This window comes from Clostridium sp. UBA5119 (assembly GCF_002414285.1).
Classification (GTDB): domain Bacteria; phylum Bacillota; class Clostridia; order Clostridiales; family Clostridiaceae; genus Clostridium_J; species Clostridium_J sulfidigenes.
The window spans coordinates 1-46128 of sequence record NZ_DHYX01000063.1 but is presented as its reverse complement, the minus strand read 5'-3'; the positions used below and the strand labels follow the sequence as shown (position 1 = coordinate 46128).

The 46128-nt window shown below is 29.4% G+C and carries 40 protein-coding genes and 1 other annotated feature; of the genes, 28 read left to right on the top strand and 12 right to left on the bottom strand.

Features of this window, described 5'->3' with window-relative positions:
• Nucleotides 1-66 precede the first annotated feature (66 nt).
• The 8 genes from B2671_RS10390 to B2671_RS10355 all read left to right on the top strand — a co-directional run bounded on the left by B2671_RS10390 (nucleotide 67) and on the right by B2671_RS10355 (nucleotide 8390).
• Entirely contained in the window at nucleotides 67-1539 is a 1473-nt protein-coding gene (locus B2671_RS10390) for a flotillin family protein (protein ID WP_346870350.1), read from the top strand.
• 235 nt (nucleotides 1540-1774) lie between these two features.
• A complete protein-coding gene (locus B2671_RS10385; protein WP_346870349.1) occupies nucleotides 1775-2974 on the top strand; it encodes a murein hydrolase activator EnvC family protein in 1200 nt (399 codons plus the stop codon).
• Nucleotides 2975-3243: 269 nt separating this feature from the next.
• On the top strand, nucleotides 3244-4107 hold the full coding sequence (locus B2671_RS10380) for an ABC transporter ATP-binding protein (RefSeq protein WP_346870348.1): 864 nt from the start codon (nucleotides 3244-3246) through the stop codon (nucleotides 4105-4107).
• The gene (locus B2671_RS10375; RefSeq protein WP_346870347.1) at nucleotides 4108-4776 is read left to right on the top strand and encodes an ABC-2 transporter permease; all 669 of its coding nucleotides are present in this window, start codon (nucleotides 4108-4110) and stop codon (nucleotides 4774-4776) included.
• Nucleotides 4777-4787: 11 nt separating this feature from the next.
• Nucleotides 4788-5456 carry an ABC-2 transporter permease gene (locus B2671_RS10370; RefSeq protein ID WP_346870346.1) on the top strand — a complete coding sequence of 223 codons (669 nt, stop codon included), beginning with the start codon at nucleotides 4788-4790 and terminating at the stop codon, nucleotides 5454-5456.
• 44 nt (nucleotides 5457-5500) lie between these two features.
• Nucleotides 5501-5881, top strand: a complete 381-nt coding sequence (locus B2671_RS10365; RefSeq protein WP_346870345.1) for a GntR family transcriptional regulator — start codon at nucleotides 5501-5503, stop codon at nucleotides 5879-5881.
• A 13-nt stretch (nucleotides 5882-5894) separates the two neighbouring features.
• Nucleotides 5895-6743 (top strand): ABC transporter ATP-binding protein, encoded by an 849-nt coding sequence (locus B2671_RS10360; RefSeq protein ID WP_346870344.1) that lies wholly within the window; start codon nucleotides 5895-5897, stop codon nucleotides 6741-6743.
• Nucleotides 6744-6998: 255 nt separating this feature from the next.
• The gene (locus tag B2671_RS10355; RefSeq protein WP_346870343.1) at nucleotides 6999-8390 is read left to right on the top strand and encodes an MATE family efflux transporter; all 1392 of its coding nucleotides are present in this window, start codon (nucleotides 6999-7001) and stop codon (nucleotides 8388-8390) included.
• 59 nt (nucleotides 8391-8449) lie between these two features.
• Here the strand turns inward: B2671_RS10355 and greA are convergent, their stop codons facing one another.
• The gene (gene greA / locus B2671_RS10350) at nucleotides 8450-8920 is read right to left on the bottom strand and encodes a transcription elongation factor GreA (RefSeq protein WP_346870342.1); all 471 of its coding nucleotides are present in this window, start codon (nucleotides 8918-8920) and stop codon (nucleotides 8450-8452) included.
• Nucleotides 8921-9158: 238 nt separating this feature from the next.
• Nucleotides 9159-10268: a DUF3298 and DUF4163 domain-containing protein gene (locus B2671_RS10345; protein ID WP_346870341.1), complete on the bottom strand. Its 1110-nt coding sequence runs from the start codon at nucleotides 10266-10268 to the stop codon at nucleotides 9159-9161.
• Between the two features lie 585 nt (nucleotides 10269-10853).
• Here B2671_RS10345 and B2671_RS10340 point away from each other — a divergent pair.
• From B2671_RS10340 to B2671_RS10325, 4 genes are all read left to right on the top strand, one after another.
• Nucleotides 10854-11534: a uracil-DNA glycosylase gene (locus tag B2671_RS10340; RefSeq protein ID WP_346870340.1), complete on the top strand. Its 681-nt coding sequence runs from the start codon at nucleotides 10854-10856 to the stop codon at nucleotides 11532-11534.
• A gap of 116 nt (nucleotides 11535-11650) precedes the next feature.
• Complete coding sequence (locus B2671_RS10335; protein WP_346870339.1) at nucleotides 11651-12124, top strand: C-GCAxxG-C-C family (seleno)protein; 474 nt, start codon at nucleotides 11651-11653, stop codon at nucleotides 12122-12124.
• 15 nt (nucleotides 12125-12139) lie between these two features.
• Nucleotides 12140-13084: a TDT family transporter gene (locus B2671_RS10330; protein WP_346870338.1), complete on the top strand. Its 945-nt coding sequence runs from the start codon at nucleotides 12140-12142 to the stop codon at nucleotides 13082-13084.
• A 351-nt stretch (nucleotides 13085-13435) separates the two neighbouring features.
• Nucleotides 13436-14827 (top strand): amino acid permease, encoded by a 1392-nt coding sequence (locus B2671_RS10325; protein WP_346870337.1) that lies wholly within the window; start codon nucleotides 13436-13438, stop codon nucleotides 14825-14827.
• Between the two features lie 95 nt (nucleotides 14828-14922).
• Here the strand turns inward: B2671_RS10325 and B2671_RS10320 are convergent, their stop codons facing one another.
• Entirely contained in the window at nucleotides 14923-16701 is a 1779-nt protein-coding gene (locus B2671_RS10320; protein WP_346870336.1) for a M3 family oligoendopeptidase, read from the bottom strand.
• Between the two features lie 227 nt (nucleotides 16702-16928).
• Nucleotides 16929-17255 (bottom strand): CGGC domain-containing protein, encoded by a 327-nt coding sequence (locus B2671_RS10315; protein ID WP_346870335.1) that lies wholly within the window; start codon nucleotides 17253-17255, stop codon nucleotides 16929-16931.
• A 305-nt stretch (nucleotides 17256-17560) separates the two neighbouring features.
• Between B2671_RS10315 and B2671_RS10310 the strand changes: the two genes are divergently transcribed.
• The 6 genes from B2671_RS10310 to B2671_RS10285 all read left to right on the top strand — a co-directional run bounded on the left by B2671_RS10310 (nucleotide 17561) and on the right by B2671_RS10285 (nucleotide 22429).
• Nucleotides 17561-18580, top strand: a complete 1020-nt coding sequence (locus B2671_RS10310; RefSeq protein WP_346870334.1) for an ABC transporter substrate-binding protein — start codon at nucleotides 17561-17563, stop codon at nucleotides 18578-18580.
• Nucleotides 18581-18841: 261 nt separating this feature from the next.
• A complete protein-coding gene (locus B2671_RS10305) occupies nucleotides 18842-19609 on the top strand; it encodes an ABC transporter ATP-binding protein (protein ID WP_346870333.1) in 768 nt (255 codons plus the stop codon).
• Complete coding sequence (locus B2671_RS10300) at nucleotides 19596-20390, top strand: ABC transporter permease (protein WP_414632080.1); 795 nt, start codon at nucleotides 19596-19598, stop codon at nucleotides 20388-20390. The genes B2671_RS10305 and B2671_RS10300 overlap by 14 nt, the downstream gene beginning before the upstream one ends.
• 134 nt (nucleotides 20391-20524) lie before the next feature.
• Nucleotides 20525-21061, top strand: a complete 537-nt coding sequence (locus B2671_RS10295) for a DMT family transporter (RefSeq protein ID WP_422653237.1) — start codon at nucleotides 20525-20527, stop codon at nucleotides 21059-21061.
• Complete coding sequence (locus B2671_RS10290) at nucleotides 21054-21452, top strand: DMT family transporter (protein ID WP_346870363.1); 399 nt, start codon at nucleotides 21054-21056, stop codon at nucleotides 21450-21452. Before B2671_RS10295 ends, B2671_RS10290 begins: the two co-directional genes overlap by 8 nt.
• 35 nt (nucleotides 21453-21487) lie before the next feature.
• Nucleotides 21488-22429 (top strand): C39 family peptidase, encoded by a 942-nt coding sequence (locus B2671_RS10285; protein ID WP_346870331.1) that lies wholly within the window; start codon nucleotides 21488-21490, stop codon nucleotides 22427-22429.
• 74 nt (nucleotides 22430-22503) lie between these two features.
• On the opposite strand, the gene B2671_RS10280 is transcribed toward B2671_RS10285, so the two are convergent.
• Nucleotides 22504-24177 carry a M4 family metallopeptidase gene (locus B2671_RS10280; protein WP_346870330.1) on the bottom strand — a complete coding sequence of 558 codons (1674 nt, stop codon included), beginning with the start codon at nucleotides 24175-24177 and terminating at the stop codon, nucleotides 22504-22506.
• Between the two features lie 364 nt (nucleotides 24178-24541).
• On the opposite strand from B2671_RS10280, the gene B2671_RS10275 reads away from it, so the two are divergent.
• Nucleotides 24542-25873, top strand: a complete 1332-nt coding sequence (locus B2671_RS10275) for a helix-turn-helix transcriptional regulator (protein ID WP_346870329.1) — start codon at nucleotides 24542-24544, stop codon at nucleotides 25871-25873.
• Nucleotides 25874-25876: 3 nt separating this feature from the next.
• Nucleotides 25877-26008: a hypothetical protein gene (locus B2671_RS10270; RefSeq protein WP_346870328.1), complete on the top strand. Its 132-nt coding sequence runs from the start codon at nucleotides 25877-25879 to the stop codon at nucleotides 26006-26008.
• Nucleotides 26009-26150: 142 nt separating this feature from the next.
• Here the strand turns inward: B2671_RS10270 and thrS are convergent, their stop codons facing one another.
• On the bottom strand, nucleotides 26151-28073 hold the full coding sequence (thrS, locus tag B2671_RS10265) for a threonine--tRNA ligase (RefSeq protein WP_346870327.1): 1923 nt from the start codon (nucleotides 28071-28073) through the stop codon (nucleotides 26151-26153).
• 153 nt (nucleotides 28074-28226) lie between these two features.
• Nucleotides 28227-28475 (bottom strand) — a binding site (T-box leader).
• A gap of 257 nt (nucleotides 28476-28732) precedes the next feature.
• On the opposite strand from thrS, the gene B2671_RS10260 reads away from it, so the two are divergent.
• Nucleotides 28733-30079 carry an SH3 domain-containing protein gene (locus tag B2671_RS10260; RefSeq protein WP_346870326.1) on the top strand — a complete coding sequence of 449 codons (1347 nt, stop codon included), beginning with the start codon at nucleotides 28733-28735 and terminating at the stop codon, nucleotides 30077-30079.
• An 89-nt stretch (nucleotides 30080-30168) separates the two neighbouring features.
• The gene (locus tag B2671_RS10255) at nucleotides 30169-30723 is read left to right on the top strand and encodes a phosphatase PAP2 family protein (RefSeq protein WP_346870325.1); all 555 of its coding nucleotides are present in this window, start codon (nucleotides 30169-30171) and stop codon (nucleotides 30721-30723) included.
• A 145-nt stretch (nucleotides 30724-30868) separates the two neighbouring features.
• Here B2671_RS10255 and B2671_RS10250 read toward each other — a convergent pair whose 3' ends face one another.
• Both B2671_RS10250 and B2671_RS10245 read right to left on the bottom strand, forming a co-directional pair.
• On the bottom strand, nucleotides 30869-31771 hold the full coding sequence (locus B2671_RS10250; protein ID WP_346870324.1) for a polysaccharide deacetylase family protein: 903 nt from the start codon (nucleotides 31769-31771) through the stop codon (nucleotides 30869-30871).
• Nucleotides 31772-31788: 17 nt separating this feature from the next.
• On the bottom strand, nucleotides 31789-32061 hold the full coding sequence (locus B2671_RS10245; protein ID WP_346868112.1) for a hypothetical protein: 273 nt from the start codon (nucleotides 32059-32061) through the stop codon (nucleotides 31789-31791).
• Between the two features lie 193 nt (nucleotides 32062-32254).
• Here B2671_RS10245 and B2671_RS10240 point away from each other — a divergent pair, with 193 nt between their 5' ends.
• Nucleotides 32255-33634 carry a CCA tRNA nucleotidyltransferase gene (locus B2671_RS10240; RefSeq protein WP_346870323.1) on the top strand — a complete coding sequence of 460 codons (1380 nt, stop codon included), beginning with the start codon at nucleotides 32255-32257 and terminating at the stop codon, nucleotides 33632-33634.
• 53 nt (nucleotides 33635-33687) lie between these two features.
• Here the strand turns inward: B2671_RS10240 and B2671_RS10235 are convergent, their stop codons facing one another.
• From B2671_RS10235 to atoD, 3 genes are all read right to left on the bottom strand, one after another.
• A complete protein-coding gene (locus B2671_RS10235) occupies nucleotides 33688-33969 on the bottom strand; it encodes a late competence development ComFB family protein (RefSeq protein WP_346870322.1) in 282 nt (93 codons plus the stop codon).
• An 80-nt stretch (nucleotides 33970-34049) separates the two neighbouring features.
• On the bottom strand, nucleotides 34050-34709 hold the full coding sequence (locus tag B2671_RS10230; protein ID WP_346870321.1) for a 3-oxoacid CoA-transferase subunit B: 660 nt from the start codon (nucleotides 34707-34709) through the stop codon (nucleotides 34050-34052).
• 1 nt (nucleotide 34710) lies between these two features.
• Nucleotides 34711-35364, bottom strand: a complete 654-nt coding sequence (atoD, locus tag B2671_RS10225) for an acetate CoA-transferase subunit alpha (RefSeq protein ID WP_035135146.1) — start codon at nucleotides 35362-35364, stop codon at nucleotides 34711-34713.
• 523 nt (nucleotides 35365-35887) lie between these two features.
• On the opposite strand from atoD, the gene B2671_RS10220 reads away from it, so the two are divergent.
• The 5 genes from B2671_RS10220 (at nucleotide 35888) to B2671_RS10200 (ending at nucleotide 45318) form a co-directional block, all read left to right on the top strand.
• Entirely contained in the window at nucleotides 35888-37138 is a 1251-nt protein-coding gene (locus B2671_RS10220) for a hypothetical protein (RefSeq protein ID WP_346870320.1), read from the top strand.
• 297 nt (nucleotides 37139-37435) lie between these two features.
• Nucleotides 37436-39358: a PD-(D/E)XK nuclease family protein gene (locus tag B2671_RS10215; protein ID WP_346870319.1), complete on the top strand. Its 1923-nt coding sequence runs from the start codon at nucleotides 37436-37438 to the stop codon at nucleotides 39356-39358.
• Nucleotides 39351-43268 (top strand): helicase-exonuclease AddAB subunit AddA, encoded by a 3918-nt coding sequence (gene addA, locus B2671_RS10210; RefSeq protein ID WP_346870318.1) that lies wholly within the window; start codon nucleotides 39351-39353, stop codon nucleotides 43266-43268. Before B2671_RS10215 ends, addA begins: the two co-directional genes overlap by 8 nt.
• A gap of 151 nt (nucleotides 43269-43419) precedes the next feature.
• Nucleotides 43420-45039 carry a hypothetical protein gene (locus B2671_RS10205; protein ID WP_346870317.1) on the top strand — a complete coding sequence of 540 codons (1620 nt, stop codon included), beginning with the start codon at nucleotides 43420-43422 and terminating at the stop codon, nucleotides 45037-45039.
• Between the two features lie 111 nt (nucleotides 45040-45150).
• Nucleotides 45151-45318 (top strand): hypothetical protein, encoded by a 168-nt coding sequence (locus B2671_RS10200; protein ID WP_346870316.1) that lies wholly within the window; start codon nucleotides 45151-45153, stop codon nucleotides 45316-45318.
• Nucleotides 45319-45364: 46 nt separating this feature from the next.
• On the opposite strand, the gene B2671_RS10195 is transcribed toward B2671_RS10200, so the two are convergent.
• Nucleotides 45365-45979 (bottom strand): 4Fe-4S dicluster domain-containing protein, encoded by a 615-nt coding sequence (locus B2671_RS10195; RefSeq protein WP_346870315.1) that lies wholly within the window; start codon nucleotides 45977-45979, stop codon nucleotides 45365-45367.
• Nucleotides 45980-46128 lie beyond the last annotated feature (149 nt).

Below are 46128 nucleotides of genomic sequence, written 5' to 3'. Positions count from 1 at the left end.
TATACTTCCCATCTTTGACTTATTATTTATTTTCAGATGCCTAAAATAATTAGGGGGAAAGTGTAAATGGGAGAACTATTAGAAATTTTTACTGACAACTTAGGATGGATAATTCTTGCATTAGCGATTATTTGGCTTATTTGTATTACTTGGAAGAAGGCAGCCCAAGATAAGGCTATTGTAGTTACGGGACTTAAGAGAAGGGTTATAAGTGGTAAGGGAGGATTTGTTGTTCCATTCTTCGAACAAACCAATAGATTATCACTTGAAAACATGAAGGTTGAAGTAAAGACTCATGAATCCTTAGATAGTAATGGAGTACCTATAGATACTGATGGAGTAGCTATAATAAAGGTTAAATCAGATTCTGCAAGTGTATTATTAGCTATGGAGCAATTTAATACTGGAAAAGAAAGAGAAACTATTGAAGTAATGAAGGGAACTGTACAGGATGTACTGGAAGGTAAACTAAGAGAAATAGTTTCAAAAATGAGTATTGAAGAGATATACAAAGATAGAGAAATGTTTGCAAATGAAGTTGAAAATGTTGCAAAGTCAGACCTTGAAAGAATGGGTCTTGAAATAAAGACCTTTACAATTAGAGACATAGACGACACTAAGGGATATCTTCAAGCACTTGGTGCTAGACAAATAGCAGAAGTTAAGAAAAATGCAGCTATAGCTGAGGCTGAAGCAAAGAGAGAAGAAATGCAAAAAACTGCAGAAGCAAAGAGACTTGGAATGGAAGCACAAATATTTGCAGAAGCTGAAATTGCTAGAGCTAATAAAGAGAAGGAATTAAAAGTTCAATCCTTTAAAGAAGAAGAGAAAAAGGCGCAAGCTAAGGCAGACTTTGCTTATGAAGTTGAAAAGAATATAGTTCATAAGAAAGTTGTAGAAACCTTAAAGGATGCAGAATTATTTGAAGAACAAAGACAAACTGATATAGCAGAGCAACAAGTACGTAAAAAAGAGAAAGAACTTGAATCTACAGTTAAAAAAGTAGCAGAAGCTGATAAATATAGGGCTGAGCAAGCAGCAGAAGCTGAGAGATTTATGATGATTAAGAGAGCAGAAGCAGAGGCTGAAACAATAAAAATTAAAGGTATGGCAGAAGCAGATGCTATAAGATTAGTAGGAGAGGCTAATGCAGATGCAATGAAGGCTGAGGCAGAGGCTATGAAGAAGAAGGCTGAAGCTTATAAGGAATATGGAGATGCAGCTATTATTCAAATGTTAACAGAAAAGCTTCCAGAGGTAGCAAAGAATATAGCAGAGCCATTATCTAAAACTGAGAAAATGGTTATTATTGACAATGGAGGTCAAGGTGGAGCAGCTAAGGTATCAAAGAACATAGCTAATATCATGGCTGAAGTTCCAGAAGTTATCAATTCCTTAACTGGTATAGACCTTGTAGAGCTAGTAAAGGGAATAACCTTAAATAAGAAAAATGAAGATCTAGAAGATGATGAAGAAAAAACTATCATAGAACCTGAAACTATAGAATCAGAAGTAGAAGAGAGTTCTGTAATAGAATAAATATTTATACAGTAAACAGGCTCTAGGCTATTAAATTAATGGCCTAGAGTTTTTATTTTTCAATTTATCATTTTAAGCAAATACAGAGTCTAATAAAGAGTTTAGAATGTTCCTTATAAATATGAAATTTATACCAAAACCCCTAGTTATGTTGACAAGGGGGGTGTACATTGCTAGAATTAAAAATAGATATTGGTAAAAGTATGGAGAAAAGGTGCCATTAGGGGGGAAAACCATGAATAAAAAATTAAGATTCATAGCAGCGGTAGTTGTAAGCTGTAGTTTAATGTCATCAACAGTGTTAGCGGATGACTTATCAGATGCAAAAAGTAAATCTGAAAAAATTGAAACGCAAATTGAAAGTAATAAGGCTAAAGTATCTGAATTAGAAGAAAACAGAGATAATATATTAAGTGAAATTTCAGAGTTAGACAATAATATGGACAAGTTATATAGTGAGGTAAATAATTTAGAAGCTCAAATTTCACAGTCTACTAATAAAATAGAAGAGCTAGAAGAAAGATCTAGTGAACTTAAAAAAGAATTAGAAGTAAGTAAAAAGATCATGGATAAAAGACTAAGAGTTTTATATAAAAACAATGGTACAAGCTACATAGAGATTCTACTTAGTGCCGAAGGTTTTTCAGATTTTTTTGAAAAGGTAGATATAATTAATACCTTAATTTCTTTTGACAATAAAGAAATTAATAAATATAAGGCAAATCAAGAAGAGTTAGATAAAAATATAAAGGCATCCTCTGAAGAAAAGAAAACTTTAGAAAATGCAAAAGCTATTGTGGATGCAAACTTAGAAGAATTAAATTCTAAAAAAGATAAAAAGACAAAACTTATGGCAAAGGCAGAAAATGAATTAGGTACAGCAGAAAAGCTTCTAGCTCAAAATGAAGCAGAATCTAAAGAAATTTTAGCTAGTATAACAGCTATGGAAAAAGCTGCAAGCAGACCTTCTCGTGGAGGTTCAAGTTCGGATTCTCAATCAAATTATAAACCGTCAGATAATGGATCATCTTCAAGTCAAGTATCTACTAATGGAATGTATTCAATAACGGGAACTAGATATGCTATCACATCTCCATTTGGCTATAGAACTAGTCCAGTAGGTAGAGGGCAAGAATTTCATAAAGGAATAGATATAGGTGCTCCATATGGTGCTCCAGTGTATTCTCTTAAGGCTGGAACTGTAACTTATGCAGGATGGATGGAAGGATACGGTAATGTTGTTGTAGTAAGTCATGGAGACATTAGTACATTATACGCTCATAACTCATCTTTATCAGTAAGTGTTGGACAAACAGTAAAGGGAGGTCAACAGCTTTCTAATGTTGGTTCTACTGGATGGTCAACAGGTCCTCACATACATTTTGAAGTTATTAAAAATGGAACTAATATAGATCCTGCATCATATTATTTTTAATATAAATTTTTTAAATATAATAAGCTTAACATATATGTAGATAAAAAGACCTAAGCATTGACAAGCCACTAATGCTCAGGTGTTTTTATTTTAAATTAAATTTAGTATTGACATAGTGTATATAAACAATATATACTGTTAGTATAAAGAAGCTGTTTAGTTTAATTTTTTAGAAGCACTGTACATACTGAATATTAACAGAATCAAACAATAGTTATAGTAAACTTAATTTTAAATTAAAATTTATAAAAATTAATGGAGGTGTTACTTTGTCCAATAAAATAATAGAAATAAAAAATTTGACTAAAAAATACGAAGATTTTAAGTTGGATAATATTTCATTTAGTTTAGATAGAGGACATATTATGGGCTTTATAGGTGAAAATGGAGCAGGTAAAACAACTACTATAAAACTAATTATGAATTTACTAAAAAGAGATGAAGGTGAAATTCAAATCTTTGGTAAAGATAATATTGACAATGAAAGAGAGATAAAGGAGCGTATAGGATTTGTTTATGATGAATGCTTTTATTATGAAAATCTGTCTATTAGAGATAATGAAAAAATAATCTCTAGTTTTTATAAAAATTGGAATACTAAGGTTTTTGAAAATTATTTAAGGAAATTTAACTTAAATAAAAAGCAAAAGGTGAAGGAATTATCCAAAGGAATGAAAATGAAATTTGCCATTGCTTTAGCATTAAGTCATAATGCAGAATTTTTAATACTAGATGAACCGGCTTCAGGATTAGATCCAGTTATGAGACGTGATATTTTAGATGTATTTCAAGAGGTCATACAAGACGAAAATGTAGGTATTTTAATTTCAAGTCATATAATTTCTGATTTAGAGAAGATATCAGATTATATAACTTATATTCAAAAGGGAAAGATAGTTTTCTCTAAGGCTACTAGTGAATTAATGGAGGAATATAAAATAATTAAAGGGGATAAGGCTTTATTAAGTAACCTTGATGAAAAAGTTATATATGGATTAAGAGAAACACCATATGGTTTTGAAGGAATAATTAAAGATAAACACATTGAAAAAAGTATAAGGCAGAAAATTGTTAGTGAGAAGCCATCTTTGGAAGAAATTATGGTAGCTATGAATAAGGGGGTAAGAAAATAAATGTGGAAAATGGCCATGAGAGATTTAAGGGGAATATTTAATCTATACAGCAACAAAAGTGGACTAATAATGATAGTAGTAGTTATAGTGTTTGGAGTTGCGAACAAAGGAGCTGGCTTATTTAATTATTTTTTACTAATGGGTGGGGTAATTAGCATAGCCTTTACTGAAATGGAAGCTAGAGATAACATTCACATTAGTATACTTAGTAGTCCTTGTAAAAGAAGTGATTATGTATTAGGTAAGTTTCTGTTTTCTATTATGTGGATAATCATAGTAACAGTAATAGGAGTACTATTAAATAATCTAATTTATATGATATATCCAGCAGAGTATTTAAAATTGCTTCCATCTGTAATTAAAGGGACTGTTAGTTATATTCTTATATTTGTAGCTCTTTATTATTGTGTATATTTTTCATTAGGAATAAAGTTTGCAAAGATATTTTACTTTGTTATCTTCTTTGTTATAATGGCAGGAACTTTAACCATAGGTGAGTATCTTAAAGGAGAAGCATTACCTGAATGGTTATCAAGCATAGAAAGACTTTTAGTGATATTTCAAAGTAATACTTTAGGAAGTAACATTATATTAGTTGCACTGGTATTAGGTATTTTAGCTTTAATTGCTACTATATCAGTGGTTATTTATGAAAAGAAAGATTTTTAGGAGGAGAATTTATGGGAGCTCTTTTAAAAAAGGACTTTATAACTAGTCGATATATTTATACTATTTCTCTTTTGGTTGTAGGGATAGCATTATGTTTTGCTTCTATGTATAGCTTTGAAGCTACACTTTTTATTTATTTATTGGGAACCTTTATAGTACCGTTAATAGCAAATAAATTTACAGCAACAGATGAATTGAGAAGAAACTATGATGTAATAATTAATAGCTTCCCGGTAAGAAGAGTTGATGTAGTGATAAGTAAATTTATTTATTATTTCATAGTTTATGTTTTATGTTCATCTATACTTATGTTAATAGTATTTTTAGTTGGAAATTTTAATCAAGAAAATTTAAATATAATTTATATTATTCAATCTTTATCTTTTATATATTACTGTTTAATAATTGGAGTTACTAATTTTGTATACTATAGATATGATTATAGTATTGCTGCAAAATACTCTGCAATCATTATTATTGCAGTTATAAATGTGCCTATAATTATTATGAAGCTTATTGATAAGATACGTCCTAATATTTTCATAGGAATTAGTAAGTATTTATTAGTAAGCACAATTTCTAGAGTGTATTTAGCTATAGGTATTACTCTAATAGGGATTATAATATATTTTTTCTTTATAGTATTGTCTATAATTGGATATAGAAAGAGAGATTTATAGGTGGAAAAAATTTAAAGAATACATTTAAACTTGGAGGAAATTCAATGAATATAATAATAAACAACTCTTCGGGAGAACCCATATATTCTCAGATAGAAAAACAAATAAAGGACGATATTTTAACAAATAAGTTAGAGCCTAATGAGTCATTACCATCTATACGAGGACTTGCTAAAGATCTGAGAATTAGTGTAATTACAACTAAGAGAGCTTATGATGAGCTAGAACGAGAAGGTTTTATATACACAGTTCCAGGGAAAGGATCCTTTGTAAATGTTCAAGATAAGGAGCTTTTAAAAGAATCTATCATGAGAAATATGGAAGACTATCTAATTAAGGCAATAGAGGAAGGTTCTAAAGCTGGAATATCAGTAGAAGAAATCATAGAAAGTTTAAGAGTACTTGCTGAAGAATATAACCTATAGTAGGAGGAATATGATGGATAATATATTATATGTGGATAATTTATGTAAAAAATATAAAAACTTTAAGTTAAATAATGTGTCTTTACAGTTGCCTAAGGGATTTATTATGGGGTTAATTGGGGAAAATGGTGCAGGTAAAACTACGTTAATAAAACTTATAATGAATTTAGTAAAGAAGGATAGTGGAGATATAAAAGTATTTGATAAAGATAACGTTAAGTTTGAAAGAGAAATAAAAGATAGAATAGGTTTTGTTTATGATGAAGTTTGCTACTATGACCATATGTCTTTAAAAGAAAATGGCAACATGGTTTCTATGTTATATAGTAAGTGGGATAAGGATAAATTTAATTATTATTTAAATAAGTTTGAGCTTAATAAGGATAAAAAACTAAAAGAATTATCTAAGGGTATGAGAATGAAATTTTCATTATGTATAGCCCTTAGCCATGGAGCAGAGTTTATAATAATGGATGAACCTACTGTGGGATTAGACCCAGTGGTTAGATCCGAAGTTTTAGAAGAACTTCAAAGTCTAATGGAAAATGAAAATATGGGGGTATTAATATCTACTCATATAACTTCAGACCTTGAAAGAATAGCAGATTATATTACTTTTATAAAGGATGGAAGTATTATATTCTCAAAACCAAAGGATGAAATAATGGAATCCTACAAAATTATTAAAGGGGACTGTAATATACTTACAAAGGAAGTAGAGAAATACTTTGAAGGTATAAGTAAAAATAAATTTGGTTTCGAAGGGTTGACATCTCAAGTTGATAAAGTGAGAGAAGTTTTAGGAAATAATATTATAGCAGATAGGGCGACCATAGAGGATATAATGATTTTGAAAAAGTAAATTGAATGTATGTAAATTAAATATGTGATTAACCATGATTTATATATAACAAGTTAGTTATATATAAATCATGGTATTTTTATTATCTCAAATTTATTTAGGAAAAATTGGAATGATAAATAGTTTCAAGAAAAATACATATTAAAATTATGTAGACATTCTTCGTAGTACGAAGTAAAATATTTATTGGGGTGTTGTAGAAATATTAATAAGCAATTAATAGCATAAAATTTTATAGTGGTGGGGATTGATATTATGGAGAAAAGAATAGACTTAACAGAAGGGTCTATAAGTGGAAAGCTAGTTAAATTAGCTCTTCCTATTATGGCAACTTCATTTATCCAAATGGCATACAATCTAACAGACATGCTTTGGGTTGGAAGAATAGGAAGTACAGCAGTAGCAGCAGTAGGAACAGCAGGTTTTTTTAGTAATTTAGCTGCAGCTCTTACCATGATAGCTAAAGTAGGTGCAGAGGTAAAAGTATCCCAAAGTTTGGGACGTAAAGATGAAAAAGCTACAAGAAATTATATTGTTAGTGCTTTACAAATTAATATAGTATTATCTTTAATCATGGGAATAATAATATTATTATTTAGGAGTAAGTTTTTAGCATTTTTTCAATTAGAAAATATGAAAGTTATATCCATGGCAGAGACTTATCTAGCTACAATAGCTATGGGGATGGTTATAACAAATTTAATACCAGTACTAACAGCAATATTTAATGGAGCAGGTAACAGTAAGACACCCTTTATTATTAACACTGTTGGTTTAGTAGTTAATATAGTATTTGACCCAATTTTAATTTTTGGTATGGGACCTATTCCAAAGATGGGAGTTTTAGGAGCAGCCTTAGCAACCATAGGGTCACAAAGTATAGTTGTAACTTGTTTCTTAATATCTATTTTAAAGAGTAAAGAAAAATATTTGAAATTTACTCTATTAAAGAAACCTGATTTTAGAGCTATAAAAACTATATGTAAATTAGGAATTCCATCAGGAGCTCAAACTGGACTATTTACTGTTTTTTCTATTTTAATAGCAAGGGTAATAGCTGGATCTGGCGAAGTTGCTATAGCAGTACAAAAAGTAGGAGTTCAAATTGAAGCAATAACTTGGATGACTGCAGGTGGATTTTCAACAGCCCTTAGTTCTTTTGTAGGACAAAATTATGGAGCTAAAAAATACGATAGAATTAAGGAAGGCTATAAAGCTACTATTTTAATAGCAGGTGTAGTTGGAATTTTAGCCACTCTAGTATTAATAATAGGTGGAAAAGGAATTTTTTCAGTATTCATAAAAGAAGAAGAAGCTATAAGATTAGGCACAGATTATTTAAGAATCCTTGGATATTCTCAATTATTTATGTGCATTGAAATTACAACGGTAGGAATGTTCAATGGTTTAGGACGAACATATATACCTGCAGCTGTAAGCATCATACTAACAGGACTTAGAGTTCCAGCATCTATGATATTATCATCACCAAACCTTTTAGGCATAGATGGAGTTTGGTGGAGCATTAGTATGAGTAGTGTACTTAAAGGAATAACTATTGTGATGATTCTATATTACATGACTAAGAAGAAGAATTTTTTACTAGATAATACATCTGAAGATAATATATCTGTAGAAGTGATTTAATACAAAGTAGAAGGCTGTGTCAAAATGAGATTTAGATTATTTTGACATAGCCACTTTTATTATTTTATCATTTGGAGCTTTTCTATGATTACACTATAACAGCCATCTGGAGATGTAACTTCTACTTTTTCACCTAAGTTTCTTTTGTATAACGATTTCCCTAAAGGACACTCTATGCTAATTTTATTATTAAGAGGATCTGCTTCAACAGTGGTTACCATGGTGAAATTTTCTTCCTCATCATCATCTAGAAATCTTAGAGTTACAATTTTTCCAACACCAACCTGATTTTCTGATGTGTAATCATTTATTATTTTTGCCGTTTTAATCATTTTTTCTAGATATCCCATACGTCTATTATTGTCAGCTCTGTTCTTTTTAGCTGCTTTATATTCGAAATTTTCACTTAAGTCTCCATGAGCTCTAGCTTCTTTTAATTCTTCATTTATCTGAAATCTAACTACATTTTTTCTATGTTCAAGTTCATCTTTTAGAATTTGAAGTGATTTTTCAGTGAGATAGTTATACATAATTTAAAACCTGCCTTCTAAACTAAATTATATTTATATAATACTATTATACAGCTAAAGATATTAATACAATATATTCTTTTAAATAATATGACTTAGTTAAAGGCTCTATTGAAAATTACAGTGATAGAACATATAAAATTTAAGAATAAATTAAGAAAAGGACTTATTTCAAATTATTTAAAATAAGTCCTACTTTATAATTAATTTATTAAGTGTTAAATATTATAGTTATTCGTTAACGGAACTGAGTTTGAATAAGTCGAACTAGCGGGCTTTCTTGATGTAAAATGTTGGAAAGTTCATTATAAAGAATAGTAATTCTAAATAATCCGCTAGAGGCTGGTGTAAATTCATCAACTTGGTAATATAATACTAAGCCTTCAGGAGTTAAATAGAATTTTTGAGTATCTGTAACTCCTGTATATGGGGTAGTGAAATTTACATTCATTTCATTAGCTTTTTGTGTAGCTATATCACTAACAATTTCAGTATAGTTCATGCTACTATTAAATAAGTTACCAAAGTCATAGACCTCTCCAGTATTAACATCCATAGTTAAAGAAGTAAATAAAGTACTTCCAGTTGGATTATCTTCAGTTTCTGTGTACAAAGACATTACTATACTTAATAGACCGTCGGAATTTAGCGGAACTTCATAAGCACTTTCTACTGTTGTAAAGTTCACTTTTTCAGGAACTAAAACTTCATTAAGCCATAAAGAATTCAATGAATCAATAATTTCTTGATTCACTACACTAGTAGCATCTTCATTTCCATTATTTTGAATAAATGGATATTCAAGTTTGAATTGTGAAGGTGATAATACTTGAGTTTCTAAGGTAGGCGTAAGATTATCTTCTGGTGGGGTATAACGTCTACCAAAGCATTCAAAGTAATCTATTCTGTTTAAGCTTATACCAAAGTAAACCCATCTCCAACCAGTCCATCTAAATCCATAGGCAGTTCGTCTATCTACATTAATAAGCCACGCCCAAAAAGAATTTCCATTACGAAGCCATATATATACAAATTGGAATCTACAAGGTCTTATAGATCCGGGGGATACAGCTTTAGTCTGTGGTCCTGAAGAAAATGATTTCTTAGGCGTCATATTTGGGGGAGGTCCTGGAGGTCCTCCAGATTGTGGACCTGAAGGTGAACCAGGTTGTGATACTGGAGGTCTTGGTGGTTGATTCCATGGTGGTGCTGATTGGCTAGGACCTCCTGGGAAAAATGGAGGTACTATTCGTTCATCATAGCATTTTTCGCTGTCTTCTTCGTCATATAAGTATCTATTAGTATTAAAATCTTGTAAGTTAATATCATAAGGTTTCCTAATGAACATAACATGCTCCTTAATATTATTACATTATTATAGTATACAATTTAAAGTGGAATGTGATTTTAAAAATAAAAAATTATTTAATAAATACATAAAAAAATTACTTGGTGACATAATATTATCATACCAATAAAATCATTATTTGTTTTGTAGTAAGTTTTCATGCCTTTGAAGGTTTTATTGATTTCATAGAAACGAAAATTTGAAGGAGGAATAGNNGTGAAGAATGTTTATCAATCTACACATATAGCTACTAACCCCAAAACAAAGCAGCAACTAAGGAAATTTAAAGAAGAATTTTCTGAAGAAATATCATGGGATAAGGAACGGGGTAATTACCGGAAATAATATCATGATAGTATAATGATTTTATTGTTATAATAAATGGTGAAAGCCTTTCTGCAAAGTAGCAGAAGGGCTTTCTTTATCCGACGACTATTAACTGTAATACTCACATTTTCTTTAAATTGGAGTAAAGCTCCCTCTAAAGCAAAGAATTCTGTTTATAAGAGTCATTGACATAAAAGCTTTTATAAGTAATTATATAAATATAATTACATAAGTAATCAATGGAAAGGATGATTAACAATGGTTAATATAGGGAACTCTTGGGATGAAAAGTTAAAAGGAGAGTTTGATAAGCCTTATTACATGAAATTAAGACAATTTTTGATTAGTGAATATAAAACTAGAAATATATTCCCAGATATGAATAATATTTTTAATGCCCTTAAATATACATCTTATGAGGATGTTAAGGTAGTAATATTGGGTCAAGATCCATATCATGGAGCTGGTCAGGCACATGGATTATCTTTTTCAGTTCAACCTGGAGTTAGAATTCCGCCATCTCTTTTAAATATGTATAAAGAATTGAAAAATGATTTAGAATGCTATATTCCTAATAATGGGTACTTAGTTCCTTGGACAAAACAAGGAGTACTACTTTTGAATGCTGTGCTTACAGTAAGAGAAGGTGAGGCCAATTCACACAAAAATAAGGGCTGGGGAAATTTTACTGATAGAATAATAACATTATTAAATGAAAGGGAGAAGCCTATAGTATTTTTATTATGGGGAAATAATGCAAAGGAAAAAATGAAGTTTATTACAAGTCCTAATCACTGTATTTTAACTTCAGTACATCCAAGTCCTTTATCTGCAACTAGAGGATTTATGGGATGTAAGCATTTCTCTAAGACTAACGATATATTAAAATCTTTTGGACAAAAGGAGATTGATTGGCAAATACCTAATATTAATTCATAGCCTATTTGAAATTCAAATGGATAAAATATAACTATTTAATATTATAATTATTAAAGTTTATTTATTAGCAAATAGTTATAATGAAGATGAATTAAATATGAAAGAGGGTATATGCAATGATTGAAAAAATTAGTGTGAAAAAGGTTAGAGAGGTTGCAGAAGAACATTTCAGAAAAGGTGAGTTTTATTGTTCAGAAGCAATAGTTGCATCTATTAAAAGTAACTTTGAAGTAGACATGCCAGATGAAATGATTGCCATGGCTTCTGGATTCCCAGTAGGTATTGGAAAATCAAAATGTACATGTGGAGCTGTTACAGGAGCTGTTTTATGTCTTGGATACTTTTTTGGAAGAACTAAAGGAAGTAATCCTCAAGATCCCAAGAGTGTTAAAGCTTTACAGTTAGCCTATGAATTACAAGATAGTTTTAAACAAAAGCATAAATGTTTATGTTGCAGTGTTCAAACTAAAGGTATGGATATGGCATCTGGTGAGCATAAAGCACAATGCATAAGATTTACTGGAGAAATGGCAGAGAAGGCTGCAGAAATTATTGTAAGAGAATTAAATATTGAAAATATTGATGAATAGTTGAGGAATATGAGTATGAACTATATAAAAAAAATACCACTACCTATGGCAGCCGTAATGCTTGCTTTAGCTTCATTAGGAAATTTATTATCATCATACAATATAGTATTTAAAAATATCCTAGGAGTGATATCTGCAATAATACTAATACTTATTACAATAAAGATTATAATTTGTTGGAAAGGTGTAAAAGAAGAAATAAATAATCCCGTTATTGCAGCAGTTATACCTACTTACTCCATGGGAGTTATGCTTTTATCTGCATATTTAAAGGAAATATCTTATACACCTGGAGCTATTCTATGGTGGATTGGAGTACTAATACATATAGGCCTAATAATATTTTATACTAAAAACTTTATATTTAAATTTGATATTAAGAAGATGTTTCCAAGTACATTTATTGTTTATGTGGGAATAGGTGTAGGTGGAATAACTGCGCCAGCATTTAAATTAGCTCAACTAGGACAAGCTTTTTTCTGGATTGCCTTTATTTCACTTATTATATTAGTTCCTATTTTAGGTTATAGAACCTTTATAGTAAAGGGAATTCCAGAACCAGCCCTTCCAACTACAGTAATATTTGCAGCTCCAGCTGCGCTTACACTTGCGGCATATTTAAATTCTTTTCCAGAAAAGAATATTAATATGGTCATGTTTTTAGCAGTATTGGTAATGGTATTATATATATGTGGAATAGTGTATCTTGTACAGGGGTTAAGACTTAAATTTTATCCCAGTTATGCTGCATTTACATTCCCTATGGTAATAAGCGCAATTGCAATGAAGGGTACTAATGGATTTTTGATTAAAGCTGGAAAAGAAATTTCTTGGCTGAAATATGTAGTTAAATTTCAAGAGGTAATTGCAACTGTTATAGTATTATATGTGCTTATAAGATTTTTAATGTTTATACTAAAAAAGGATACAGTTAAAGTAAATACTACAATATCAAGATAATTTAAATATTAATTTTAAATAAACTCTATGGAGAAGATTTCTTCATAGAGTTTTGTTCCTTATTAATAAAAATTAATGGTGTATTTTATGAAGAATTTTATATAGAAAGTAGAAAATATATTATTGATAAAAATTCATTTAATACAATATTGTTCACAATAAACATTAAACATACAATCTGCGTATAAATATCGATAAAATCTCCTTAAAAATAATAAAAAATTATTTAAAAATAGGTTGATTTTTGTAATCGATTAAATTAAACTAGATAATTGAGTGGAAATTTAATGTCTAAGGTTTCTAAAAGTAAATTAACTGCTTTTAAATGAAATCAATTATAGGGGGAAAAAAATGGCTAAAAAAGACGGAATACAAACTGATGCTTCATTAAAGAGAGATCTTGGACTAGCTGCAGCTACAGCTATCGTAGTTGGAAATGTAATAGGTTCAGGAATTTTTATGTCACCGGCAAGTTTCGCAAGAGTAACAAACCCGAAAGTAGCTATACTAGCATGGGTTTTAACTTCAATAGGATCATTACTTATTGCTTTAAGCTTTGCTAATTTAGGATCAAAAATGCCTAAAACTGGAGGTCCTATTGTTTATACAAGAGCTGCCTTTGGCGATTTTGCAGGTTTTCTAATTGCATGGTCCTTTTGGATAGGTGCGTGGGTAGGAAATGCTGCTATAATTACAGCATTTATGAGTTATTTTACATACTTTGTTCCAGCTGCAAACAATCCACTAGCAGCATTCTTGATATCTTCTTCAGTGGTATGGATATTTACATTAATAAATATATATGGTGTAAAATATGTTGGAAAAATAGGAGTTATATCAACGGTATTAAAAATTGCAGTACTTGTAGTATTTATTGTAATTGCGGCACTAAATTTTGATCCAAGCTATATGAAGACTGTATCTAGTCCAGAAGTAAGCGGGATGGGAACATTACCATCAGCTATAGCTATAGCACTATGGGCTTTTGTAGGATTAGAAAGTGCTACAGTAGCAGGTGGAGAAATAAAAGATCCAGAGAAGAATATCAAAAAAAGTACTATATATGGAATATTAATAGTGTCTGCTATATATATAGTAATGAGTATTGTTTCTATGGGTGCTATGGATCAATCAGCTCTTGCAAACTCAGATGCACCACTAGCAGATATTATAAAAAAAGCTACAGGGGCTTCATGGGGGGGCACTTTCATAGCAGCTGGTGCATTAATTTCTACTTTAGGAGCAACTTCCGGATGGCTATTAACAACAGCTAGAAGTGCTGTTGGAGCAGCTGAAGATGGATTATTCCCAGCAATATTTAAGCGTATAAATCCTAAATTTAATACTCCAGTAGCATCTCTTGTTATAGGAAGTGTATGCATGAATTTACTATTAATAATGAACTATGTAGGGTCTCTTAGAAGTGCCTTTGACTTTATGATATTACTAGCTACATTATCATTCTTACCAGCATATACATTCTCAGCCGCTGCTGAAATAGTATTACTATGTAAGAAATCAAAAGATTTTAGCTTTATAAACTTCTTAAAGAGTTCATTCTTCTCATTACTTGCATTTGCTTATTCTATATATGCTATATATGGAACAGGAGCTGATGTAGTAATGTATGGATTTATCTTAATGCTTGTGGGAATACCAATATATGTTTACATGATGCTTCAGAAAAATAAAGAAGATAAGAATATAGATAAAATAAGAGAAGCTGCAGGCTTAGAGAAATAGTATAGATTTTACTAATTTACTAAATGTGCAAAATAACAACAGTCTGATTTAAAATAATTTAAAGCAGACTGTTTTCTTAAATTTATAATACAAGCTTAACTATTATATTTTAAGAATAGATTGATGTCTTCTTCTATCATTTTTAAAGAGGTTATCCAAAAGTCTTTAGAAGAGATATCAATATTCATTATTTTAGCTATATCGCTTAAAGAATTTTTCCCTGTTGCTGAAAGAAGGGTTTTATATTGTTCTGGGAAGGAATCGCCCCTCTTTAAGTATTCTGCATAAAGACCTTTTGCAAATAATTGACCAAAAGCATAAGGAAAGTTATAGAAATTATTTTCAGCATAATAGTAATGAGTTTTACAAGCCCACATGTATGGATGAAGGAAGTTAGAATCAAGGCCATCTCCATAAGCTTCTTTTTGAGCATTAATCATTATTTCATTTAAATCTTTTACACTAAGAGAACNNGAACCTTCTTTTCTTGTTTTAAATAATTCACTTTCAAATAGAAATCTGCTATAAATATCAACTATAACTTGAGTACAATCACTAATTTCAGTTTCTAAGATAGAGAAAGCTTCTTCTTTAGTAGCTGTTTTAATAGCTGCTTTTTTTACTATAGTCTCACAGAAGTTAGAAGCTGTTTCTGCTATTGGCATAGGATAATGTGCATTTAATATACTTTCATTATTAAGGCAATATCCATGATACCCATGACCAAGTTCATGGGAAAGGGTAACTACATCACTAAAGGTATTACCATAGTTTAATAACACCCTACTCTCACCTACATGAGGAAGTCTAGAGCAAAATGCACCTCCTACCTTTCCTTCTTTAGGTAAAACATCTATCCATGATTTTTCCATGGCATTTTTAGCGAAATCTGATAAGTCATCACTAAAGGTTCTAAAATTATCAATTACACACTTATATCCATCTTCATAGGTGTAAGTCATATCAGCATTACCCATAGGCGCAAATAAATCATAAAATGGTAGACCATTTTTATGACCTAAAAGTTCCCCTTTTCTTTTGAGATACTTTCTAAATATAGGTAGATATTCTTTAATAGCGTCTAGCATAGAGTCTAAAATTTTTCTATCCATCCTTGAATTAAAAAGAGTCTTATCTAGTGGAGAAGGAAACCCTCTCATATCACAAAGTGTTATAACTTCACCCTTTATTCCATTAATAGCAGCAGCCATACCATCATGAATTTTTTCATAAGCATTAATTTCAGCCTCATAAGCTTTTCTTCTAATAGTTGAGTCAGCTTCATAAGCCATGTTTCTAATCATAGATAAAGGTAGTTGTTTATTTTTTCCATATAGTTCTATATCAACCATAAGGCCAGAGGTTAGCACATTTTTAAGTTTGCACCAAGCATCTGATCCAGTATTTTTCATTTTTGCTATTATAGCTTCTTCTTTATCACTTAGCATATATTTTGAATTTTCTGCCTTTTCTTTAAGAAAAAAATTATGGTCACTAAGTAATCTAGAACCTTGAATTATTTTATCTAAATCTTTAAGATTTCCAATCCATTTTGTAATTTTAGCTTCACTTTCAGCTAGATTACTAATTTTAGAAGAAAGAATATCATCATATTTTAAAGCAGCTGAATTTTTGGTATCTACACTAAGAGTTAAGTGAACCATGCTACCTAATTTCCTTGCTAGAGTTTTTAATTCTATATTCATAGATATGAAATTTTCTAACAACTTATCAGGTGAATCTGTACTATCAATAATGTTATTAGTAGTAGTTATGAAATTTTCTATAAGTACATCGAGCTTATTCAAATCCTCTTTAAATTCATTGCATTCAAAGGAAGAATAAAGCTCTTTAAGACTCCAATTGAGTTCCAAATTTATCATCTCCTTGTATATTTTAACACTATTATAACATAAAAATACAACATAGTTAAATTTGTAAATAAATATAACTATATAGATAATAAAATAAATTAGAGTTATTATTTAATAAGATAAATCATATAAACATAGAAGTGACCAATTGAAATTTTATCTACTGGTCACTTTTATTATTATTAATGAATTTTAATTCATTTATTCAAATTATGTAATAAATTTGATTACCTATGAGTGCCATGAATGACATTGAATCCATGATTTTTTAGAAGCACTTCATGTTTATTATAATTATCACACTCAACCTTTATACAAAGAGCTATATGAATGGTACTAACCTTTTTTCTTTTAAGTTGTTCTATTTTATGATTCCAATCTTCTTCACCTAATATAGTTTTATTACAACCGCTGCAATAGAAGAAGCTTGATAATATAGGTTTTGAATTTTCATACTTTTGAAACGCATCAGTTAAAGTATTATAGGCATCAAAACATCCAGTTCCAGAACATTGACCCACTAATTTTCTACATGCCATTATTGCTATAGACATATAAATCCCCCTTTATGCAATGTAAAATGAATAGAATATATAAATTTAATACTAAACATAAAATACATTTTAAGTATATAGATTTATGACCATTATTAAGTTTCATAGTGCTACACTAGGATACTAACATGAGTTATAATACATGTCAAATATCACAGTATTTATAATTTATACAAATATACTTTTTTAATATAAGTAATTATTAGTTATAAACTTTAGTTAGCAAAAATCATTATTCTACATATTATAGAGTATGAGAAGTGAAGTGTTAAACTGGATTGCTAATATTATTCTAGGAGGAAATTATGAGAAAGAAAACTATTAAGTTATTAAGTGTTCTAATTTGTGCATTTATATGTGTTGGATTATTTACAGGATGTAATAAAAATAAGATATCAGACAAAGAAAATCAAGGAAATAAAGATAAAATAACAACTATACGACTTAATGAAGTAACTAGATCCATTTTTTATGCACCAATGTATGTAGCAATTAGTGAGGGATTCTTTGAAGAGGAAGGAATTGAGATTGAACTTTCCACAGGCCAAGGTGCAGATAAAACTATGCAACAACTTATTAGTGGAAGTGTTGATATTGGATTCTCAGGACCAGAGCAAGTAATGTATATTTATAATCAAGGTANNCAGTTAACTCAAAAGGACGGATCATTCTTAGTATCTAGAGAAAAACATAGTGAGTTTTCATGGCAAGACATTAAAGGAAAGACAGTTGTAGGAGGAAGACCGGGTGGAGTACCTGAAATGGCTCTTGAGTATGTATTAAAAAATGAGAATATTGACAAAGAAAAGGACTTAAATTTAGTTACTAATATAGCATTTGATGCAGTTCCAGGAGCATTCAAAGGCGGTACTGGAGACTATGCTGCAATATTTGAACCAACTGCTAGTGTAATAGCAAATGAAATAAATGGATCTGTAGTAGCATCTATTGGAGAAAGCGCTGGAAACCTTCCGTATACATGTTTTTATACTATTCAATCTTATATTAATGAGAATGAAGATTTGTTAGTAAGATTTGTTAAGGCTATTCAAAAAGGCCAGGAGTGGGTAATGTCTAATAAGGATACTACAGTTGCCACTTCTATAAAAGAGTTCTTTCCAGGAACAAATGAAGAAGTAATAGCAACAGTTGTGAGGAATTATAAAAAAATAGAAGCCTATGCTAAAACTCCAACAGTAAGCGAAGAGGATATGAATAGATTAATGGATATTATAGAATCCTATGACTCTGAGCTTCTAACTAAAAGACCACCATTTAAAGATATAGTTAATAATTCAATTAGTGAAAAGGCAATGAAGAAATAAAGAAAAATGATTTTTAAGCATAATTGAAATCTATAGATTGTATATACAAATAAATAATTTTTAAGGAACATGTCTTTAGGATTTTAAAGGCATATTCCTTTTATTTATATAAGGTATAAGTTTTATTATCAACATTTATTATAACCTCATATATTAGTACTATAAAATATTAAAGAACTTTAAAGCTAAGGATTATAAGTAATTATAGAAAAGAAATTAGAAAACTAAGAAGATAAAAAATAAAGATATGGAGATGGAGATATGAATACAATTGAAATAAAGAATGTTTACATGAATTATCATACACTATCTGCAGAGACTGTTGCATTAAAAGATATTAACTTCACAGTAAACGGTGGAGAGTTCGTAAGTATAGTTGGACCTTCAGGATGCGGGAAATCCACACTTTTAAATATAGTATCTGGGCTTATTGAAGCTTCATCAGGAAATATATTAGTTGATGGACGTGTTCAAGAAGGGTACTCAGATAAAATTGGATACATGTTTCAAAAGGATCAACTTTTTGAATGGTTAACGGTATTGCAGAATGTAAGTATAGGATTAAAAATTAAAAAGATGATGAATGATGATGCGAAAATAAAATTAGAGAAATTATTAAAAAACTATAATCTATGGGAGTTTAAGGATCATTATCCAAGACAGTTATCAGGCGGCATGAGGCAAAAAGTTGCTTTAATTAGAACCCTAGCTTTAGACCCAGAAGTTCTACTTTTAGATGAACCATTTTCAGCCTTAGATTATCAAACTAGACTCAATGTAAGTGATGAAATATATGAAATAATTAAAAATGAAGGTAAAACAGCCATTATGGTCACCCATGACATTTCAGAGGCTGTGTCTATGTCATCTAGGATAATAGTTTTATCAAAAAGACCAGCGGTAATAAAGAAAATTATAAAGATAGAATTTGATGGAGAAAATCTAACTCCTTTAAAGTGTCGTGAACACAGTAAGTTTAGAGTATATTTTAATGATATATGGAAGGAGATGGATTATGATGATAAGTAAGGAACATGAAGAATATTTAAAGAAGGTAAAAAGAAACAGAAGAAAGATTATTTTTACTAGAATACTTATATTAGTTGCATTTTTTCTTCTTTGGGAGGTATTAGGCAATTTAAAGATTATTGACCCGTTTTTAACCAGTACACCATTAAGAATGTTTAAGAGCTTTATGAAGTTGTATAATGAGGGAGCTTTAATTAATCATATAACAATAACTTGTTTTGAAACTATAATTGGATTTACCTTAGGAACCTTTTTAGGGACTATAATTGCAATAATGTTGTGGTGGTCAGACTTTCTTTCCAATGTTTTAGATCCATATATTGTAGTACTAAATGCACTTCCTAAAGTAGCTTTAGGACCTATAATAATATTCTGGGCAGGGAATGGAATGAAGGCAATTATAATCATGGCATTGTTAATTTCCATAATTTCTACAATAATAAGTATACTTTCAGGATTTAGAGAAGTAGAAGAAGATAAAATAAAACTCTTAAAGACTTTTGGTGCGTCAAAGTTTAAAATTTTAACTAACTTAATCATTCCTGCTACGACACCAACTTTTATATCTGCACTAAAGATTAGTGTAGGACTTTCTTGGGTAGGAGTTATAATGGGAGAATTTTTAGTAGCAAAAAAAGGACTTGGTTTCTTAATAGTATATGGAGGACAAGTAGCACAATTAGATATGGTAATGATGAGTGTGGTTATTCTCTCAATAATTGCTTATTTAATGTATGAAGTAGTTCATTATTTTGAAAAAAAATATGCCACAAAGTTATAAAATAAAAAATAATCCATTACATTTATAAGATTTTAATAAGTGTAGTGGATTTATTATATCAATATAAGATGCTAGAGTATAATAAATGTTTATATTAATAATAGAAATAGTACAAGATTATGATATAATTAAGCATGCGGATAGGGGGAAAAATTATGAAGACAAAAAAAGCATTAGCGTACATAACGTTAATAGGTGTAGTGGTAGCTTGGGGAATTTCTTTTGTTAGTATAAAAGTAGTATTAGATGCATTTTCACCTGTAGCAATGGCCTTTGTTAGGTTTTTTATTGCCACTGTAACACTTATTATAATAAAACAATTTACAAATAAGGAGAAAGTTAATAAAGAAGATTATGCAAGATTGGCTGTTAGTGGAATTTTTGCTATCACCTTATATTTCTTCTTTGAAAATAATGGTATATTAAGAGTGTCTGCTAATTCAGCATCCATAATAGTAGCTACTTTACCTGTAGCAGCAATAATAGCAGATAAAATATTTTATAAAACAAAGATATCTAGATTAAGTGTAATTGGTATTATAGTATCTATATTTGGAATTTATTTAGTTATAGGAAAAGATGTATTAGGAGGGTCTTTATCAGGATATCTTTATATGTTTGGTAGTGTAATAGCATGGTGTGGATATTTAATAATTANNACCTCTGTTTAAAAAATATTCTAACATAACCATTACAACCTATCAGTCTATTTTTGGTACACTAGCATTTATACCATTATTACCTTTTGAAACTATAAACTTCCAGATGATTAATGGTAATATAATTTTAAATCTTTTATTTTTAGCATTAATATGCTCTTCTTTTGGAAACTTTGGATATAATTTTGCGTTTAAGGAATTAGATGTAGGTATATCTACTTTATTCTTAAATCTATGTCCTGTAGTTACATTTATATTTAGCTTCTTTATACTTGGAGAAACTTTGAGATTTAGTCAAATAATAGGTTCAATAATTATTATAGCAGCTGTATATATTGCAACTAAACCACCTAAAGTACAATCAGAACTTGACGATAATATTAAAAAGGTGGATTTTAATTAATAGTCCATAGGAGTTGTATACGAGGAGGGAGTACTATGAAAAGGCTTTTTACATTGTTTATATTAGCACTTTCCTTTGTAGCATTAGTAATTACATTTAACATATATATTTGTGAAAGCAAAAAGGTTAGTGCTCTTCAAGATCATATGAGTTTTTTAGCTAGCAAGGGCAATGTTAGTTATATAAGTTCAGAGGAAGAAGCTAGGCTTGAGAAGGAAGAAAAGAGAAGGAAAAAAGAAGAAGAAAAGGCAGCAAAAGAAGAAGCTAAAAGAAAAGCTAAGGAAGAAGCAGAAGCTAAAAAAGCTGAAGAAAAGCGATTAAAAGAAGAGGAGCTTCAGAGAAAGAAAGATGAATTAGAAAAAGCATTAAATGCATCAAAGCAAATAAATCTAGATGTAGCTATAATTAATCAGTTGCCAGAATATAAAAATGGATGTGAGGCAACATCTTTAACTATGATGCTAAATTATGCAGGAGTTAACGTTAGTAAGGATTCTGTAATTGGAAAAGTAAAGAGAGATTCAACTCCAATCAAATATGACTCAAAAGGTAGTATAATAGAATGGGGAAATCCGAAGAAGGGATTCGTTGGAGATATAACAGGGAAAACTCCTGGATATTCTATAGATCCTGTGGCTCTTGCACCAGTAATAAATGAATACTTACCAGATAAAGCACTAGATTTGACGGGATGTGATTATGGTGAGTTGGAAAATGTACTGTCAAGTGGAAGACCAATTGTAGTGTGGATAACATCTACTTTTAAAGAACCAAAAGTCTCTCATACTTGGACCAGTAATGGAACGATTATAAATTCTTATTTTACTCAACATGCAGTATTAATTACAGGGATGGATGAGAATTCAATATATTATAATGATCCTTTAACTGGAGTTAAAAATGCAAAGGTTGATAAAAGCACATTTAAGTTAGTATGGACTAAGATGGGTAAAAAGGCATTATCCTATTATAAATAAAAACAAAATAAAAAACTCTATATCTAATCATAATACTAGATATAGAGTTTAAATTTTTATAAATAGGTGTACTGCTAGTTACCTAGAATTCCAACTGATGTTAAAGCATTAGATACGGCTTGTACTTCAATTGAATTAGCTCCATATAAGTCTGTAGCAGCTTGTATTAAACCAAGTCTTGCTTGAGAGAAGTTTGTAGTAGAGTTAAAATAAACAGTTAATGCTCTATAATATATACGAGCAGTTTTTTCACAGCCTATATTTTGAGCAACTAAATAAGCGGCTTTATTCGGAATCCCAGAGTTGATGTGAACTCCACCCCAGTCTCCAGATTGTGTGTTTGGTAGATTTTGATAATTATTCATGTGAGCAGGTTGATCATATAGTGTTGGATTTGCTAAGCTTCTTAACGCATCTCCTGATACTTTTGGAGTATAAATTTCATCTCCAACTACCCAATCAGAAGAATTGAATGTCCATTGACCACCATTTGCAACGTTGTACTTGTCGTAGGTTTGTACTAAAACACCTAGAACATCTGACATAGATTCGTTTAATGCTCCAGATTGGTATTCATAAGCGAGGTCTGCAGAATTTGAAGTTACTCCATGAGTCATTTCGTGAGCAACTACATCAAGATCTCCTGATAATGGTGCAAAATAGGAGCCATCACCATCACCATAAACCATCTTATATCCATTCCAAAAGGCATTATTATAACGAGAGCCGTAGTGTACAACAGAAGTTAAGGACATGCCTCTATTATCTAAACTATTCCTATTAAATAAATCTTTATAAAAATCATATACAACTTCTGCATAACTATGGGCGCTTACTGCGGCTTTATCAGAAACTGTAGTACTAGAACTTGTCATTAACGTACCAGTTGTTGTAGTTCTATAGTTAGCTGTATAAGTGTTTATAGTTCCAGTCATAGGTTTAGTGGTATCTTTTAATTGATATGAGTTAGTTTTATTTTGGTATAAATTTAACTCTCTAGTAGTACCATTTACAGCAATGCCTGTACCAGTAACTGGACCAGCTTCTCTTATTAAACTTTCTGTTTTTATAATATCACCACTATAAACATCTACAAATATTTCCCAACTTTCCACTTCAGGAAGATCATAAGCAAGGTTTATTTTATAAACTTCATAAGCATTTTTATCGTCGAAGTATATATAATTTTCAGCTCTGACTTCTTCTGTTAATTCAGTAAATGTCTTAGAAGCTTTAGCTATTTCTATAGCTTTATCTGCAGTAAGGGGTTTATTATTCTTTTTAGTTACTGAGGATATTCTATTTTCTAAAGTTCCTGTTAGTCCAGTAATAGTACCATTTTTATCAAAATGTGCAGTTATAGTTTTTCCATAAACTTTTTTTCCTTCAAAGGTTTGCTGAAGTTTTATATGGGTAAATCCTAAATCATCTTGTTCAGCAGTGATAAGAGAAAAGTTATTTTTAATATTTTTCATATTGAATAGTGACATATTTTCATTTAAGAAATCAATAACACTACTAGAAGATGGATTAACAGTTTCAGATAGGATACCGCTTATAAATAGTTTCATTCCATCTTTGTTATCAATGTGAACTTTCTCCTTACCTTTGTTTAAATTTTTGAATTCCTTTAAGATATCTGCTTTATTTTTTGTAGGTTTTTCTAAGCCTTGTACATTTACAGGTTGAAAAGTGAAGGTTGCAGCTAAAGCTACAGTTGCAAGAATTGAGATTAGTTTTTTGTTCATAAAATCATCCCCTTATTAATATTATACTTTTATTATATATTTTTGTATCAAAAATGCTATAAAAAGTTTAAGTCAAATTACTTTAACAGTTTACAGTGAAACAATGAATATTACATATTGTATCTCGAAAAATGTAGTATCCTGTAAATAAATTTTTATTTTCAGCTTAAAATTTTATGAAGATATAAAAAAAGAATATATTTTTATGGAATAATATGTATTTGAGATACATATTATATATAAATGTAGTATCCAATTTATTGTAGTATGAATTTAAAAATGATATGATTTAAGATGAAGTAGAAAATAATAAATTAAAACTTAGGTATAGAAGGGGTTTAATAAGAAGGCTATGGAGAAAAGTGTGGAGTTTTTAAGTGGAAATAAAAAAATAAAGTTATTAAGAAAACAACTAAAAATGACTCAGCAAGAATTTCAAGATTCTCATTTTACCAGAGGATATTTAGGTTTGTTGGAGAATGGAAGAAGGAATATTACATTACAGGCATCAACGACTATTGCTGAAAAGTTTATGAAAAAAGCTAAAGAATTAAATATTGAATTAGAGCTAGAAGAAGATTATTTTTCAAGAAGTGTAGAAGAGGATGCTAAATTATATTGCGAAAAAATCCTTAAAAATGATTTATCTATGGATGAGTTAAACCAAATTATGAATATTGGAGAAAGATATAACTTAAACTCAATTGAAGCCAAGGTGTACAGAAGAAGGGGAGATCTTTATTTTGAAGAAAATCAATATCTAGAAGCCTATAAAAATTATTTTTATTCTATGGATATTTTAAGGGGTGAAGAACTAAATATTGAAATATGTTACGTTTATAATAGATTAGGGTACTCTAAATCACTACTTCTTGATTATGAAGAGGCTATTGTATATTTTAATAAAGCTATATATAATGCAGAGATGTTTAAGGATGAAAAGGTTTTAAGGTATGCTACATATAATTTATCAGTAGCATATAGCTGTATAAATAAATTTCATGAAGCTATAGATATTATAAATAAATTTATCAATAGGATTGAGTTTGAAAAAGAATTTTTAAATTATGTTTATGTAAATATATTAAAGGCCAACTGTTATGAAGGATTAAATGAAATAGATAATGCAATTACAATACTTCAGGAATTAATTGAAATAGTAAAGGAAAGAAACGATAAGGAAAGCACTAAGCTATTAGGACTCATATATAACAATCTAGGTTCCTTATATAGACGAGAAGAAAGATTATCCAAGGCTTTAGATTACTATAATAAGTCTCAACAAATTAGGAATAAGGTTGATAATAAAAATGTATCTCACACTTTAATTGAAAAAGCTAATATTTATGTTAGTAAAAAGCTTTATGACGAGGCTATAATGATAATAGAACTGGGCATTGAAAAAGCTAACGAATATAATGATTATGAGTATATATTTAAGGGATATGAACTTCTTGAGAAAATTTACTGTGAATTAAATATGAAAGAAGAATTAGAAAAGGTTATAGAAGCTGCTATTGGGGTTTTGAAAAATACTAATAATTCAGATTTGAAGATAAAATATTATACTAAACTTCAAGAACTTTATTTTAAAAATAAAGAATATGAAAAGGCAGAAAAGTGTTTATATATGATACAAAGTTTATTGCAATCTGTTTCCTTCAATGATAAAATATGTATAAAGGAGGTGCTTTGATAAATGAGTAAGTTCTGTAAAAAAATGTGTGTACTAGGAGTTTTTGTTTTGCTATGTGCAACAGTTATTGGTATTCCTAAAAATGGGGAACATCCACCATTCTTAGGAAGTGTTAGCTCAAGTGAATTACTATAGTTTATAGTTAATGAAAGTGGCTATTTTAATATGGAGCTATCTATTTTAAAATAGCTCTTTTTACATATAGAGTTAAAAATTAGTATAATAAAAGGACTGAGATTTTCTCAGTCCTTAGTTACATTAAAGTCTGTTTACTCTATTATCTTTCTTTACTCTCAATTTCTTTGACAATTCTTTCGATGAAGTTATCTATAAAAATTGAACCCTCATCTCCATTTTTACGGCTTCTTACTGCAACTTCTTTATTTTCAGCTTCTTTCTCTCCTACAACTAAGATATAAGGAGCTCTTTCATTACGTGCTTCTCTAATCTTATAACCAATTTTTTCTGCTCTGTAATCAACTTCAACCCTAATATTATTTTTCTTAAGTTCAGCATAAACTTCATCAGCATAGTCATGATACTTCTCAGAGATTGGAAGTAGTTTAACTTGAACTGGTGCAAGCCATACTGGGAATGCTCCTGCATACTTTTCAATAAGAAGGGCAAGCGTTCTTTCATAGCAACCAATAGAAGTTCTATGAATAACATATGGATATTTTTCTTGACCATCCTTATCTACATAAGTCATTCCAAATCTTTCAGCAAGAGAGAAGTCTATTTGAGCTGTANNACCATGAACATTTTTAATCTGAAGATCAAGTTTAGGACCATAGAAGGCAGCTTCACCAACAGCTTCAGTATATTCAATTCCAAGATGATTTAAGATTTCTCTCATCTTATTTTGAACTGCATTCCAAGCTTCAGGCTCTCCAATATATTTTTCTTTATTATTTTCATCCCATAGAGATAATCTATAACTAATATCTTCTCTAAGACCTAGAGTATCAAGCATATAGTTAATCAAGTCAACTACCCCTTTAAACTCATCTTCAAGTTGATCTGGTCTACATGCAAGGTGACCTTCAGAAATTGTAAATTGTCTTACACGAATTAATCCATGCATTTCTCCAGAAGATTCATTTCTAAATAATGTAGAAGTTTCAGCATATCTTAGAGGTAAGTCTCTATAACTTTTAGATTCAGCTTTATAAACTGTGAATTGAAATGGACAAGTCATAGGTCTTAATGCAAATACTTCATTATCCTTTTCTTCATTACCTAGTACAAACATTCCTTCTTTATAATGGTCCCAGTGTCCAGATATTTTATATAAATCACTTTTAGCCATTAATGGTGTTTTAGTTAAAAGGTAGCCTCTTTTTTGCTCTTCATCTTCAACCCATCTTTGAAGAAGTTGAACAATTCTAGCACCCTTAGGCATTAGAAGAGGTAGACCTTGACCTATTGGTTCAGAAGTAGTAAATAACTTTAGTTCTCTTCCAAGCTTATTGTGGTCACGTTTTTTAGCTTCTTCTACAGCCTCTAGGTATTCATCTAGTTCTGCTTTTTTTGTAAAGGCAGTTCCATAAATACGAGCAAGCATTTTATTTTTTTCGTTTCCTCTCCAATAAGCTCCTGCAAGTTTAGTTAACTTGAAAGCTTTCACTGGTTTTGTAGTCATTAAGTGAGGACCAGCGCAAAGGTCAGTAAACTCACCTTGTTTATAGAAAGTTATGATTTCGCCTTCTGGTAGATCTTCTATAAGTTCTACTTTATAAGGTTCATCTTGTTCCTTCATAAATTTAATCGCTTCTTCTCTTGGAAGTTGAAAACATTCAATTGATAAATCTTCCTTAACTATTTTTTTCATTTCAGCTTCTATTTTATCTAAATCTTCGTTAGAAAATCCGCCTTCAAGGTCGAAGTCATAGTAGAAGCCATTATCTATAGCAGGTCCTATAGCAAGTTTCGCTTCAGGAAATAGTCTTTTAACAGCTTGTGACAATATGTGAGCAGCTGTATGTCTAAAAGCTCTTCTACCTTCATCCTCATTAAAAGTTAAAATATTCAATTCACAATCCTCTTTAACTATATAACGAAGGTCTACAGTTTTTCCATTTACTGTTCCAGCTGTAGCTACTCTAGCAAGTCCTTCAGAAATACTTTTTGCAATTTCAATAATACTCATTTCATTTTCTAATTCTTTAACTGATCCATCTTTTAAAGTAATTTTAATCATTTAAAAATCTCCCTTCTATACTTAATATTCTAGCCAAAAACTTTAAGTGAGAGTCCAAATCTTTTATTTGGTTCCTCGAACTGACTTCATCCAACCTATGTGAAATGGAGTTTCATCTTATATAAAATAAAAAACTCGTCACTTTTCATAAAGAAAAGGGACGAGGTATACCCGTGGTTCCACCCAAATTGTCCTTAAACTTATTAAAATTAGATTATAAAGATAACTAATTTAACAAAGTGATATAAAGGACCACTTTAAAAACTATAACGTAGTTAACGGACTTTATTAGAGTCACTCAGAGGTGGTCTTCAACATGATTTATTTAAAAGCAATTTCAGCTACTATGCTTTCTCTCTGTAAATAAAGTGACATATCTACTGTCCTCTTCATTGCGATAATATTATTAATTACTATTCTATTATATCATAAATTTTGAGTTATGATGCAGAAATTATTAACTTTATTTTAGCATATATATGTTTAATGTCAATACAAATTGTCAAGTAAATAAAGAATAACAAGAAAGGATTACATTTAATTTATATTTATGTAAATTTATAATATGTTAGGAAAATAAATAGTATAATTATATTAAGGATTGCTTAAAATCAAGAAATATTTAAGTAAAAATATATAATTAGAGGTGAGGATATACAATGAATCGTAATACTAATCTAAATGTTATGGATGAAATGTACTATAGTGATTTATGGATAAAATTATGCAAGAGAAGTAAAGATATTATTCTCACTAAGGATGAAATAGAAAAATACAATGCTGAAGGAATTAAAAATGGATATATTTATGATATATTTAATGAGGAGAATGAAGTAGCTAAAGAATATGTAATTACTATGATAAATTGTATAAGCAAGATTCCAGAAGGTGATAGATACAAGAATGGTAGTAAAGTAAACAAGGAATATTATGATAAACTTATTGATAATATGAATTTAAATGAAATAAAGGACAAGATTTCTATAGAATATGGATTGGTGGTAAAGAGGGGAAGTATAAGAACATTTCCTACTAGTGATAGAGTGTTTAAGGGGGATAAAGAATATGATTTAGACAGATTTATGGAAAGTGCTATATATGCAGCGGAACCTTGTATTATATATGCTTTTAGTAAAGATGGAAAATGGTGTTTTTGCAAAACCTATAATTATTCAGGATGGATTAAAAAAGATAATATAGCTCTTGGAAGTAAAAAAGAAATAGAAGAATATTGTAAATGCAAAGATTTCATTGTAGTTACAGGTAAAAAGATAAATCTCGGTTATAATCCTTTTATAGAGGCATTAAGAAATTTAGATATTGATATGGGAGTAAAACTACCTATAGAAACTAATTTGAGCAAGAAAGAATTAATTTATGATATGTATAGTGAAGGTAATTATATAATTAAATATCCGCTAAGAGAAAGTAATGGTGAATTAAAGTTTACTAATATTTTAATTCCATATAATGAAGATGTTCGTAGAGGATATTTAAAATGTAGTAGAAGTAATATATTAAAACAAATATTTAAATTCCAAGGAGAAAGGTATGGGTGGGGTGGAGAATTCAATGGAAGAGATTGTTCTTCCCTTATTATAGATACCTTTAGAAGTTTTGGAATACAATTTCCAAGAAATAGTGGTGATCAATTAAAAAAATCTGTTGGGAAAACATTGCTTGTTCATAAAGAAATGACTTATCATGAAAGAATGAAAATATTAGATAGCTTGAAACCTGGAACCCTTATATTTCTGAATGGGCATGTAGCTATGTTCATAGGAAATTATAAAAATGGTCATTATATAATTCACGATGTAATAGGAGTATTTGTAAATAAAAAGGATTATGAAAAGAAAAATAAAGGGCAGAGGGAACAGGTTAATAAAGAAAAGATATACTTAGGAATAAAGGGCGTAACAGTATCTGAATTAAAAAATATATACACCTCTAGTGGAAAACCATATATTGAAGAGATTATTGGAATTAAGGACATATTCAATTAAAGTTAGAAGCAATTAATAGCAATTAATAGTAATTAATAGTAATTAAAAAATAAAATATAGAAAAGATTAGTTAAGAAAGGGATAAACTAATGAATCAATGGCTATACGGAATAGATAAGGGAATAACTGATGCTATACATTTTGGATTACAGAATAAAATTTTTGATGCTATAATGCCATTCATAACAAGGCTGGGAGATGCAGGGTTTATATGGATAACAATTAGCATTATTTTTATATGTACTAAAAAATATAGAAAAGTAGGAATAACAAGTTTACTAGCAATATCTATAGGCACAATTTTAACAGAGGGAGTAATAAAGCATTTAGTGGAGAGAGTACGACCCATTATTGCATATCCTATAGATAATCCTTTGATAAAGCTACCTATTAGCTTTTCTTTTCCATCAGGTCATACTGCATCTTCTATAGCTGTAGCATATGTACTTTCCACATATATTAAGAGATATAAGTTTTATTTTATATCTTTGGCAGTTTTAATAGGTTTTTCTAGAATATATTTGTATGTTCATTATTTTTCTGATGTGTTAGGTGGAGCAGTAGTTGGATTTGCAAGTGGAATTCTAGCTGTATATATAATGGGGAAAATTAATAAGAGAAAAGAAAATATTTTGGAATATTAGCATATAAAATAACTAAAGGGTTGTCTCAAAATAAGCTAAATTTTATTAAAGTACAAGTTCAATACTTAGTAAGATTTAGTGAATTATTTTGAAACAACTCTTATAAATAGACTTTGTAATTGGTTAAAGTTATAAAATTCAATTGTTAATTTATAAAACGAATAGCAGCTGAATCATGATTTAAAGGTCTAAATACATATCCTTGAGCTTCTAAACCTTCAAGAATTTTTGGCATTGCATCTAATGTGGTATATTTGAAGTTTGTATCATGCATTAATATATTAGCTGTATTAACGTTAGAGCTACCATCAAGAACACTTTTTATTATACTTTTTTCATCTAATGTTACCTTAGTAGCATCTGAAGAATCAACATTCCAGTCAAAATAGGTGTACCCACGGTCTTTTAGAGCTTTAAAAATACAATGAGGCATATTTTTATGTTCACTCATATATCCTGTATTTGAACCACCAGGGAATCGTAAAATTTTAGAGGGTTCTTTACCGGTTATTTCTTTTAGCTTATTATCAAGAGCTTCCACATCACTAATAAAAGCCTTAGTAGATGAATAAATCTTTTGATAATTATGACTATATGTATGATTAGCAAGAACATGTCCACGATTAACGATTTCTCTATAAATATCATCATAGCCGTCTTTGTATATTACAAAAAAAGTCGCTTTAGCATTGTATTTGTCAAGTACATCTAACAGTTTCAAGGTATTAGATGAAGGCCCATCGTCAAAGGTTAAATGAGCAATCTTTTTTTGTGACATTGCCTTATCATAAGTGGATTGTTTTTCACTTAGTTCTTTTTCTAACTTAATATTTTCTGCAAGTATAGATTTGTTAGACGATGATAAAGAATCGATTTCTTTTAATAGATTACTTTGATTACTAGAAGCTACAAACATTTTTGTTGTTGCTAATATTGATATAAAAAAACATAAACATAAAGCTGATAAGTATATAATACTTAGTATAGAAGGTTTCTTTCTTCTTCTAATATTCCGTTTTGATGATTCAAGATTAATATTGTAATTCATGATTTTAGCTCCTTATGTTAATTGTTAAATTCAGCAAGTTCGTCAAGTAAGGCATCTAAATCTGAACTTGACTCTAGCAAGTTCTTATTTGCTTTATGTAAGTTATCCTTTGTAGCTTTAAGGGATTCTATTTCAGTAGATAATTCATTATTTTTAAACTGGTATTCTTTTTCCTTTGAATTAGCAAAGACTGAAATTCCTATAAATATGAAGCAAAATATAGAAGCCATTACACAGAGTTTACCATGTGAGTTATTATTTTTTTTAGAATGAAATAAAGTATTTTTCATAAGAACCTCCTTTAATTAGTTATTATGTTTTATACTATAATTATAAAGGAAATATTATGTATAATCATTACGAAATAGTAACAATTTGAAAATTTTTTTTTGTTTTTTATATTTTAAATTTAATAGTAAACAGCTTTATGGAAGAAATTACATTGTAAAATTAAGTAAGCGTATTTGAGGAGAAGGTATAAGTATGTATATTAACATGCCAAGGTATATAGAGAATTGTATTAATGACATAGAAAGAAATGGATTTGAAGCTTACATAGTAGGTGGGTGTGTAAGAGATAGTATTATAGGTAAAAAGCCTAATGACTGGGACATATGTACCTCAGCAACTCCAAAAGAAATAAAGGAAATATTTATAGATAAAAAAACTATAGATGTAGGAATTGAACATGGAACAGTGGTAGTATTAATGGAAAATGAAACAGTAGAAATAACTACATTTAGAGTAGATAGTGATTATTCTGATGGCAGAAGACCAGATAGAGTAGAATTTACTTCAAAACTTATAGATGATTTAGGAAGAAGAGATTTTACTATAAATGCTATAGCCTATAATCATAAAATAGGAATAATAGATTATTTTAATGGAATTAAGGATATAGAAAGTAAGGTTATAAGATGTGTAGGAGAACCAAATAAAAGATTTAAAGAAGACTCATTAAGGATAATGCGAGGATTAAGATTTATGGCACAGTTAAACTACAAAATAGAAAAAGAAACTCTAATTGCCATAGAGAATAATAAGGAGTATCTTAAGAAAATTTCTAGGGAGAGAATAATTGTAGAGTTAAATAAGCTAATACTATCTGATTATCCTGGTGATGGAATTAAATATATGATTAGTATGGGGATTATGCCTATATTAGTACCTTATCTATATAAATATGAAGAAAAATATATTTATGATTCCTTTAAGGTAAAAGAATGTATTAAGGTTATAGAAGGATGTCCTAAAAAACTTTATGTGCGATTAACTGTATTTTTGTACTATATATTAAAAAGTAATAAATATGAAAGTAACATAAGAATTGATTATAAAGGGGATACATCTAAGTTAATACCTAAACAAGACATAAAGATAAGCATTAAATGTGAAAAAATTCTTAAAGAACTTCATTATGATAATAGGACAATAAAGAATGTAAGTACACTTATAGCATATTATGATACTCCAATTTATGAAGATAAAGTATATATTAAAAGACTATTACAAGGGACAGGATTAGATGTATTAGGAGAATTAATAATTATAAAATATATAACAAAAATATTTTTAAAAGAAGAAAACTTAGAAATGATAACTCAATTCAATTTAAATAAGATGAGAATAGAATTAATTTTAGATGAAATTATGAAAAATGAAGAAGCATATAGGAAGTCTGACTTGAAAATTACAGGAAAAGATTTAATAAATTTAGGGGTAAAAGAAGGCGTAGTAATAGGAAAAATATTAGATGGATTATTAGAAATGGTTATTAAAGATCCTAAATATAATGATAAAGAAAAGCTAACTATATATGTAAAAGAAATATATGAAAAGTATAAAAGCAATGAAAATAAATAAAAAAATAAGACCGCTATGATCTAATCAATTAGTTAATCATAGGGTCTCTTACCTTATCTATATTCATGGTGTTTAGGATTTGTTGAAACTTTTTCTACAGCTCTAATAACTTGAGCGGTTATAGAAATTTCTTCTTGCTTGTCAATTTCATTTAAAGCAGTAGTATAAATTTTACCTTCTTCACTAACCACATACTTGGGTTTTATAGAATTTAGGGCAAGAGCAGACATATCATCAAGGCACTTTTGGCAAGTACAAATATTAGGATAATCTTTAAGCACACTTTTTAAAACATATTCAACTTGATCTTCTGCATAATTTTTGTAAGGTGGCATAAAAAATTCCTTTCTAACATAAGTCTATTGGTAATTATTTTTAATTACCAATAGACTTTAATTAATTATTTTAAGTAAAATTATAATTCCATTTTCTTAACGTTTTCTGGGATTATAAGATCTGCAAGTGTTGCATTTTTTACATCTTCAATAGTAGCTTCTGGTCCAAGTTCCTTAAGAACAAGACCTTCTGAAGTTACTTCAAGAACTGCCATTTCAGTAATAATTAAGTTTACCTGATGAGCAGCAGTTAAAGGAAGTGTACATTTCTTCAATATTTTTGGATTACCTTTAGCTGTATGTTCCATAGCTACTATAACTTTTTTAGCTCCAACAACTAGGTCCATAGCTCCGCCCATTCCAGGAACCATTTTACCAGGAATCATCCAGTTTGCAAGGTTTCCTTCTTGGTCAACTTCTAAAGCTCCAAGTACAGTAGCAGCAACATGACCGCCTCTGATTATTCCGAAAGATGCAGAAGAATCAAAGAATGCAGCTCCAGGGATAACAGTAACATGTTGTCCGCCAGCATTTACTAAGTCCTTTTGCTCTTCTCCAGGCGCAGGAGCAGCTCCAATTCCTATGAATCCATTTTCAGATTGTAATGTTACATCTATGCCCTCTGGTATATAGTTAGCTACCATTGTTGGAAGACCTATACCTAGATTAACTACGTCTCCATCATTAAGTTCTTTTGCAACTCTTTTAGCAATGATTTCTCTTATCATGTTCTTATCCATGTTAGTTCTCCCCCTTTACTATATAGTCAACAAAGATATATGGTGTCATAACTACGTTTGGATCTATATCTCCAACTTCTACAAGCTCTTCAGCTTGAACGATTACAGTATCTGCAGCAGTAGCTATTAAAGGATTGAAGTTTCTTGTTGCTTGATTGTAGTATACGTTTCCTTTTTTATCAACCTTTGAACCGAATAAAAGAGCAACATCTGCTTTAAGAGGTTTTTCAAGAATGTATTCTTGTCCATCAACAGTAATAACTTCTTTACCATCTTGTACAATTGTTCCAAGACCAGTTGGAGTTAAGAATCCACCAAGACCAGCTCCGCCACATCTAATTCTTTCAGCAAGAGTTCCTTGAGGTGATAATTCTACTTCCATTTCTCCAGAATTCATTTGGTTTCCAGTTTCTTTGTTTGTACCAATATGTGATGCAATAGTTTTCTTAACTTGTTTGTTAACTATTAACTTACCAATACCTCTATCTGGAAATCCAGTATCGTTTGCTATGATAGTTAAATCTTTAACGCCTTTTTTAACTAAAGCATCTATAATAGCTTCTGGAGTACCTACAGCTAAAAATCCACCTATCATAACAGTCATTCCATCTTGAATTTTAGCAACTGCTTCATCAATTGAAATAAGTTTATTCATATGTTAAACCCTCCATAAATAAAAAATTTTCTTCCATACTAGTTTACCCCTAATTTAAATATTTTGCAATGTATAAAGGCTGATTAAATTTTTAATTAAAAAACTAATGAAAGTATTCATTTTTAATTATTAAGGTCTAATTTTGTTAAATATTACACGAAATACTTAAAATCATATTTTCATATAATATATATATTTAGATAAATAGGTATATATAGAGCTATTTTTATATGAAACTAGTTACCTAGGAAACTATATAAATATATAACTAGTTAACTAGTNNTTTTCTATTTTAAGAGTGGGAGAAAAGCTGTATTAAAATAGAAAGAATCAATAGATTTATTCTTTTTGATTTAATTAGAATAATGGGTAAGTATAGAGATGTTTAGATACTCATAAATAAGCTAATGATATTAAAAAATAATCATTGGCTTATGTTATAATTAGGTAATAATAAAGGAAGAAAGTGATTATAAGAAATTGTGAAATATATAAAGACATTTAAAAGTTAGGAAGTGAGATTTTGGGAATTAGATTTATTTACGGCAGAGCAGGTACAGGTAAGAGTTATACCTGTATTGAAGAAATCTATGAAAAATCCTTTGATAATAAAGCTCCATTAATATTAATAGTTCCAGAGCAGTTATCCTTTAGAGCAGAGAAGGCTCTCATTGAAAGGATTGGTGCCACTGGAATAAATAATGTACATCTTTTAAGCTTTAAAAGATTAGCTTTTACTATTTTTAATGAAGTTGGTGGAGTAACTCATAAGTACATGAATGATACAGGAAAAGCAATAATTGTAGGAAGAGCTATAGATGAGGCAAAAGATGAACTTAGCATATTTAAACAAGCTACAAAACAAAAAGGTTTTATAGATAAAATCATAGGAGTACTTACCGAATTTAAAAGACATAAAATTACTCCACAGACTCTTAAAGATTTAAAGGAAAATGTGGATGAAAGTTCACTACTAGTGGATAAGTTAAGTGATATTGAAGCAATTTATTCAAAGTTTCAAGATAAACTTAGTGAAGGATATTTTGATCCTGAGGATAATTTAACTATTTTAAAAGGGAAGATTGAAGAAAGTAGGTTTTTAAAGGGAGCAGAAGTGTGGATAGATGAATTTAGTGGCTTCACTCCTCAGCAATATGACATCATAGGAAAACTTTTAAGCGTTTGTACCAATGTCAATATAACAATACCTTATGGTGGGGATGAGGTCGCAGATAAAAATGAGGATACTAATCCTTTTTATCCAATTTATACTACAGAAGAAAAACTTACGAAACTTGCACAAGATTATGGATACTATCCTAAAAATAATCTTCATTTATACATTGGACATAGATTTAAAGAAAGTGAGGAATTATCCTTCTTAGAGGAAAACTACTTTAATAATAGGGGGAAAGCATTAAAAGCTCCTACAAAAAATATAAGTATATTTAAAGCTCAGAATCCCTATGGAGAAGTAGAGTATGTAGCCAAAGAAATCTTGAAACTAGTTAGAGAGAAGGACTTTAGATATAAGGACATTATAGTAATAAGTAGAGATTTGGAGAATTATAAGGACATAGTTAGAGTAATATTTGAAGAATATGATATTCCATTTTTTATTGATGATAAGGAGGATATAGCATCAAATCCATTGGTTGTATATATAACTTCACTTTTAAACATATTTTCTAAAGGATTTAGAGATAATTCCATAGTTAATTACTTTAAAAGTGGTTTTGCAAATTTATCATCATCAGAAGTAGATTTACTATAAAATTATGTTTTAGAGTATGGCATTAAAACTAGGAAAAAATGGATAGATGATAATGAGGAGTATTGGAGAGAGAGTTCTAGGTATGAGAATATAATAGAAATAAAAAATAAAGGAATAGAGCCTCTCATTAAATTAGAGGAGAAATTAAAAGGTAAACATAAGGTTAAAGATATTTGCTCAAGTCTTTATAAATTCTTAGTTGATAATAAAGTTTATGAAAATGTTAATGAATATATAGAGGAATTTAAAAGAGATAATAATCTTTTATTAGTGGATGAATATAGTAGTATATGGAACATGCTTATAGAGCTTTTAGACCAGTTTGTAGATATTCTTGGAGAAGAAGTGGTGACCATTGAAGAGTTTAATAATATCCTATCTATGGGGATATCCCATAATAAAATGGGGTTAATTCCCACATCTATGGATCAAGTAGTGGTAGGAAGTGCTGAGAGAATAAAGGCTCAAGAGGTAAAGGTAGCCATAGTTGTTGGTGTAAATGATGGGGTACTTCCAAGGATTACAGGTGATGAAGGTTTGTTTAATGATAATGATAGAATAGTATTTAAAAATAATAATATAAGTGTGGCAGATAATAGCTTTGAACTAGCCTTTGGAGAACAATATTTAATATACAATTTACTAAGTATTGCAAGTAATATATTATATGTTACTTATCCAATTGCTGATTTAGAAGGAAAGACTAAAAGATATTCCATGGTGATTCCAAGGCTAAAAGTCTTATTTCCTAATGTTTTGGAGAATACAGATATATTAAAGGATGAAGTGGAAGAAGATGGAAAAGTCATAGTAGGAAAAACTCCTACCTTTAATAACTTAATAAAAAAGCTCCATGAATATGTAGAAAGAGATGAGATAACAGACCTTTGGAAGGAAATATATAGATATTATTATCAGGAGCCAGAATATAGAGAAAAACTTCTTAAGGTAATAAGTGGCTTTACCTATAAAAATCATATAGAAGCTATAGGTAAAGATAAAATAAGGCAATTGTACGGAAAAAGTCTTAGTGTATCTAAAATAGAAGCCTACGCCAATTGCTCCTTTGGTTATTTTGTAAAGTATGGTCTTAAAGCTAAGGAAAGAAAGATTTATACTTTTGCACCCCTTGATTTTGGAAATCTAATTCATGAAGGCCTTGATAAGTTTTCTAAAAGAGTAGAGAAGGAGAAAGCGGTATGGGGAACTTTAGATAAAGAATTTTGTGAAAGGGTTATAAGTGATGTTATATCAGAGCTTACAAATTCGGAGGAGCATAGAATTTTAAAAAGTTCTAAGAGATATGAATATATAGCTACAAGGGTAAAAAGAATTTTATATAGAATGGTGTTAATCATTAATGAGCAGATGGAAAGGGGAACTTTTCAACCTCTTGGCTATGAAATTTCCTTTGGCTTTGAAAAAGATGATTATTATCCACCAATACCAATAACCTTATCCACAGGAGAAGTAGTAAAATTACAAGGAAAGATTGATAGAGTGGATAAAACCTCTATAGATGGGGTTAATTATTATAGAGTTGTGGATTATAAAACAGGAAAAATAGACCTAGATATAAACGATGTATATAATGGGTTAAAAATTCAGTTGCTAACTTATTTAGATGCAATTTTAACCCTTGAACAAGAGAAAATGTCTAAAAGACCAGTGGTATCAGAAGGAAAAGGAAGAACCATGCCAAGCGCTATGGTATATCTTTCTGTGGATGACCCAATAATGGATGGGTCTAAAAAACTTACCATGGAGAATTTAGAAGAAGAAGTGTTAAAGGCGTTAAAAATGAAGGGAATCGTCATAAGAGATTTAAAGGTAATTAAGGAAATGGATAAAACCATAGAAAAGGGAGGAACCTCATCTATAATTCCTGTAGCTTTAAATAAACCTAAAAAGGGTAGTGACGAAGCAGAGTTTTCAAAGAATAATAGCTCAGTAATAACCTATGAAGGTTTTAACGCGCTAAGAAGTCACATGAAGGAAAAGGTTAGAGAAATCTGTGAAGATATGTTAGAGGGAATTATAGAAGTAACTCCATGTAAAAATGGAAAGAGCTATTACTGTGAATTTTGTGAGTTTTCTTCTATATGTCAGTTTGATGAAACCATGGGGATTAATAATTTTAAAGTAATGCCTAGAAGAAATAAAAAAGAACTTCTTCAGCAGCTAGAAGTAGAGGGAAAAGGTGGTGAAAGTAATGAGTAGTGTTAAATGGACAGAGGATCAACAAAAGGCCATTGATATTAGATATAGAAACACATTAGTGTCTGCAGCAGCAGGTTCGGGAAAAACTGCAGTTTTAGTCGAAAGAATTATAAAAATTATCACAGATAGAGATAATCCTGTGGATATTGATAAATTACTTATAGTAACCTTTACTAATGCAGCAGCTGCAGAGATGAGAGAACGTATAGGAGAAGCTATTAATAAAAGAATTAAGGAAGAGCCTAATAATAGAAACCTACAAACTCAATTAATACTTCTTAATAAGGCAAGTATATCAACTCTTCACTCCTTTTGTTTAAACCTTATTAAAAATAACTTTCATCAATTAGATATAGAACCAAACTTTAGAGTTGGGGATACTACAGAGATAAATCTTTTAAAGGTAGAAGCCTTAGAAGAACTTATGGAAGGGAAATATATTGAAGGAAAAGAGGAATTTATAGAGCTAGTAGAGAGTTATTGTGATAATAAAAGCGATAGAGCCTTGGCAGAAATGGTACTAAGATTATATAACTTTTCTATGAGTATGGGTGATCCTATAGCTTGGTTAAAAGCTAAATCGGAAATTTTCAATGTAGGTGAAGATTTTTCTTTTGAGAACTTACCTTTTAAGGATGCCTTATTAAAGGAGTTAAGAGAAGATATAATAAATGCTTTAGAAATAAATAACGAAGGGTTAGATTTTGTACTAAATAATCCTATTATTGATAAATATAAAGCTACCTTTGAAAATGATGGAGAAATATTAGAGAGAACTTTATCAATAATTGAAGGTGAACTAAAGGAAGATAGACAATATATTGAGGAAACTGCCTTTGGAAGAATTCCAACTTTAACAAAGTTAACGGAGGAAGAGAAGGTAATACAAAAGCAGGCAAAGGATTTAAGAGATGCTACTAAGGAAATATATGTGGAGGTAAAGAGTAAGATATTAAATGCTACTTCTGAGGAAAATATAAAAATTACTAAAAAGCTTTATCCACTAATGAAGGAGCTTTCAAATCTAGTAATAGAATTTAAAGATATCTTTGATAAGAAAAAGAGAGAAAGAGGCATCATAGATTTCAATGATCAAGAACATTTTGCCCTTGAAATTTTAAGAGATAAGGAAGAGAAAAATAAACCATCAAGCATTGCTTTAGAGCTTAAAGATAAATTTGAAGAAATACTAGTAGATGAATATCAAGATTCCAATAGTGTTCAAGAAGAAATAATCAATCTTATTTGTAGAACAGAAAAGGATACAAGGAATGTATTCATGGTTGGAGACTTAAAGCAAAGTATATATAGGTTTAGAATGGCAAAGCCTGAGCTATTTAAAAATAAGAAGGAAACCTACACTAAAAATGGAGATGAATATAATGCTCTTATTACTCTCCATAAAAATTTTAGAAGTAGAAGAGAGGTTATAGGTGGGATAAACTATATCTTTAATGCTGTTATGAGTGAGGATGTAGGGGAACTAGCCTATGATGAAGGTGAAGAGCTTAAGGTTGGAGCCAGTTATAAAGAGTTTTTAGGTGAAGGTAATATTGGTGGAGAGATGGAATTTAACCTTATAAACCTTGATTATGAAGATATTGAAGCTAATGAAGCTAATGAAGATAATGAAATAGAAGAAGAGCTTCAAGAACAAAGTGATATTACAAGTAGTAAGGAAGAACTGGATAAAGAAGAACTAGATTCCATGCAGCTAGAAGCTAGATTTGTGGCAAAACGAATAAGAGAGCTAATGGAGCATCATGGGGAAAATTCATTAAAGGTGTATGATAAGAACTTAGATGATTATAGAAGAGCTACCTATAAGGATATGGTTATTCTTTTAAGGTCAAGTAATAAGCTTTCTCCTATATTTATAGAAGAATTTAAAAGAGTAGGAATTCCGCTTTTCTCAGAAGGAGGAGGGGGGTATTTTGATACTCTTGAAGTAAAGACAGTTATAAGTGCTTTAGAAATTATAGATAATCCAATACAAGATATTCCTCTAATTGCTGTATTAAGGTCACCTATTGGTGGATTCACTACAGAAGAGTTAGCAGATATAAGAATTTCTAATAAAAATGTGAGTTTTTATCATTCCATGGTAGGCCTTTTAGATTATGAGAAAAAGGATTATGAAGATGAAAACCTTAGTGATACTTGGGAAGAAATCTATAATAATACTGGCCTAAAAATAAAAATAAAAACCTTCCTAGGTAAAATAAATAACTGGAGATTAAAAAGTAAATATACCCCTATAAATCAGCTCATATGGGAAATCATAACGGATACAGGCTACTACGGTTATGTGGGAGCATTGCCTGGAGGAGAGCAAAGACAGGCTAACTTAAAAATTTTGTTTAAGAGGGCTAAGGATTTTGAAAGAACTAGCTATAGAGGATTATATAACTTTATAAACTTTATAAGTAATATAAAAACTAGTAGTGAAGATATGGGAAGTGCTAAAATCATAGGAGAAAATGAGGATGTAGTAAGAATCATGAGTATTCATAAAAGTAAGGGTTTAGAGTTTCCTATAGTATTTCTTTGCGGCCTTGGAAAGAGATTTAATGAAGGTGATTTAAAAGGAAAGATACTATTCCATCATGAATTAGGTTTTGGACCTACTTATATTGATTTAGATAATAGAGTTAGTTATAACACACCTCAAAGAGAGTTTATAAGCAAAAGAATTCAAGGGGAAAACAAGTCAGAAGAGATGAGACTTTTATATGTTGCACTAACTAGAGCAAAGGAAAAATTAATATTAGTTGGAAGTGATAAGGCTCTAGATAAGAAAATTGAAAAATGGTCTGGGGCAGGTATAGCTGAAGGTGGAAGTATAAAATCAACCTATGTAAAAAATCAAAAAAATTATATGGATTGGATAGGAGCTTCTCTTATAAATCATAAAGGTGGAGAATCCCTAAGGCATTATAATGAAAATATTTTAAAGGAAGATTTTAAAGAAAATGATAGTAGGTTTAAGGTAGCTATATATCCTAGAGAAATTTTTGAAGAAATAGAGGATGCAGCCTTAGAAGAAGTGCCAGTAAAGGAAAAAATAAATAGACTTTTAGATAATGATAATGATGATAAAAGTAAAGATTATTATAAATTAATTAAAGAAAGATTAGAATTTGCTTATAAATATGAGGAATCAACAAAGCTGCCTACTGTAATCACTGTTACAGAGTTAAAGGAGCTTCACAATAAGCTACCAGAAGCCAATAGAGAAAATAATCTTTATATAGAAGGTGATGGTTTAGATGAAGATAACTATAAAACTATAACCTATGGAGATGAAGTAGAAGGACCGAGAAAGTTTAGGCCTCTAATGCAAACACCACTATTTCTTCAAGAAAAAAAAGGGTTAACTCCATCAGAGGTGGGAACTGCTTATCACAATATAATGCAAAGATTAGACCTAAGAGGCGATCTTACTAAAGATGACCTTACAAGGCAAATTAGTACCATGGTAGAGAAGGAGCTAATAACCTTTGAGGCAGCAAAATCAGTGAAGGCAGATAAAATTCTTAAGTTTTTACAGAGTAACATAGGGAAAAAAGTAATAGAAGCTTTTAAAGAAAACTCTTTAAAAAGAGAGCTGCCTTTTAGAGTGGAAATCAATGCTTCTACTATTTATCCTAATGTTAGTAAAGAAAATTACTTAGAAGAAAAGATGCTTTTAAGAGGAGTTATAGACTGTTACTTTGAAGAGGGAGAAGAAGGCATAATTTTAGACTATAAAACTGATTATGTAAGAGAAGATAATATAGAAGAAATTAAAGAAAGATATAAAGTGCAATTAGATTATTATAGTAAAGCTATAAAAGATGCCTTTAAGAAAGAAAAAGTAAGGAAATACTTATACTTATTTTCACTAGATAAAGAAGTTGAAGTAGAATAACAGAAAAGGTATGCCATAAAATGAGGCATACCTTTCATTATAATTATAGCAGAATATTAATAGACTTTTGTAGTAAATTATTTTTGAAACAAGGAATTTTATGTATTTTGTAGAATAAGTTATTCAATTAAAGTATTGGAGTTGAGTACTTATGGAAGAGGCAAATAAAACACTAGTAACTTCATTGTATAATCAAATAAACTTATATCTAGATATTGTAGAGATATTTGAATATTTACAGAAAGAGTTTTCAAGCTATTTTAAATATGATAGCTCTATTACAGAGTCTATGACAAAGGAATTCATTGGTGATTTTAATACCTTTGTTATAGTAGAAGAAAAGGAAAGAATTGAAGAGGTTTTTCATAAAGTACATACTAGTGAAGATCATAAGGTAAGTAGCCATGCTTTAAGTAAGGAAGTAAAAATAGATAAGAAATTCATCCATGATATTTTAGATAGTATAGAAAAAAATATAAATTCTAGGTTAAATCTATTTAAAAAGAAATGTGAGCTAGAGGTGTATACATTTCAGATGAAACATGGTGAGAAAGAAATATATAATGAACTAAATAGATATGTTTATGAGGATATGGAAGGAACATTATCATACATAGAAATAGGAGTTGTTCAGCTTAAAAACATTGTAATGGGTGCTTTAGATAAAGAAATAAAATCTTATCATAGGGTTATTTGGAATACATTCAAAGAATTAATAATTGATTTAAGGAGAAAAGATATATTAAATAAGGGTGATATTTCAGATAAAATAATTATTAAAGAAGATGAGATTTTAAATTCCTTAGATGTTTTAAAAGAAAAGATATCAGAAGTAGTAAGGAAAGAATTTATAGAGGTACTACTTAACTTAATTAATGAAGCTTTTGGAGATGAATTTACTAAAAGAATAAAAGTTTATAAAAAAGAGTTAAATAAATATTTAGCCAAAGAAATTTGTGAATCAAATTTAATTAGAAGAGAGTCAATAGAATATACAACTACTTATGATAAATCTATGGGAAATAGAGAATATACCATAGGATATAAGGTGTTTTCTTTAGAGCATGACTTTTTAAATATGATGATGAATATAAGTAAATTTAGCTTTGATGAAATAACAGATGAAATAGAACTCAATATAAACAGTATATTTTATAATGAATTTACTAGACTAATTTATTATATAAATAGTGAAGAAGCGTTTTATGCCATGTGTAGAAGTTTTCAAGATAAGTTTAATTATATAACTTGTGAAATTGTTAAGTCTTCATTAAGGTCCATAAAGGATAATTATTATAAGTCTATTATAGATATACTCATGGATAATATGAAATCTATCAGTGGTATTAATGTTTTTAAATCTATAGATAGCTATGGAGGAAATATAAAAGTATATAATCAAGGCTTAATTATGGATTTATATAATAAATGGAATAAGCTGTATGGTAATTATAATGAGCTAAAGAAGTACTGTATAGATATATCTAATATATTAATTTTGGATGAAAAAGATATTTTAAAGGAGTATTTTCAGTTGGATTTTAAAGAAGATAGTATATTCAAAGGTGAATATTACTGTGACTTTAAGGCATTGGAAAGAAAAAAGGAAGAACTTTATAATAATGTAGCCTTAATAAAAGAAAAACTATTAAAAACTCTTCAAGGAGATTTTACAACTTATTTTGATCATTTATTTCAAAGTATAGGAAAGAATTTAGAATATGTAAAATCAGAAGAGAAGAATTATTATACGGCAATTAATACTATATAAACTTATAAGTACTTTTTATATACTTTTAGGTATTAATAGTTTTTTTCATTGCACCAAGTGGTATAATTAACAGAATATAAAGAATGTTTTAAATTGAATAGAGTTGGTATTATGTCAGTGGATTTGTTTAAAAGAGCCAATGCTAAGGATTCAGAGTTTAAGGGAAGAAGTGCTGATACAGAGAAGTATTTTTATAACCACTCTTTTAAAGCGAATATGATAGCTACTGGAATTATTGTTGCTTTATTTTTAGGATTTATTTACTTACTTATTAGATAATAATACAGAAAGCCTAGAAAGGTTAGTTCCTTTCTGGGCTTTCTTTTTAGTCTTCAATATAATTTAAAAGGTCGTTAAAACCTATTCTATAAACAGTAGTTGCAAAGGTCTCCCCTTTGATTTTATGAGTATTATAAAAGGATAAAAGTTTATCCATTACCTTAGGAATTTCGTATATGCCATAAAATTTAGGTAATATGTGTGCAGGACAGTCTACTTCTGCACTATTAATATAAATAGTTAATCCTGTTCCTGCTGAAGATAGGGCTAAGAATGAACAGTTGCCAATACAATTTCCACACCTTAAACACTTGTCCTCATGTAGTACTAATTCTTTGTTTATTTTTTCAAGGGCGCCACTAGGACAATATTTAGTACATCTTGTACAGGCTATACATTCACGTTGATTTAAATCTACTTTTGTACCATTAATTATGCCTATTGAATCTTTATATATTTCACTATACTTGTCTACTATATCCACTAGTTTAGTTAAATCACTTTCATTATAATTTTCTGCTGGTGTGGGTAGTGTACTTCTCTTAAAAATAGACTCACAGTTATCATATAAGAAGCCTTGAACCTTTCTTCTTAATTCTATTGAAGTTTCATCTAATTTTTCATTAAAGGCCTTAGTAATATCTTTAGTATAATTAGTCATAAATATTTCTCCTTTTATAAAATATAATCCCTATAATAATTAAAATATGATTTAATAATAGAATAGCAAAGTATATTATTAGGTTCAAGATTTACTATAAATATAAGTTAAGAAGTATTTTTACTTAAGGCATCTTCAAAAAATAAATA

Coding starts and splice junctions, on each gene's coding strand:
- B2671_RS10370 (WP_346870346.1), top strand. CDS start 4,788: ATGGGAGCTCTTTTAAAAAAGGACTTTATAACTAGTCGATATATTTAT.
- greA (WP_346870342.1), bottom strand. CDS start 8,920: ATGTATAACTATCTCACTGAAAAATCACTTCAAATTCTAAAAGATGAA.
- B2671_RS10340 (WP_346870340.1), top strand. CDS start 10,854: ATGGTTAATATAGGGAACTCTTGGGATGAAAAGTTAAAAGGAGAGTTT.
- B2671_RS10200 (WP_346870316.1), top strand. CDS start 45,151: ATGTCAGTGGATTTGTTTAAAAGAGCCAATGCTAAGGATTCAGAGTTT.
- B2671_RS10305 (WP_346870333.1), top strand. CDS start 18,842: ATGAATACAATTGAAATAAAGAATGTTTACATGAATTATCATACACTA.
- B2671_RS10230 (WP_346870321.1), bottom strand. CDS start 34,709: ATGGATAAGAACATGATAAGAGAAATCATTGCTAAAAGAGTTGCAAAA.
- B2671_RS10245 (WP_346868112.1), bottom strand. CDS start 32,061: ATGAAAAATACTTTATTTCATTCTAAAAAAAATAATAACTCACATGGT.
- B2671_RS10215 (WP_346870319.1), top strand. CDS start 37,436: ATGCTTATAGAGCTTTTAGACCAGTTTGTAGATATTCTTGGAGAAGAA.
- B2671_RS10335 (WP_346870339.1), top strand. CDS start 11,651: ATGATTGAAAAAATTAGTGTGAAAAAGGTTAGAGAGGTTGCAGAAGAA.
- B2671_RS10270 (WP_346870328.1), top strand. CDS start 25,877: ATGAGTAAGTTCTGTAAAAAAATGTGTGTACTAGGAGTTTTTGTTTTG.
- B2671_RS10250 (WP_346870324.1), bottom strand. CDS start 31,771: ATGAATTACAATATTAATCTTGAATCATCAAAACGGAATATTAGAAGA.
- B2671_RS10315 (WP_346870335.1), bottom strand. CDS start 17,255: ATGTCTATAGCAATAATGGCATGTAGAAAATTAGTGGGTCAATGTTCT.
- atoD (WP_035135146.1), bottom strand. CDS start 35,364: ATGAATAAACTTATTTCAATTGATGAAGCAGTTGCTAAAATTCAAGAT.
- B2671_RS10325 (WP_346870337.1), top strand. CDS start 13,436: ATGGCTAAAAAAGACGGAATACAAACTGATGCTTCATTAAAGAGAGAT.
- B2671_RS10235 (WP_346870322.1), bottom strand. CDS start 33,969: ATGCCACCTTACAAAAATTATGCAGAAGATCAAGTTGAATATGTTTTA.
- B2671_RS10255 (WP_346870325.1), top strand. CDS start 30,169: ATGAATCAATGGCTATACGGAATAGATAAGGGAATAACTGATGCTATA.
- B2671_RS10355 (WP_346870343.1), top strand. CDS start 6,999: ATGGAGAAAAGAATAGACTTAACAGAAGGGTCTATAAGTGGAAAGCTA.
- B2671_RS10330 (WP_346870338.1), top strand. CDS start 12,140: ATGAACTATATAAAAAAAATACCACTACCTATGGCAGCCGTAATGCTT.
- B2671_RS10365 (WP_346870345.1), top strand. CDS start 5,501: ATGAATATAATAATAAACAACTCTTCGGGAGAACCCATATATTCTCAG.
- B2671_RS10285 (WP_346870331.1), top strand. CDS start 21,488: ATGAAAAGGCTTTTTACATTGTTTATATTAGCACTTTCCTTTGTAGCA.
- B2671_RS10385 (WP_346870349.1), top strand. CDS start 1,775: ATGAATAAAAAATTAAGATTCATAGCAGCGGTAGTTGTAAGCTGTAGT.
- B2671_RS10360 (WP_346870344.1), top strand. CDS start 5,895: ATGGATAATATATTATATGTGGATAATTTATGTAAAAAATATAAAAAC.
- B2671_RS10205 (WP_346870317.1), top strand. CDS start 43,420: ATGGAAGAGGCAAATAAAACACTAGTAACTTCATTGTATAATCAAATA.
- B2671_RS10390 (WP_346870350.1), top strand. CDS start 67: ATGGGAGAACTATTAGAAATTTTTACTGACAACTTAGGATGGATAATT.
- B2671_RS10260 (WP_346870326.1), top strand. CDS start 28,733: ATGAATCGTAATACTAATCTAAATGTTATGGATGAAATGTACTATAGT.
- B2671_RS10345 (WP_346870341.1), bottom strand. CDS start 10,268: ATGTTCATTAGGAAACCTTATGATATTAACTTACAAGATTTTAATACT.
- B2671_RS10240 (WP_346870323.1), top strand. CDS start 32,255: ATGTATATTAACATGCCAAGGTATATAGAGAATTGTATTAATGACATA.
- B2671_RS10195 (WP_346870315.1), bottom strand. CDS start 45,979: ATGACTAATTATACTAAAGATATTACTAAGGCCTTTAATGAAAAATTA.
- B2671_RS10300 (WP_414632080.1), top strand. CDS start 19,596: ATGATGATAAGTAAGGAACATGAAGAATATTTAAAGAAGGTAAAAAGA.
- B2671_RS10375 (WP_346870347.1), top strand. CDS start 4,108: ATGTGGAAAATGGCCATGAGAGATTTAAGGGGAATATTTAATCTATAC.
- B2671_RS10280 (WP_346870330.1), bottom strand. CDS start 24,177: ATGAACAAAAAACTAATCTCAATTCTTGCAACTGTAGCTTTAGCTGCA.
- addA (WP_346870318.1), top strand. CDS start 39,351: ATGAGTAGTGTTAAATGGACAGAGGATCAACAAAAGGCCATTGATATT.